Source organism: Duganella caerulea, from assembly GCF_040362985.1.
Classification (GTDB): domain Bacteria; phylum Pseudomonadota; class Gammaproteobacteria; order Burkholderiales; family Burkholderiaceae_D; genus Rugamonas; species Rugamonas vulcania.
In genome coordinates this window covers 1-57,017 of the sequence record NZ_BPWJ01000012.1, presented here as the reverse complement: position 1 = coordinate 57,017, position 57,017 = coordinate 1, and the positions used below count along the sequence as shown (strand labels likewise).

The window sequence follows — 57,017 nt, the reverse complement described above, 5'->3', positions numbered from 1 at the left end:
GGCCAGATTGTCGAGGCGCATGTGGTGCTCAAGCCGGGCCACGAGGCGTCGGAGGAAATGACGGCGCAGTTGCAGGAGTTCGTCAAAGGGCAGATCGCGCCGTACAAGTATCCGCGCTCGATCCGCTACCTGGCGGCGCTGCCGCGTACCGAAACCGGAAAGCTGCAGCGCTTCAAGCTGCGAACCGAATAAAGAGAACCGCATGAATATCGTTTGCATAGGCGGCGGCCCCGCCGGCCTGTATTTCAGCCTGTTGATGAAGAAGCAGGACCCATCCCACCAGATCACGGTGGTGGAGCGCAACCGTCCCTACGACACCTTCGGCTGGGGCGTGGTGTTCTCCGACCAGACGCTGGGCAACCTGATGAACTCCGACGAGCCGACCGCGCGCGCGATCCTGCAGTCGTTCAACCACTGGGACGATATCGACGTTTTCTTTAAGGGCGAGAAGGTCACGTCCGGCGGCCACGGTTTCTGCGGCATCGGCCGCAAGCGCCTGCTCAACATCCTGCAGCAGCGTTGCGAGGAGCTGGGCGTGTCGCTGGTGTTCGAGACCGAGGTGGCGGACGACCAGGAGATCGCCGCGCGCTACGGCGCGGACTTGGTGATCGCCTCCGACGGCTTGAACAGCCGCACCCGCACCCGCTACGCCGACAGCTACCAGCCGCAGATCGAGGCGCGCCAGTGCCGCTTTGTGTGGCTGGGCACACGCAAGAAGTTCGACGCCTTCACCTTCGCCTTCAAACAGACGGAGCACGGCTGGTTTCAGGCGCACATTTACCAGTACGACGGCGACACCTCGACCTTCATCGTCGAGACGCCGGAATCGGTGTGGCGCGCGGCAGGGCTGGAGGAGATGAGCGCGGAGCAGTCCATCGCGTACTGCGAGCAGCTGTTCGCGGAGCAGCTGGACGGCCACGGCTTGATGTCAAATTCCGCGCATCTGCGCGGCTCCGGCATGTGGATCAAGTTCCCGCGCATCGTCTGCGGCCAGTGGGTGCATTGGAACGGCGATGTGCCGGTGGTGCTGATGGGCGACGCCGCGCACTCGGCGCACTATTCGATTGGCTCCGGCACCAAGCTGGCGCTGGAGGACGCGATCGAACTGGCGCGCTGCTTCGGCCAGCACGCCGATGCCGCCGCCGCATTGGAGGCGTATCAGTCTGTGCGGGCGGTGGAGGTCATCAAGCTGCAAAGCGCGGCCCGCAACTCGATGGAATGGTTCGAGAACGTCGAGCGCTACACGGCGATGGAAGCGCCGCAGTTTGCGTACTCGATGCTGACGCGCAGCCAGCGCCTGTCGCACGAGAACCTGCGCCTGCGCGATGCGGGGTACGTGGCGGACTACGAGCGCTGGTTCGCCGACCGCGCTTGCGAACAGGCCGGTATGCCGCCAGCGCAAACTGGCTTGGCGCCGCCGCGATCCGGCCAGCAGTCGCCGCTGCCGCAATCCGGCCTCGCGCCAGCGCACGCGGCGCCGCCGCCGATGTTCACACCCTTCAAAGTCCGCGACCTCGTTCTGAAAAACCGCATCGTCGTTTCGCCAATGGCGCAATACAGCGCCGTGGACGGCGTCGCCGGCGACTATCACCTGGCCCACCTCGGCGCGCGCGCACTGGGCGGCGCGGCGATGGTGTTCGCCGAAATGACCTGCGTATCGGCCGATGCGCGCATCACGCCGGCCTGTCCCGGCATGTACGCGCCGGAGCACACGCAAGCCTGGAAGCGCATTGTCGATTTCGTCCACCAGCACAGCGACGCCAGGATCGCGCTGCAACTGGGCCACGCCGGCGCCAAGGGCTCGACCCGCGCCATGTGGGACGGCATCGACCAACCTCTGGACAAGGACAACTGGCCGCTGGTCTCCGCCTCGCCGCAGCAGTACCTGGCCGGCATATCGCAAACCGCGCGCGCCATGACGCAGGCCGACATGGACCGCATCGAAGCCGACTTCGTGCGCGCCACGCTGGCAGCCGACGACGCGGGCTTCGACTGGCTGGAGCTGCACTGCGCGCATGGCTATTTGCTGTCGTCCTTCATCTCGCCGCTGACCAACCAGCGCGCCGACGAATACGGTGGCAACTTGGAAAACCGCTGCCGCTATCCGCTGCGCGTATTTGCCGCGATGCGCGCCGCCTGGCCGCAGCACAAACCGATGAGCGTGCGCATCTCCGCGCACGACTGGGTTGAAGGCGGCATCACGCCGGACGATGCGGTGCGGATCGCCCGGCTGTTCAAGGCCGCCGGCGCCGACATGATCGACTGCTCGTCGGGCCAGGTCAGCAAGCAGGAAAAGCCGGTCTATGGCCGCATGTTCCAGACGCCGTTCGCGGACCGCATCCGCAACGAGGCCGGCATAGGCGCGATCGCCGTCGGCTCGATCTTCGAGGCCGACCACGCGAACGGCATCATCGCCGCCGGCCGCGCTGACCTGTGCGCCGTCGGTCGCCCGCACCTGGCCAACCCTGCATGGACGCTGGCGGAGGCGGCCAAGATCGGCTATTCCGGCGTCGCCTGGCCTAAGCAGTACCTGCCGGCCAAGCAGCAGCTGGAACGCAATCTCGAACGCGAACGCCAGCTGGCGGCTGCCAATACCGGTCTCACGCCGCAGCAGGTCGCGGCCAAGCTGCTGGAAGGATGAGGCAATGAGCGAAGCCAGAAAACCCTCGGCGCGCGATGCCTACCTGGCGCCGGGTTCCGCCTTGGCCGGCACACCCGCAGCGGCTGGCGCAGGCGCGGGCGCCGGGGGCAGCGCGGTCGCAGGCGTCGGCGCAGTCCAGGGCACGGGCGCAGGTGCCGGAGCCGGCACGGCCGGCCTGCCGCTAAGCGGCAAGCACGCACTGGTGACAGGCGGCGCGCGCGGCATTGGCGCCGCCTGCGCGCGGGCCTTGCTGCTGCGCGGCGCGCGCGTCACGCTGGCGGGGCGCGATGCGCAGGCGCTGGTGGCCGCCGTCGACTCCATGAACGCCATCGCCGCGCCCTCGGGTGGCGCGGTCGCCATGCAGGTGCTGGACGTGACCGATGAGGCATCCGTGCGCAGCGGCTTTGCCGGCGCCGTCGAGCGCTTCGGCCGCATCGACATCCTGGTCAACAACGCCGGCCAAGCCGCCCCTGCACCGTTCGGTAAGACCGACGCCGCGCTGTGGCAGCGCATGCTGGACGTGAACCTGACCGGCACCTTCCACTGCACCCAGGCCGCGCTGCCCGGTATGATCGAGGCAGGGTGGGGCCGCATCGTCAACGTCGCATCGACGGCGGGGCTGGTGGGCTATCGCTACGTGTCCGCCTACGTCGCCGCCAAGCACGGCGTGGTCGGCCTGACGCGCGCGCTGGCGCTGGAGGTAGCCACCAAGGGCGTGACGGTCAACGCCGTCTGCCCCGGCTACACGGAAACCGATATCGTGCGCGAGGCGGTCGCCAACATCGTCGCCAAGACCGGCCGCAGCGAAGACGAAGCGCGCGCCGAACTGGCCGCCGGCAATCCGCAGAAGCGGCTGGTGCAAAGCGAGGAAGTCGCCAGCGCCGTGGCCTGGCTTTGTCTGCCCGAAGCGGGCGCCATGAATGGACAATCCGTCGCCGTCGCCGGCGGCGAAGTAATGTGAAGCACGAGGAAGCTATGCCACCATTTTCAGAGAACGACGACAATCAAAACCCCATCGAAAACGGTGAGGCGCCGGTGCTCGACCTGGCCAGCCGCCTGACGCAGGACCACCATCAATCGCTCAAGCTTTGGCTGCGCATGCTGTCCTGCACCGTCAAGATCGAAAACGAAATCCGCAGCCGGCTGCGCGCCAGCTTCGGCATCACTTTGCCGCGCTTCGACCTGATGGCGCAGCTGGAGCGCTATCCGCAAGGCCTGCGCATGGGCGAGCTGTCCAAGCGCATGATGGTCACCGGCGGGAACATCACCGGCATCACCGACCAGCTGGAGCAGGAAAAACTGGTGGTGCGCGTGCCGGACCCGAAGGACGGCCGCGCCTACAGCGTGAAGCTGACGGCGGCCGGCCGCAAGGCCTTCGCCACCATGGCCGCCGAACACGAAGGCTGGATCGCCGAGCTGCTGCAGGACATGTCCGGCGCAGACAAGAACCAGTTGATCGACCTGCTGTCGCAGATGAAGCAGCACCTGAACGCCTCGGACGAAAAATAAGGAACCACACCATGCGATATCTTCCCGGCGAAGCGCAGCAACTGCCCGGCAACCGCTCCGCGCTGGCCGATTACCAGGCCAGCCATTTTCTGTTTGAAGTCAGCGGCGGCGTCGCCACGCTGACGCTTAATCGCCCCGAGCGCAAAAATCCGCTGACCTTCGATTCCTACGCCGAGCTGCGCGACCTGTTCCGCGCGCTCGCCTACGCGGACGACGTCAAGGCCATCGTCATCACCGGCGCCGGCGAAAACTTCTGCTCCGGCGGCGACGTGCACGACATCATCGGCCCGCTGACCAAGTTGGACATGCCCGGCCTGCTGGCCTTCACGCGCATGACGGGCGACCTGGTGAAAGCCATCCGCGCCTGCCCGCAGCCGATCGTGGCGGCGGTCGACGGCATCTGCGCCGGCGCGGGCGCGATCCTGGCGCTGGCGTCGGACATGCGCCTCGGCACGGCGCGCAGCAAGACCGCCTTCCTGTTCACGCGGGTGGGCCTGGCGGGCTGCGACATGGGTGCCTGCGCCTTGCTGCCGCGCGTGATCGGCCAAGGCCGCGCGGCCGAGCTGCTGTACACGGGACGTTCGATGTCCGGCGCGGAGGCCGAGCGCTGGGGCTTCTTCAACAGCCTGCAGGAACCGGAGGCGCTGCTCGACGCGGCGCGCGCCTTCGCGCAAGGCCTGGCCGACGGTCCGACCTTCGCCCACGGCATGACCAAGAAAATGCTGCAGCAGGAGTGGAACATGGGCGTGGACGAAGCCATCGAGGCGGAAGCGCAGGCGCAGGCGATCTGCATGGCGACCAACGATTTCCACCGCGCCTACCATGCCTTCGTGGCCAAGCAAAAACCGGAATTCGAAGGCGACTGATGAGCGACAAGACCTACCTTGAATGGCCATTCTTCGACGCCCGCCATGCACAGTTGGAGCGTGAGCTCGATGCCTGGGCCGCGCAGCACATCGGCCAGCAGCATGAAGCCGACGTCGATGCGGCTTGCCGCCAGCTGGTGCGCCAACTGGGCGAGGGCGGCTGGCTGCACCACGCCATCGCCGGCGCGGAGGGCGCGGGCATCGACACCCGCGCCATCTGCCTGATCCGCGAAACGCTGGCGCGCCACAACGGCCTGGCCGATTTCGCCTTCGCCATGCAGGGCCTGGGCTCGGGCGCCATCAGCCTGCACGGCACGGCGGCCCAGCGCGATGCCTACCTGCCGCGCGTGGCGCGCGGCGAGGCCATCGCCGCCTTCGCGCTGTCCGAGCCGCAGGCAGGTTCCGACGTCGCCGCCATGCAGTGCGCTGCGGTGCGCGACGGCGACCACTATGTGCTCAACGGCGAGAAGACCTGGATCTCCAACGGCGGCATCGCCGATTTCTACGTGGTGTTCGCGCGCACCGGCGAGCAGCCCGGCGCGCGCGGCATCACTGCCTTCATCGTCGATGCCGATACGCCGGGCTTCGAGATCGCCGAGCGTATCCAGGTGATCGCCCCGCATCCGCTGGCGCGGCTGGTGTTCCGCGATTGCCGCGTGCCGGCCACGCAGCGCATCGGCGAGGCAGGGCAGGGCTTCAAGGTGGCGATGTCCACGCTGGACGTGTTCCGCACCTCGGTGGCGGCGGCCGCGCTGGGCTTCGCGCGGCGCGCGCTGGACGAGGCGCTGGCGCACGCCACTCAGCGCAAGATGTTCGGCCAGGTGCTGTCCGACTTCCAGATGACGCAGGCCAAGCTGGCGCAGATGGCGACCGGCATCGACGCCGCCGCGCTGCTGACCTACCGCGCAGCCTGGCAGCGCGACCAGGGGCGCAACGTGACCAAGGAGGCGGCGATGGCCAAGCTGACGGCCACTGAAACGGCGCAGCAGGTGATCGACGCCGCGCTGCAGATGTTCGGCGGCCTGGGCGTGGTGAGCGAGCAGCCGGTCGAGCGGCTGTACCGCGAGATCCGCGCGCTGCGCATCTACGAGGGCGCCACCGAGGTCCAGCAACTGATCATCGCGCGCGAACTGCTGCGCGCGGCCAACACTAAGGAAGCATGATGGAATTTCTTCAACCGCCGGGCTGGGCGCGGCCGCGTGGCTATTCGAACGGCGTCGCCGCCAGCGGGCGCCTGGTTTGCGTCAGCGGCATGATCGGTTGGGACGGGCAGGGCGTGTTCCACACCGACGACTTCGCCGGCCAGGTGCGCCAGGCGCTGCGGAACGTGGTCGAGGTGCTGGCCGAGGCCGGCGCGCGGCCCGAGCACATCGTGCGCATGACGTGGTACGTGCTGGACCGGAAGGAATATGTCGGCGCCTACAAGGAGGTGGGCGCGGCCTACCGCGAGATCATCGGCGCCCACTATCCGGCCATGACGGCGGTGCAGGTGGCGGGGCTGGTCGAGGACCGGGCGAAGGTGGAGATCGAGGTGACGGCGGTGGTGCCGTAGTCGATTGGTCCCCCCGACTGGAATCGAACCAGTATCCCACGCTTAGGAGGCATGTGCACTATCCATTGTGCTACGGGGAGGACGCCAGGCCGCGCTTTGCGGGCGGCCGGGCGCCATTATAGCCGACCGCCGCCCTCTCAGGGCAAGACGCCGGCGATGTTCATCCGGGCATACAGTGTTTGCAGCGGCAGCCATACCACCAGGTCATCGAACTCGCCGCCTGGCAGGGCCGGATCGCGGGCCGGCGGCCGGCTGACGAAAGCGTTGATATCCGCGTAGTTATGCTGTTCGTCGACGTTGGTCAGCGATGGATTCAGCTGGGCGATGCCCTGCACGCTGGTGGCCGGGTTGCTCTTGCCGCTGGAGAAGATGACCGCCGGCGAGCACTGCGCCGCGGTGCTGCAGTGCGCCTGGCCGATGCGGAAGAAGGGCCGGCCCTGGCCGTCGCGGCTGACGACCACCTTGTCGGCCACGCTGTATTGCTGCAGCACGGGCGCCCGCGTGTAGGCCGGCGTGACGCTGTAGCGCAAGCGCTTGCCCCAGCCATCGCTGCCGCCGATGCCCAGGGCCACCCAGGGCAGGAAACCGTTGCAGTCCTCCGCTGTCGCGCAGGCCGCCGGATTTTCGGTGCCATCCAGCGCGGACACGGCCGGCCGCGGCAGCCTGCCATGGGTCATCGCATAGCCCAGCAGCGCTTCACGGGCTTCGCCCAGCATGGCCTGGGTCTGGCGTTCGCGCGCCCCCTCGCCGTGTTCGCCCCCGAACAGGTGCAGGAGCAGCGCCGCCGAGCCCACGCCCAGCATGACGACCAGCAGCAGCAGGGCGGCGCCGCTCTGGCGGGAGACTGGACGTACGGGACGGTGGCGGCGCATGATTGGACGGTGTGGGCAGGCAATGGCGTAGGCCCCAGCTTAGCCGATCGGCGGTCGCGATGCCAGTATGACATGACAGAATATGCCCGCCGCCCGGCATTGCCGGTACAATACTGCTTCTTTCAATCCTCCGGCCAGGCCGCGCTGCTTGATCCGCGCCGCCGCCGGGCATTCCCACATTCTTATGGCTGTCATTTCCCTTTCTTCCGCCCAACTTGCGTTCGGTCACGTCGCGCTGCTCGATCATGCTGAATTCTCTCTCGAAACCGGAGAGCGTGTCGGTCTGATCGGCCGCAACGGCACCGGCAAATCCTCGCTGTTGAAAATCATTTCCGGCCGCTTCAAGCTGGACGACGGCCTGCTGGTCATGCAGCAAAACATCAAGATCGCCTACGTCGAGCAGGAGCCGGTGTTCGATCCGGAGATGACGGTGTTCGACGCGGTGGCCTCGGGCATGGGCCAGCTGCAGGATCTGCTGAAGGAATACGACGCGCTGACCGGCCAGTTCGGCCAGGGCAACGACGACGCCGTCATGGAGCGTATGCACGACGTCCAGGTCTTGCTGGACGCGGCCGACGCCTGGAGCTTGCCGAACAAGGTCGAAACCGTGCTCGACCGCCTGAACCTGGGCGGCGACATGCTGATGAAGACCCTGTCCGGCGGCATGCAGAAGCGCGTGGCGCTGGCGCGCGCGCTGGTGTCGGCGCCCGACGTGCTGCTGCTCGACGAACCGACCAACCACCTGGATTTCACCTCCATCATGTGGCTGGAAGGCCTGCTGCGCGACTTCAAGGGCAGCGTGTTGTTCATTACCCACGATCGTTCCTTCCTGGATAACGTCGCCACCCGCATCATCGAGCTCGACCGCGGCCGCCTGCTGTCGTTCCCGGGCAATTTCACCACTTACCAGGCGCGCAAGGCCGAGCAGCTGGAAAACGAAGAGGTGGAGAACGCCAAGTTCGACAAGGTGCTGGCGCAGGAGGAAATCTGGATACGCAAGGGCGTCAAGGCGCGCCGCGTGCGCGACGAGGGCCGCGTGCGCCGCCTGGAAGCGCTGCGCCTGCAGCGCGCCGCGCGCCGCGAACAGCAGGGCCAGGTCAAGCTGGAAGTGTCGTCGGGCGAACGGTCCGGCAAGATCGTGGCGGAACTGGAAAATGTCAGCAAGCGCTTCGGTGAGCGCGTCATCGTCAACAATTTCACCGGCACCATCCTGCGCGGCGACAAGGTGGGCCTGATCGGCGCCAACGGCGCCGGCAAGACCACGCTGCTGAAAATGATCCTGGGCGAGCTGGCGCCGGACAGCGGCGTCGCCAAACTGGGCACCAAGCTGCAGGTGGCGTATTTCGACCAGATGCGCACCCAGCTCAACGAGGAGGCCAACCTGATGGAAACCATCGCCCCCGGCAGCGATTGGGTCGAGGTCAACGGCGCCCGCAAGCACGTGATGAGCTACCTGAACGATTTTCTGTTCGCGCCGGAGCGCGCGCGCTCGCCGGTCAAGTCGCTGTCCGGCGGCGAACGCAACCGCCTGTTGCTGGCGCGTCTGTTTGCCAAGCCAGCCAACTGCCTGGTGCTCGATGAACCGACCAACGACCTCGATATCGAGACGCTGGAATTGCTGGAAGAGTTGCTGGAGGAGTACCAGGGCACGGTGTTCCTGGTCAGCCACGACCGTACCTTCCTCGACAACGTGGTCACCCAGGTGATCGTGGCCGAGGGCGAGGGTCACTGGCGTGAATTCGTCGGCGGTTACAGCGACTGGGAGCGCGTGCGCGACACCGTCGCGGCCGCGCCCAAGCCGGCGGCCAAGCCGGCGCCTGCTGCCGTGGCGCAACCAAATGTGGCCAAACAAAAGAAACTCAGTTATAAAGAGCAACGTGAGCTGGATGAGCTGCCACAGCTGATCGCCGCCCTGGAGGACGAGCAGAGCGTGCTGGCCGGGCAGTTGTCCGATCCGGATTTTTACAAGAAAACGCCGGCTGAAGCCAAGCGGCTGCACGCCCGGGTGGCGGAAATCGAGCAGGAGTTGATGGCCGCACTGGAGAAATGGGAAGCCATCGAGGCGCGGCAGTGATCCAGCGGGCAGCGCTGTACCGTATCGCGCCGTTTTTCCTGTACATGGCGTTCATCGTCGTGGCGGACCTGGCTGGGCGCATGGGATGGAGCGCCACCGGCCTGCGCTGGCTGTATCCGGTGAAGATCGGCGTGGTGGCGCTGGCCTTGTGGTGCTGGCGCCGCCATTACAGCGAGCTGCGCTTGGCGCGGCCCGGTGCCGGCGTGCTGGCGTTGTCGGCGGCGGTCGGCGTGCTGGTGTTGGTGCTGTGGGTTAACCTGGATGCGGGCTGGATGCGTGTCGGCCAGTCAGCCGGCTTCGATCCGCGCGATGACGGGCACATCAACTGGGGGCTGGCGTTGACCCGGCTGGCCGGCGCGGCGCTGGTGGTGCCGCTGATGGAAGAGTTGTTTTGGCGCTCGTATCTGCTGCGCTGGCTCGACCGGCCTGATTTCCTGCAGCTGGCGCCGGCCAGCGGCAGCCTGCGCGCCGCCGCCATCACCGCCGTGCTGTTTGGCGTGGAACATGATTTATGGCTGGCCGGCGTGGTCGCCGGTCTATCGTACGGGTGGTTGTACCGGCGCACTGGTAATATCTGGGCGCCCATCGTAGCCCATTGCGTCACCAATGGGCTGCTGGGTGCTTGGATAATTGCGACCGGGTCATGGATTTACTGGTAGTATTGTCAATTGTTTGTCCCTTCTGTTAATATTTCATCCATGATGCCAGGCTCCATGCATATTAAATTCGACAAGACCCGGAACGATATCATCCAACAACTGCCTGCACCGGACCTCGCCCTCCGCGGGATGCTCCGCCTGGCTACTTTATGCGTGGTCGGTGCCGCCGCGCTGCCAGCCGCCGCGCAAATCAGCGACACCGTTCATCCGTACGCCCTGGCGTCGATCAATCACGACGATAACCTGCTGCGGCTTGCCGATAATGCGCAGGGCGAGCGAAGCGATACCTACAAATCGGTGGAAGCGGGCCTGCTGCTGGAGCGGCCCATCGGACGCCAGGTATTGACCGGGCGGCTCAAGGCGACCAGGGTCACCTTCGACCGTTATGACCAGCTCAACTACAACGGCAAGGAGGCTGAGGGTACGCTGGAGTGGCACATCTACAATCACCTCGAGGGACACATCGGCGCCAACTATTCAGAGACGCTGGCGCCGTATGTCGATTTCCACGTCGCCGAACGTAACCTGCGGGTGCACCGCCGCGAGTTTTTTGACGGCGCCTGGCTGCTGCATCCAAGCTGGAAGTTGCGCTCGGCCTGGTCGCGTGACCGCTACCTGTACAACCTCGCTTCGCAAAAATTCAACAACCGCAACGAGGATATCGCCGAGGCCGGCGTGGATTACCTGCCGAGCACGACCAGTTCAGTCGGCGTGCGCTTGCGTCGCGTGACCGGGACCTATGTGGACCGCAACGGCTTCACCTCCTTCTTCGCCGACAACGGATATGAGCAGAACGAGGCCAAGGCCAATGTCAACTGGGTGATCAGCGGTGCGTCCCGGCTGCAGTTCCTGGGGGGCTATGTGCGCCGCAAGCACGCCGTGTTCTCGATCCGCGACGAGTCGGGTTTCAACGGTCGCCTGGTCTACGATTGGATGCCGCGCGCGAAACTCCAGCTCAACACCACGGTCTGGCGCGAGTTCGCCGCTGTCGAGGGCAGCGTGCTGAACAGCAGCCTGAACAAGGGCGTCAGCGTCAACGCCGCGTACGAGCTGAGCTCGAAGGTCAGCGCCACCGCCGGCGCCCGCACCGAGCGGCGCGGCTTTAGCGCGATTCCCGGCGTCAGCACCGCGGGCCTGGACCTGAATGACTCCATGCGCAGCACCTCGGTTGGCCTGAGCTATGCCCCGCTCAAGCAGCTGCGCCTCGATCTCAGCGGCTACCATGAGTCCCGTACCGGCAATGTGCTTGTCGGCACCAACAGCTATAAAGCCAACGGCATTTCACTCAACGTCACCGCGCAATTCTGAATACAACATGACCGTTAACGATGTACCTCTGATCTCTTTCTTTCAGCGTGTCCTGGATCCCCTGTTGATCATGGGGATGTTGTATGTGTGCGCGCTGGGATATGGTGTGCCGTTTTCCGGCTACCTGTTGATCCTGGCGGTGCTGGCGTTTTTCATCTCGACCTCGGTGTTCGCCTATGTCGACCCGTACCGCACCTGGCGCAGCGGCCGCCTGCTGGCCTATGCGCGCGACGTCATCGTCAGCTGGGTGGTGACTTCGCTGCTGCTGGCGGCGCTGGGCAAGGTCAGCGGTTTCCAGGCGTACTTCGACTACGCCGTGGTGCTGACCTGGATGTTGATCACGCCGTTCATCCTGCTGGCCAGCCACCTGGCCGCGCGCCGCATGCTGGCCTCGGAGTCGGGCGAGGTCGAGGTGCGCTCGGTGATCATCATTGGCGTCAATGACGTCAGCGTCAAGTTCGCCGCCACCATCGCCCGCAACCCGAACATGTTCATGGAGGTGCGCGGCTTCTTCGATGACCGCACGGCGGACCGCTGGCCGGCCGCGCGCCGCGAGCCGGTGCTGGGCAACATGGCCGACATCGCCGGGTATGTGCGCGAGCACCGCATCCGCTTGATTTTCATCAGCCAGCCGATTTCCGCGCAGCCGCGCATCCGCCGCCTGCTCGACGAGTTGCAGGACACCACGGCTTCGGTGTATTTCCTGCCCGATATCTATGTATTCGACCTGATGCAGGCGCGCTTCGACAACGTCGGCGGCATGCCGGTCATCGCCATCTGCGAGTCGCCGTTCACCGGCTTTAACAGCACGGTCAAACGCGCCAGCGACATCATCCTTGCCTCCATCATCCAGATACTGCTGTTGCCGCTCATGTTGGCCATCGCCATCGCCGTCAAGGTGACGTCGCCGGGGCCGGTGATTTTCCGCCAGCGCCGCTACGGCTTGTATGGCGAGGAGATCATCGTCTACAAGTTCCGGTCGATGACGGTGGCCGAGGATGGCGCGCAGGTGGTGCAGGCCAAGAAGAACGACCAGCGGGTCACGCCGCTGGGCGCCTTCCTGCGCAAGACCTCGCTCGACGAATTGCCGCAATTTATCAACGTGCTGCAGGGCCGGATGAGCATAGTCGGACCGCGCCCGCATGCTGTGACGCACAATGAGCAATATCGCAAGCTGATCAAGGGTTACATGCTGCGCCATAAAGTCAAGCCCGGCATCACCGGCTGGGCCCAGGTCAATGGCTTGCGCGGTGAAACCGAAACGCTGGACAAGATGGAGGCGCGGGTCAGCTACGACCTCGATTACCTGCGCAACTGGTCGCTGTGGCTGGATTTATGGATCGTGTTGCGCACCGTGCAGGTGGTGCTGAAACGCGAGAACGCGCATTGAGCGCGCCGCCAAAACGATGGTTTGGTGTTAATGATGTTGATCATATTGACAATCTGAAGAGTGCAACCCATACTGATGCCCGTATCGGCGGACTGTGTGCAGTGCAGCAATTCAATACTTGGGATCCTACATGCTAAAGAAATTACACAAAGTTGGTCAACGCCATGCCGCCGTCCCGCCGACAGCGAAATGGCCCTCCGTCGTGGCGGTGGTGCTGCTGGGATTGGCACTGGGCGCGTGCGGCGAGAAAAACAAGGCGCCCGGCCAGTCGCTGGCCAGTGTCAACGGCGAAGAGATCACCGTGCTGCAGTTGAACGAGGAGCTGCAGCGTTCCAATGTGCCGCAGCCGCAACAGCAGGCCGCCAGCAAGCAGTTGCTGGACAGCTTGATCGAGCGTCAGTTGCTGACCGGCGAAGCGGTCAAGGAAAAGCTCGACCGCGATCCGCGGGTGGTGCAGTCGATCGAGCGCGCCAAGGCCATGATCCTGGCCCAGGCCTACCTGCAGAAACACATGACCAGCGTGGCCAAGCCTACTCCGGCCGAGGTCGCCGACTACTACGCCAAGCATCCGGCGTTTTTCGCCAATAACAAGGTGTTCGACATGCGCCAGCTGGTGCTGGCGACCAAGGATGTCACGCCTGAGCTGAAGGCCGTCATCGACAGCGCCAAGTCGCTCGACGAGGTGGCGGCGTGGATGGAATCGCATCAGGTCAAGTTCGGCCGGGGCCAGCTGTCGCGCAGCAGCGCCGACCTGCCGCCGGAACTGTCGGCCAAGCTGTTGGCCATGGCGAAAAATCAGTTGTTCATCGTCCGCGAAGGCGAGCGCAGCTTGCTGATCGTGCTGACCGATATCAAGGACCGTCCGGTGACCCAGGAAGCGGCCGCCCCGCAGATCGAGCAATTCCTGTTCAACCAGAAGAACAAGGAAGCGGCCGCCGCCGAAGTGGCGCGCTTGCGCGCGGCCGCCAAGATCGAGTATCTGAACAAGCAGATGGCGCCAGGCGCCGACGCTCCAGCCGCCGCGGCCGCCGCCGCGGCGCCCGCCGCCTCGGCACCCGAGGCCGCCAAGCCGGCGATCAACGAGTCGACCGAGCGCGGCGCCGCGGGTCTGAAGTGATGTTCTTTTAATTACGCACATATATAACCGGGATCTGAATGATGAAACGATATGCGATGTGGCTGGTGGGAATGGTGCTGGCGCTGGCCATGCAAATGGCGGGCGCGGCGGAAGTGCTGCTGGGGGCCGGCGATGTGCTGCGGGTGTCGGTGTACAACAATCCCGACCTGAGCCTGGAAACCCGCGTCAACGACAGCGGCGCCATCACCTTCCCGCTGATCGGGCCGGTGGTGATCGGCGGCCTGTCGACCGCGGCGGCTGAAAGCAAGATCGCCGGCCTGCTGGAAAGCGGCGGCTTCCTGCGCAAGCCGCAGGTCAATATCATCGTGACCGTGCAGCAAAGCCAGCAAGTGTCGGTGCTGGGCCAGGTCAACCGCCCCGGCCGCTTCCCGATCGACGGCAAGCGCAGCATGCTGGACATGCTGGCGCTGGCTGGCGGCATCGCGGTGGACGGCGGCGATACGGTCAGCCTGCTGCGCAAGCGCAACGGCACCACCACCCGTGAAGTGATCGATGTGATCCAGATGGTGCGCGCGGGCGAGCTGGGCCAGGATTACGAAGTGCAGGGCAACGACGTTCTGTTTGTCGAGCGCGCGCCGCGGTTCTATATCTACGGCGAAGTGCAGCGTCCTGGCACCTTCCGCCTGGAGCGCTCGATGACGGTACTGCAGGCCTTGTCGACCGGCGGCGGCCTGACCCCGCGCGGCACCGAGCGCGGCCTGCGCATCAAGCGCCGCGGCGCCGATGGCAAGCTGCAGGTGATCGACGCCAAGCAGGACGACCTGCTGCAGGCGGACGACGTGGTCTACGTGCGGGAAAGCATCTTCTAAGCGTGCGGGAGGGGCGTCCCGCGCCGGACGTCGAACGATAATTTTTTTCAGTATTTGAGGGTGCAAAAATGGACTTAGCCAACCTCCTGCTCGTATTGAGGGCTCGCAAGAAAATAGTGCTGACCACCTTGCTGGTCACCGTGCTGGTGACCGTCGTGGTGAGCCTGGTGCTGCCGAAGACCTACAAGGCCACCAGTTCGCTGGTGATGAACTACAAAGGGGTCGACCCGTTGACCGGCATGACCATGCCTGGCCAGCTGCTGCCTGGCTACATGGCGACGCAGATCGATATCATCTCGAGCAAGAACGTCGCGCTGCGCGTGGTTGACACGCTCAAGCTGGCCAATTCGCCGGCCGTGATCGAACAGTTCAACAGCGACACGGACGGCAAGGGCACCGTGCGCGACTGGCTCGCCGATCTGCTGCTGCGCAAGCTGGACATCGTGCCGTCGCGCGAATCGAGCGTGGTCGACATCAGCTTCAAGGGCTCCGACCCGCAATTCGTCGCCGCCGTCGCCAATGCCTTCGCCGATGAATACCAGAAGGTCAACATCCAGTTGAAGGTGGAGCCGATGAAAAAGGCGGCCGCCTACTTCAACGACCAGACCAAACTGCTGCGCGACAACGTTGAAGTGGCGCAAAGCCGCCTGTCGAAGTACCAGCAGGAACACGGCATTGTCAGCGTCGACAACCGCCTGGACGTCGAGTCGAACCGCTTGAACGATCTGTCGGCCCAGCTGGTGATCGCCCAGGGCCAGTTGATGGAGGCGACCTCGCGCCAGCGCATGGCACAGGGCAGCAGCGGTGTCGAGTCGCCTGACGTGGCGTCCAATCCGCTGATCCAGAACCTCAAGATCGGCCTCGGCAACGCCGAAGGCAAACTGGCCGAAATGGGCCAGCGCCTGCAGGCCAATCACCCGCAATACGTGGCGGCCAAGGCGGAAGTGGAAAAGCTGCGCCGTGACCTGAGCGAGGCGCTGAAAGCCACCTCCAACTCGGTCAGCAACAACGCCGCCATCCTGCAGCAGCGCGAGGCGGCGATCCGCAGCGCCATGCAGGAACAGAAGAACAAGGTGCTGGAACTGAACCGTACCCGCGACGAGATGAACGTGCTGGCCAAGGATGTCGAGAGCGCCCAGCGCGCGTTCGACAACGCCTCGCTGCGTTTTTCGCAGACCAAGATCGAAGGCCAGTCCGACCAGTCCGACATCGCCGTGCTGAACCCGGCCACGCCGCCGGCCGAGCCGTCCTCGCCCAAGGTGGTCTTGAACACCGTGCTGTCGGTGTTTTTGGGAACCTTGCTGGGCGTCGGCTTCGGTGTCCTGGCCGAGATGATGGACCGCCGCGTGCGCTCGCGCGACGATCTGGCCTCGCTGACCTCGGTGCCGGTGCTGGGGGCGATCTCCTGGAGCCAGCCCACGCACAAGCGTAAGACCGTGTTGAAATTGTTCTCGCCGCGTCGTCTCGGCGCAAACTAAACCATGGATGCCCCTATGAATCACCCTATCCCTGTACAACCGGTCGCTACGCCAGCGCGTGGCGATTCCAGCATCGGCGGTCTGTTGCTCGAGTCCGGCAAGATCACGCCGGAAAGCGCGGAGCGCGTGCTGCGCATGCAAAAGGAGCTGGGCATTCGCTTCGGCGAAGCGGCGCAACGCCTGGGCCTGATCACGGAGGCCGACATCCAGCAAGTGCTGGCGCGGCAGTTCGACTATCCTTACCTGCAGGCGGGCGAGGGCAAGTACTCGACCCACCTGGTGGCGGCGTACCAGCCCTTCAGTCCGCAGGTGGAGATCCTGCGCGCGGTGCGCAGCCAGCTGATGCTGCGCTGGTTCGCCCGTGGCCGCAAGGCGCTGGTGATCGTCGGCGTCGAATCGGGCGATGGCGCCAGCATGTTTGCCGCCAATCTGGCGGTGGTGTTCTCGCAGCTGGGCGAGTCGACCTTGCTGGTCGACGCCAATCTGCGCACCCCGAGTCAGCACGAAATTTTCGACGTCAGCGGCCGCCAGGGCTTGTCCGACATGCTGGCCGGTCGCGCCGAACTCGATGTCATCGCCAAGGTGCCGGCGTTTGTCGACCTGTCGGTGCTGACCGCCGGCACGCAGCCGCCCAACCCGCAGGAATTGCTCAGCCGTAGCTCCTTCGGCAATGTCAACACCCAGCTGGAAAGCCGTTTCGATGTCGTGCTGTACGACTGCGCGGCGTACTCGGCCGGCTCGGACTCGCTGGCGATCGCCGCGCGTGCCGGCGGGGTGCTGTTGGTGGCGCGCCAGAACAAGACGCCGCTGGACAAGCTCCAGGAGTTGAGCGAGCAGATGGCGCACGGTGGCGCCCAGGTGGTCGGTTCGGTACTCGTGGACTTTTAATGATCCAGGCAGAGAAATCGGGGCGGCTCCTGCCGCCGGTCGATGTCACGCTGCTGCCCATGGTACTGGGCTTCCTTGCGCTTTACATTCCGACCTTTTATGGACTGCTGACCGGCGTGTGGACGACGGAGGAGCAGGCGCACGGCCCCATCATCCTGGCGCTGGCGTTGTGGCTGATGGTGCGCAAGTGGCCGGAAGTGCGGGCGCAGGCGCGGCCTGCCACAGGCGGGCAACGCGTTGCCGCCTGGGCGTTGTTGCTGTTCGCGATGACGCTATACCTGCTGGGCCGCTCGCAGGGCATCCTCAGCTTCGAGATCGGTTCCTTCATCGTCACGTTGTTCGTGCTGGTCTGGCTGTATCTGGGCGCACGCAGCCTGGCCATCATGTGGTTCGCATTTTTCTTCATGTTGTTCATGGTGCCGCTGCCGGGGGCGCTGGTCAGCGCGCTGACCATGCCGATGAAGATGGCGGTCTCGTACGTAACCGAGCACGTGCTGTACTGGCTGGGCTATCCGATCGCGCGGACCGGCGTGATCTTGCAGATCGGCCAGTATCAGCTGCTGGTGGCGGACGCCTGCGCCGGATTGCAGACCCTGTTGACGCTCGAGTCGCTGGGGCTGTTCTATCTGAACGTGGTGCGCCACACGGCGCCGCTGCGCAACATCGGGCTGGCGATACTGATCATCCCGATTTCGTTTACCGCGAACGTGATCCGCGTCATGACCCTGACCTTGATCACCTATTACTTCGGCGACGCGGCGGGGCAGGGTTTCCTGCACGGCTTTGCCGGCATGGTGTTGTTTGTTAGCGCGTTGACGTTGATTATCGGACTCGATAGTTTGCTGCAGTGGATAGCGCGCGTACGTGGTGGTGTCGCGCCGCCTGCGAAGGTGACGGCATGAATAAAGCCTGGATAAATAGTCTGGCGCTCGCCAGCGTGATGGTGGCGTCGGCCATAGGCGCCAAGGTATTGACGCCGACCGTGCACCTGGCGCAGACTTCCGCCCCGCTGGTGCTGGAGCAGGCCGTGCCGGCCAGTTTCGGCGACTGGCGCGAGGAGCGTGACATGGGGGCGGCGGTCATCAACCCGGAGACCGCCCGCGTGCTGAAGCAGATTTATTCGCAGACCTTGTCGCGTACCTACGTCAACAGCAAGGGAGAACGCATCATGCTGTCGATCGCCTATGGTGGCGACCAGACCGATACCATGCAAGTGCATTACCCGGAAGTGTGCTATCCGGCGCAGGGCTTCATGCTCATGTCGCTCGTGCCGGATGTGTTGCGTACCACGCGGCGCGCTTTGCCCGTCAAGCGCCTCGAGACCAACCTGTCGAACCAGCGCTTCGAGCCTGTGACGTACTGGACCACCGTGGGGCAGGCGGTCGTGACCGGGGGAATGCGCAAGAAACTGATTGAAATGCGCTACGGGCTGCTGGAGGGCATCATTCCCGATGGCTTGCTGTTCCGGGTCTCGTCGATCGACACCGACACGGCGCACGCCTACCAATTGCACGATCGCTTTGTGCGCGATCTGGAACCTCATCTTGCGCCAGCGGTTGCCGCGCGCCTGATGGGGGCCGCGGAATAACTCGCCTTTAACTCTGACTACGATATCACCATGCCGACAATCTATTTTGCGGGACAGACTAACTTTGGCAATCGCGGTTGCGAAGCGCTGATACGGTCCAGTGTCAAAACCATACGCCAGCGTATGCCGGACGCCCAGTTCCTGGTGCCGACCGCGCAGCAGCTGGAGGATGCGCCGCAATGGCCGGATGCCGCCAACCACGGGGTGCGCTTTATCGCCGCCGAGCCCATGCCCGGCCTGATACGCTGGTGGAGCCGGGCGCGCCGCCTGTGGCGCGGCATCGAGGGCAGGCCGCCGTCGTTCCGCCTCAGTGCGCCCACGCAGAGCGCGCTGGACGCCAGCGATGTGCTGATCATGACCGGCGGCGACATCATCTCCCTCGACTACGGTCTGGAGTCGCTGTATTACTGGGTGCGGATTTGCGAGGCCGCAATGGACGCCGGCAAGCCGGCCGTGTTGTGGGCCGGCTCGGTGGGCCCGTTCACCAAATCGCCCTCGGCCGAGGCGCGCATGGCGCGTTTCCTCAAGCGTTTCGATCTGATCACCGTCAGGGAAACGTCCAGCCTGGCATATTTGCAAAAGCTCGGGGTGGAGCGGGTCGAGTTGGTGGCCGACCCTGCCTTCGTGCTCGATTTTGAGGCGGCGCCGAGCGCGCCAACCGCGCTGCTGGAAGCCGGCCGGCCGGTGCTGGGTTTCAATGTCAGCCCGCTGATCCGGAAATTCCGCGATACGGCGGAAAACAAGGATGAACTGGATCAAGAGGTGGTGGCTTTCCTGGTCGCGACGCTGCGCCAGAATTCGCTCAATGTGTTGCTGATTCCTCATGTGGATCCGCTCGACGGCGCCGTTGAAAACAGCGATTCGGCCTATATGAAAGGTATCCTGGCCAAAGTGCGGGCGGCCGGCCTGGGCGCCGACCGCATTGATATCCTGCCGCCGACGTTCAATACGGCGCAGCTGAAGGACGTCATCCGCCGTTGCACCTACTTCATGGGCGCGCGTACCCACGCGACCGTGGCCGCGCTGTCGCAGGGCGTGCCGACCACCTCGATCGCCTACAGCATCAAGGCCAAGGGCATCAACCAGGACTTGTTCGGCCATTTGCGCTTTGTGCTGGAAACGCCGGCGGTGACCAAGGCGAGCCTGTCGGCCCACCTGACGCTGCTGGAAACCGAAGCCGAAGCCATACGTGCGCAGCTGGCCGGTCGCTTGCCGGAATGGAAACAGCGTGCCGGTGTATCCGCGCAATTGCTGCAGACTCTGATGACCACGGCATAGCGAGCACGGTTTGCGTAAAATACTCGTCATATTCCTGGTGCTGTTTCTTAGCCTGCTGGCTGGCTTGATCGCCGCCAGCGGCTCGACTATTTTTGTCGTTGCCTTCGCCGGCATGTGCGGCGCGGTGTTCCTTGCCTTCTCGCCCGCGCTGCTGTTTGGGTCGATGATTGTGTTCAGCCTGGCGGTCACCGGGGTGGCGGAATTCTATTTCTTCATCAATCAGGTCAACTGGGTGGCATCGCTGATGGGGCTGGCGTTGCTGGTGATGGCGTTGTTGACCAATCTGAAGTCGACGCAACGCCAACCATTGCGCGTGCGTCCGCCGTTACCCAGCACCACTCCGCTGATCGTGCTCTACGTGCTGCTGTTGTTGCTGTCGAGCGCGATGAACCAGGTGCCGCTGGTGCAGTTGCTGATCGGCGTGCGCTACTACCTGTGTTATTTGGGCGTGTATTTCGCGCTGCAAAGCTATGCCAACAGCGATAGAGAGCAACAGCTGTGGGTCAAGATGTTGCTTGGTTTTGGCTTGGTGCAGCTGCCGTTCTGTCTGCATCAGGCAATCTTTATCGCCCCCAAACGCGCGCACTCGCTACAGGCGGTCGGGGAGGGCGTCGAGTCCATCGTCGGCAGTTTTGGCGGCAACCAGCTGGGCGGCGGTTACACCGGCGAGATGGCGGTGTTTATGCTGATGGCCAGCGCGCTGGCGATCGCCCTGGCGCCGTCGCTGAAGCGTGGTCGTCTTCTGGCGACGGTCATGTGCATCTGCGCGCTTGGTTGTGTCGGCTTGGCCGAAACTAAAATCGTGTTCGTGCTCACGCCGGTCGTGATGGGCATCGTGCTGTGGGAGCAGATCCGCGCGTCTTCACGCTATATGTTCGGCGTGCTGTTCGGCGCCGCGAGCGCGTTGGGTTTGATCGGCGCGGTGTATGCCTGGCGTTTCTGGACCAAGGGACCGGGCGAATTCTGGCATGCGTTCACGTATTCCTTTGATCCTAATTTCATGGTGGATAGATTGCATCGTGGCCGAGTGGCAACACTTGTGCATTGGTGGGATCACAACGTGCTACACTTTGACCTGCTGCATTCGCTGCTTGGATATGGTATGGGAGCCTCGGTAGAGCAAAGTAGTATTTTGCGTGCCGGTAACGCGGTGTTACTGTTTGGTGTTGGCCTGGACGCCCACGCCGCCAGTAAATTGCTTTGGGATGGCGGGCTGCTGGGATTCGGGATGTTGGGATTGATTATCCTGCGCAGCGGATGGAACGCGCATCGCGCGGTCACCATGGCCGGGATCCCTGACTTCCACCGTAATGTTTTAAAGATGGCACGCGCCGCGATGTTCTGTTTCGCGGCCATGCTTCCATATCAAGTGTCGATCGTCGGCGGTGCGCCCATGCAGTTCCTGTTCTGGTTCTTCGTGGGGTATATCGAATACTGGCGTGCTCAGGCACGGGGGAACTAATATGTTGAACAAGAAAATTTTGGTGGCTAGTATCAGCGGAGGCTTCGCGGTAGCCGTCGCTGCGGCTGCTTGGGCCGCCACGGCTGTCCCTGCGCCTTCTTATCTGGTGCAGGCGAGCTCGGCGTATAGCGTGGCGATCGATGATGTACAGATTTCGCCCTACGACGCCAAGAATCTGTTTGGTACGCACTCCATGTGGTACGGCACGCAGGAGTTAGTCCAGCCGAACGGCACCCCCTACCCTGTGCTGACCAACTTCCTCAAAACCACCGGCGGCGTCATGCGCTACGGCGGCAGCGCCAACGAGGCCTCCTACAGTATTTGTGCTGGTGCGCAAGCGACACGGCCGGCGACCAAGGTGGTGGACTGGCTGGGACCGGTCAAATGCACCTTCGGTATTCCCGAATACGTCAGCCTGGTCAAGGCCACCGGCGGTACGGTGTCTTGGACATTGGCTGATATCGCGGGTATCAACTACAAATTGTTTACTTCTGATGAGCTTGACAAAGAGGCCACCCAGGCGGCCACGTATGTCAAGAGCCAGGCGCCGACCCTCAGCCGTTATTGGGAACTGGGGAATGAACTGGAGCGCGGCAAGTATAAATGGTCGCCCGAGTTCCTGGCCAGCCGCGCCAGTCAGGCCGCCAAGGCGATTCGTAAGGTCGATCCGGATGCCAAGCTCGTGTTGCCGCTGATTGAATTTGATGCTCCTTGGCAACCGCCGAAGAAGGTATTCAATGAGCGCCTGCTGCGCGCAATGACGCAGCCGGTCAATGGCGTCGCGTTCCACCTTTATTATGATGGCCCGCCGTCCGGTCCGACGGTGTCCACGCAACTCAGCACGGTAACGGATGCGGCAAAGCTGTATAAAACTGTTACCGGCACCAATGCGGCGATATGGATCACCGAGCATGCCCGTTGGCCTCAGGGGGAAACCTTGTCTAACTGGAGCGATTTCTGGTATCGCACCAGCGACATGGATGGCTTGATCGGCACCGCGGACTTTTTGCTGACCGCATCGCAGATCCCGGAAGTGGCGGGCGTGATGGTGCATGGCGTGCGGGCCGGCCCATGGAACCTGTTCGAGAAGGTGGCGGGCAAGGATCCGACGCTGACCGGTGTCGGCATGTTGTACTCGACGCTGGCCGCGAGCAAGCCGTCGTTGCGGATGCAAACCCGTACCACCAGCAAGAACCAGAGTGGCTACCCGGGTGGCTATGAGTTCCGTGCGGCCGCCTTCAAGACCGCCGACAAGAAGTCGCTGGCGATCTGGATGGTCAATCGTAACACTGCCGCCATCTCGGTCGACACCCTTCTGCCGGCCAGCATGAGCGGTGCCGCGCTGACCAGCTCGACAGTGATCGATTGCACCATCGACGCCGGCAAATGCGGCGCCAACGACTTCCGTCGTGCCAGCCTGCCGTCGGCATCGATCAGGCGGATCGCCAGCAATGTCACCCTGAAACTGCCGGCGCGCTCCATCTCGGTGCTCGTCTTTACCGCTCCGTGACGCCGCCATTGCGTGTCCTGCTGTCAGCCTTCGCCTGCGACCCGGTCTTCGGATCGGACGAGGAAGTCGGCTGGCAGTGGGCCAGGCAACTGGCCATGCATGGTTGTGATGTGCATGTGCTGACCCGGCGCAGCCACCAGCAAGAAATCGAGCGCGCGGTGGCCGTCATGCCGGAGATGGCGCGGGTCACCTTCCACTATGTCGACCTCGACCGCCTGCACGGGGTGCTGAAACGGGTTAACCGGCGCAACCACCTGTATTACTATTTCTGGCAGTGGCAAGCCTATCGGCGCGCGCGCGCGCTGCACGCCACGGCACGGTTCGACCTGGTGCACCACGTCACCTGGGTCAGTTTCCGCCAGCCCAGTTTCATGGGCCGGCTCGGCATTCCCTTCTATTTCGGTCCCGTGGCCGGTGGCGACGAGATCCCTGCCGGCTATGCGCGCAATTTCGCCCCCAAGCAAAAGGTGGTCGAGGTGGTGCGCGGCATCGCCAACCGGCTGGTGCGTTACGACCCCTTGATGCGCATGACGTTCGGCCAGGCCGAGCGCCTGTTCGTCACATCGGCTGGCCACCTGTCGCGGTTGCCCGTTGCGGCGGCGGCCAAGGCGCGGGTCGAGCTGGCCATTGGCATGGACGCGCTGGCGCAGATGCCTGTCGTGGCGCGCGGCGCCGGCGGACAGCGCCTGCTGTTTGCCGGCCGATGCATAGGCTGGAAAGGCATGGACCTGGGTTTGCAAATCTTCGCCCGCATGCGCAGCCGCGCGCCCGGCGTCACGCTGACCATCGTTGGTGATGGCGCCGACCGCGCGCGCTGGATGCGCAGCGCCGAGGCGCTGGGCGTGGCCGACGCGATCGACTGGCGCGGGTGGCTGACCAAGGATGCAGTGCAGCAAATGTACGCGGAATTTGATATGCTGTTCTATCCCAGCCTGCGCGACTCCGGTGGCTTCGTTGTCATGGAGGCGCTGAGCGCCGGCCTGCCGGTGGCGTGCTTCAAGCTGGGCGGGCCCGGCGTGGTGGTGGACGACAGCTGCGGTGTGGCTGTCGAGGCGACGGAAGACATGGAGGCGACCGTGGAGCGTTACGCCACCGCGGCGCTGGCGCTGCTGGAACGCAGTCATGCGGAGCCGGGTTTGGCCCAGGCCTGTCGCGACCGGGTGCAAAATTTCACATGGCGCGCCTTGATCGAACGTATCTATGGCGGCCTGCCGAATCAACCAGGAGCAGCATGAAAATAGAAGTTGTCAGTTTCACCGGCGATTCCGGCCTGGCCGATTACGCCGTGTCGTTGGCGCGCGCGCTGGTGCGCAGTGCCCAGACCAGTCTGGTGACGGCGGCATCGCTGCCGGCCCGTTTCGACGAGCTGGGCTTTACGGTGCGGCGGGTGTTCCGCCGCTCGCGTCATTATCCGCTCGATATGCTGCGCTTTGGCGTCGGCGTGTTGCGCCGCCGGCCGGACTGGCTGGTACTGCAAGGCCCATTGAAAGTGGCGCTGCTGGACGGCGTGTTGATGCGGCTGCTGCGGCTGGGCGGCGTGCGCTGCGCGGTCACCGTGCACGATGTGCTGCCGCATTATCCGCGGCCCTGGAGCCGGGCCGAGTTCGGCTTTTACTACCGCTCCTTCCAGCGCGTGATCGTCCATTCGGCGGCGGCGCTCGAAGGCGTGCGCAAGCTGGGCGTCACCGGTGAGGTGCTGGTGGTGCCGCACGGAATCTACGATATTTTCAATTTGAGCGGCGTCAGCCGCAGCGCGGCGCGCGCCAAGGTCGGCGCGCTCGGCGACGATGACTTTGTGGTGCTGTTCTTCGGTAACCTGGAGACGCGCAAGGGCTTGCTGCCATTCCTGGAAGCGGCCCGCCTGCTGGCGGGAGAGCGTCGCGTGCGCATGGTGCTAGCGGGCAGCAACAGTGTATCCGGCAAGGATGCCCAGCGCCTGGACGCGGCCCGCAATGAACCCAATGTGCTGGTGCACGACCGCCGCATCCCGTTCGAGGACGTGGAAAACTATTTCGCCGCGTGCGACCTGGTGGCGCTGCCGTATCTGGAGGGCACCACAAGTGGCGTGCTCAAGCTCGCGCTGGCGTTTGGCAAGCCGGTCGTGGCGACCCGCGTCGGCGATTTTCCCGAACAGGTGCCGGCCGGTGCCGGGGTGTTCCTGGAGAACGACGCGCACCTGCCGGCGGCGCTGGCCGAGGCGGTGCTGCGGATGGCCGCCGACTACCCTGCCTACGCGGGCGCCATGGCCGCCGCCGGCCAGCACGCCCAATGGCCCGACATCGCCGGCAACGTCATGACCTACCTGAAATCCTGAAGCGCATGCCTAAACTCGTCAGTATCAACAACTACCACTACCGCCGCGGCGGCTCCGACGTGGTCTACCTCGACCATGCGGCGTTGATGGAAGAGCAGGGCTGGAGCAACGCCTTCTTTTCGATGCACCACCCGAAAAACATGGCCACGCCGTGGTCCGACTACTTTATCGACGAGATCGAGTTCGGCCACGCCTACAGCCTCGGCCAGAAGCTGGCGATGGCGTCCAAGGTGGTGTATTCGCGCGAGGCGCAGCGCAAGCTGGGCCGTTTGCTGCAGGATTTCCGCCCGGACGTGGCGCACCTGCACTGCATCTACCACCACCTGTCGCCGTCCATCCTGAGCACGATGAAGGATGCCGGCGTGCCGATCGTGATGACCGCGCACGACCTGAAGATCGCCTGCCCGGCCTACAAGATGCTCAACAGCACAGGCATCTGTGAAAAATGCAAGGGCGGCAACCTGCTGAACGTGGTCAAGCACCGCTGCGTGCGCGACTCGCTGGCGGCCAGCGCCATCGTCATGGTCGAGAGCGGCGTGCACCGCCTGCTCAACAGCTATCAGGGCAAACTGGACAAGGTGGTGGTGCCCAGCCGCTTCTTCATGGAAAAGTTCATCGAGTGGGGCTGGCCGCGCGAGCGTTTCGCGTACATCCCCAACTACGTCGACTCGACCCGCTTCACCCCCGCCTACGACAGCGGCGATTATTTCCTGTACTTCGGCCGCATGGCGCCGGAGAAGGGCGTGGCCACGCTGCTGCGGGCGGCGGCCGCCGCCGGCGTCAAGCTCAAGCTGGCCGGCACCGGCCCGATCGAGGCCGAACTGCACGCGCTGGCCGCCGGCCTGGGCGGCGACATCGAGTTCCTCGGCTACCGCTCCGGCAGCGAATTGCACGACCTGATCCGCCAGGCGCGCGCCGTGGTGCTGCCGTCCGAGTGGTACGAGAACGCCCCGATGAGCGTGCTGGAGAGCTTCGCGCTGGGCACGCCGGTGATCGGCGCCGACATCGGCGGCATCCCGGAAATGGTGCTGGAAGGCCAGACCGGCTGGACCTTTGAAAGCGGCAACGTGGCGGCGCTGACCGAATTGCTGTCCCGCGTCAACGGGCTGGGCGACGCCGGGCGCGCCGCCGTGGGCCGAGGCGCGCGCGAGCACGTCAGCACCCAGTTCAACCGCGCCGGCTACCTGCGCGCCACGCTGGAGCTGTATGCCGGGCTGGGCGTGGCAGCGTAAGGTTTTCGTGCAGTGCAACATTTTTTATACGGAACCGGGCAAACCGGGGCGCGCGTGCGATAATATAATGATACCTTGTCAATGTTCTAAGGAATGATGGCGCAGCGGCAAGGTGTTCTCTTATCGATACCGTCTACAGGATTTTTTTTCATGCGCCGCCTCAAAGCCTATCTCCGACGCAAACTGATCGAATGCCAGCCGTGTTATGCGCGCTACACCAGCGCCAAATATTTCGTCGAAAGCCTGTACGCCCTGCGCTTCAGCCTGGTCGACATGCGCCAGGTCTGGCGTCATATGTACTGGGGCCATGAACAAAGCATGGCGGCCGGGCAGTTGCAGGCCAAGTTGCTGTTCTATTACCACAAGATCGAAAAAGGCCTGTGCATGCCGGGCCGCAAGCGGCTGTTCGCGCTGGACGTGATTCCGCGCGTCATCGGCCTGCTGGAAACCTGGGAAAACCAGGGCAACAGCCGCCAGGACCCCATCTACCTGGGCGCCGTCAGCAGCCTGCGGGCCTACGGCGAGCGGATACGCGAGTCCGGACTCGATCCCCAGTTGCAGATCTTGCCGGTGGTGGACGCCTTCCTGGCCAGCCGCACGCCGTCGCCGGCCGAGCAGGCGACGCCGATCACCATTTCCGAGCAGCAGGTCGAAGCGCTGGTCGACTACCCGCAATTCCGCGCGCTGTGCGAGACCCGCCGCAGCTTCCGCGATTTCCGCGACCAGCCGGTGCCCGAGCAGCTGCTGCGCCAGGCGGTCGAGCTGGCCCAGCTGAGCCCTTCGGCCTGCAACCGCCAGCCGTGCCGCGCCTACGTGGTGACGGCGCCGGAACTCAAGCAGCGCCTGCTGAGCTGCCAGAACGGCAACGCCGGCTTCGGCCACCTGGCGCCGGTGGTCTTTGCGATCACCGCCGACATGACCCATTTCTTTGGCGCCACCGAGCGCCATCAGCCCTACGTCGATGGCGGCTTGTTCTCGATGTCGATGCTGTACGCGCTGCAGGTGCAGGGGCTGGTGAGCTGCTGCCTGAACTGGTGCGTCACGCCGGACACCGACGCCCGCGCCCATAAGCTGCTGGGCTTGCCGGATTCCGAGCGCATCATCATGCTGATGCTGGCCGGTTATCCGCCCGAACAAACCCAGGTTCCCAAGTCGCATCGCAAGATGCTGGACCGCATACTGTTCTTCCGCTGATGTCCGGCCACTACAGCAAATCGGCGGTGCGCGCGTCGCTGCTGCATTTCATGTTCGGCAAGGCGCTCAACGCGGTCGTCAGCCTGGGGACCGTGGTGCTGCTGGCGCGCTGGATCGCACCGGCCGACTACGGCGTCTACATCGCCTTCATGGCGCTGCAGGTGAGCATGCTGGCGGTCTCGACCCTGGGGATCGAGACCACCACCGAGCGTTTCCTGCCCGAGCTGCGCACCCGGCATGCCGACCACGAACTGCTTGGCTTTGTGCTGGCCGCGCTGCTGTCGCGCATCGGCACGCTGCTGCTGATGGCGGTGGTGTGCTGGCTGGCCGCCGCGCCGATCACGGCCGCCGTCGGCGTGCCGACGCAGGCGGCCGCGTTCCGCGTCTGGGCGCTGGTGGTGCTGCTGAGCGGCGCGCTGGCGATGGCGGTGGCGCTGCAGGAGGCCATGTTGCACCAGCGCCAGGCGCAGCGGTGCATGACCGTGTACACCCTCGGCCGGCTGCTGTTGCTGGTGGCCGCGCACCAGTTCGGCCAGCTGGACCTGGCGCTGCTGGTCTGGATCGAACTGGCCGCCAACGGCCTGGCCGCGCTGATCGCGCTGACGCAGGTGCTGCGCCGTTTTGGCGGCGGCACCTGGCGCGCCGGCTGGGCCATCCTGCAGCAGCACCGCGGGCGCATGCAGCGCTTCGCGCTGTTCAATTACAGCGCCCAGGTGATTTTCCAGTTCTTCAACGCCGAAGTGATGAAGCTGCTGGTGACGCGCCTGCTGGGTGTGCTGCAGGCCGCGCGCTACGGCTTTGTCTACAGCCTGGCCGACACCGTGCAGCGCTACCTGCCGGCGGTGCTGCTGCTGCGCATGATCAAGCCGGTGTTCGTCAGCCGCTACACGCAGACCGGCGACTTTGTCCAGCTCAACCGCATGGCGCGCATCATCCTCAAGCTCAACCTGCTGCTGCTGGCGCCGGCCATCGCCGTGGCCGCCGCGTATGGCGATGACGTGCTGGGCCTGGTATCGAGCGGCAAATACGGCGACGCCCACTGGCTGCTGGTTGGCGTGCTGTGCCTGCTCATACCGGTCAGCCACCAGCAGGTGCTGTCGCTGCTGGCCAGCACGCTCGAACGCAATGCCATGCAGCTGTACGCCGGCCTGGCCTCGACCATCGCGTTTCCCTGCGCCTTGCTGCTGCTGCCGCGGCTGGGGCCGTATGGCGCTATCGCGTCGTCCGCCGTCAGTGGCCTGATTTATAATGTCTTTGCCACCTATTATCTGCGCCGGGCCGGCTACGACTACCGGCCCGACGTCCGCAGCGCGGGGGTGTTCCTGCTGGCGGGCCTGGCCTTGTACGCGGTGGCGGCGTTGTGGCGGCAATGGTGGCCGGGCTGGGGCGGCATGTTGCTGGCCGTGCCGCTGGGGACGATCGCCTACCTGCTGCTGGTGCGTTGGCTGGGGGCGTTCAGCGGCGACGAGCGGGCCATGTTGAATTCGGTATTGCCGAAAAAAGTATTCATTTTCTAGCGTCCGCCGGGCGTGCGCCGGGCGGCGCCGCCTGCGGACATTCCGCAATTTCTTCCGTATGCATGACACATGACTAACAAGACTATACGCATTCTGGGCACGCGCGGCGTGCCAGCCAACCACGGCGGCTTTGAAACCTTCGCCGAACACCTGGCCTTGTACCTGGTCGCGCGCGGCTGGCAGGTCACCGTGTATTGCCAGCAGGACGAGGGCGGTGTCGTGCACGAGGACGACTGGCGCGGCATCCGCCGGGTCCACATTCCCGTGACCCAGGGAGGCGCGCTGGGCACCATCGTGTTCGACTGGAAATCGACGCTGCACGCTTGCCGCGAGCAGGGACTGACGCTGACGCTGGGCTACAACACGGCCGTGTTCTGCGCCTGGTACCGCCTCAAGGGCCTGACCAACCTGATCAACATGGACGGCATCGAATGGCGCCGCCAGAAATGGGGCAAGGTGGCCAAGACCTGGTTCTATCTGAACGAATGGGCCGGCGCCTGGCTGGGCAACCACCTGATCGCCGACCACCCGCACATCAAGACCCACTTGAAGACCCGTGTCAGCGACGGCAAGATCACCACCATCGCCTACGGCGCGCACCGCGTGGACCAGGCCGACGCGGCGCCGCTGGCGGCCTACGGCGTCACGCCACAGCGCTACGCCATTTTGATCGCCCGCGCCGAGCCGGAAAATTCCATTCTCGAGGTGGTGCGGGCCTGGTCGCGCAAGCCGCGCGGCATGCATCTGGTGGTGCTGGGCAAGTACGACCCGGCCCACGCTTACCAGCAGGCGGTGCGCAACAGCGGTTCGGACGAAGTGTTGTTTGTCGGCGCCATCTATGACAGCACCATCGTCAACGCCCTGCGTTTCCACTCGCGCATGTACATCCACGGCCACCAGGTCGGCGGCACCAATCCTTCGCTGGTCGAGGCGCTGGCCTCGGGCAGCCCGGTGCTGGCGCAGGACAATCCGTTCAACCGCTGGGTGGCGGGCGAGGGGGCCAGCTATTTCACCGGCGAAGACGGCTGTGCGGCCGAACTCGACCGTGTGCTGGGCGACGAGCCGCTGCTGGCGCGCATGCGTGCCGCCAGCCTGGCGCGCCATGCCGAAGCCTTCACCTGGGAACAGATCCTGGCCGACTATGAACAATTGCTGCTGCAGCACGCCGGCCATCCGCAGGCCGTGGCCGCCAACGGTGGAGCGCTCCGATGAAGATCCTGGTCACGGGCGGTCTGGGTTATATCGGCTCGCACACCTGCGTCGCGCTGCTGGAGGCCGGTCATGAGCTGGTGGTGCTGGACAACCTGGCCAACGCCAAGCTGTCGGTGCAGCGGCGGGTCGAGCGCATTGCCGGCCGCGCGCTGACCTTTTGCCAGGTCGACGTCCGCGACCGCGCGGCGCTGGAGGGACTGTTCGCCAGCCACGCGCTGGAGGCGGTGGTGCATTTCGCCGGCCTGAAGGCGGTGGGCGAGTCGGTCGCCAATCCGCTGGCGTATTACGACAACAACGTCGCCGGCAGCCTGGTGCTGTTCGAGACGATGAAGAAATTCGGGGTGCGCACCCTGGTGTTCAGCTCCTCGGCCACGGTGTACGGCGATCCGGCCTCGGTGCCGATCTTCGAGCACTTCCCCCTGTCGGCCACCAATCCCTACGGCCGCAGCAAGCTGATGATCGAGGAGATGCTGCGCGACCTGGCGCTGGCCGAGCCGGGCTGGCGCATCGCGCTGCTGCGCTATTTCAATCCGGTCGGCGCCCATGAGAGCGGGTTGATCGGCGAAGACCCGAACGGCATCCCCAACAACTTGCTGCCCTACATAGCCCAGGTGGCGGCGGGGCGGCGCGACTGCTTGTCGGTGTATGGCAACGACTACGCCACCCCGGACGGCACCGGCGTGCGCGACTATATACACGTGGTCGACCTGGCGCTGGGCCATGTGCGCATGCTCGACAAGCTGGCCGGCAGCGACGGCCTGCACACCTACAACCTGGGAACCGGGCGCGGCACCTCGGTGCTGGAAATGCTGGCGGCCTTCGAGCAGGCCTGCGGCCGGCCGATCCCGCATCGCATCGTGGCGCGCCGGCCGGGCGACATCGCCAGCTGCTACGCGGACGCCGGCCGCGCCGCGCACGAGCTGGGCTGGACCGCCGAACGCGACATCGTGCAGATGTGCGCGGACGCCTGGCGCTGGCAAAGCGGCGCCGCGGCATCGGCGGAGCACGATTGAATGCATAAAGTCCATGCAATTCGGGCAATTGTGTTATGCTAGTTGCTATTATTAAAATTTTATCGGCGGAACTGCTTGTGCCGCCTCCTGATATCGACTGGAACGTATGAATACCACTATCAAATCCGCCGTATCGTCGCTGTTGTTCGCCGCCGCCGCCATGGCCGCATCGTCGGCTTCGGCCGTTACCGACATCAGCTCGCCTGACGCTGCCGTGACGCTGGGTTCCGACGGCACCGCGCACTTTGGCGACAAGTTCAAGGCCAACCAGCAGAGCGCCGTGTTCAACGACAAGTTCACCTTCACGCTGTCGGCCGCCAGCGACGTCAGCATGATTGTCACGTCGATCAGCACCAAGGCCACCAACGGCCTGAATCTGAGCGGACTGGGCCTCTACAACAGCCAGAACCAGTTGGTCGTCGGCGGCCACATGGACTTGACCAATGCCGTCACCGCTGCCGGTTTTGAAGACCAATGGAGCCTGTCGGCCCTGCATCTGGCCGGCGGCAGCTATTACTTCAAGGTTGGCGGCAACATGGTCTCGTCCGGTGGCGGCGCTTTTGCCGGCAACGGTACCGTGACGGTGGTGCCGGAACCGGCCACCTACGGCATGCTGCTTGGCGGCCTGGGTCTGGTCGGCCTGGTGGCACGCCGCCGCAAAGCAGCGTAAGTCATTTCCATCCCGGCCGTCCGGTGGCGGCCTCTTTACGATAACGGCAAAAAACATGCATAAAATTACCAAACATTTGCTGGCGGCGCTGCTGCTGGCCGGCACCACGCTGATGGCGAACGCGGCTCCGCACGACCTGAGCGCGCCGACTGCTGACCTGACCTCCGATCTGACCGACTACGGCTCGTCCGACTTTGGCCGTACCGTCAAGCTGGGCGCCAACGACCAGGCCGGTATTGCCAACAACTTCTTCACGGACCAGTACACCTTCACCACCAGCAGCACCGTCGAGATGGTAGCTCTGCTGACCTCGCAAGTTGCGGCTGCGGAAGCTGGCTTGAAGATCCGGGCGCTGAATCTGTTTGGTGCCAATGGCTTCCTGCTGGTCGGCAGCCAGGACACTGTCAATCACAATGCGCTGGATCAGGCCTGGGGCTTCGCTGGTGGCCCGCACACGCTGCTGGCAGGCACCTACACGTTGCAGGTGCTGGGCTATGTGGCGGCTAACGCTGGCGGCAGCTACAGCGCCACGATGGCAATCGATGCCGTGCCAGAACCTGCCACCTATGGCATGCTGTTGGCTGGCCTGGGTCTGGTGGTGTTTGTTGCACGTCGCCGCTCGGTCTGACCAGCACCCCGGTTGACCCCACACCTTGTCCCTCAGGACAAGGTCGAGTGAGATGGCTGGGCGCTGCTGCGCCCGTCAGAGCCTTTCAGCTCGCCCCGATTGTCTCAAACAGGATGGCTTCGGCAACTCATCCGCCAGTATGGCGCGATGAGCATCGCCTTCTTTTTCCTGGCGCGAGACTGCGAGCAGGAAATATGGCTGGCTCTGCGCTGAGCGGGCAGGGGCGCCTCGCTGCCGGTTGTCCGGTTGGCGGACGTTCCTAATAGGTAGTCGCGGCCAAGGCGCTTCATGAGCGTGTTCCGCCACCTCTTTCTTCCAGCCTCTCCCAGATAACCGACGCTTGCGCTCAGCTTGTTGAGCCAACGTCCAGCCAATGCCCATAGTAAATTCGCAGGTCCCGGGCAAGGTCAAATCAATTCTATAGATGGGTTGAGGTGCCTCCACGCGCGCCTCGACTGGTTCTCCCATGGATAAACTCAATAGTAAAGGACAGCATGTTACGATCACTGCAGATAGGACGCGCCCTGGCGACAATCAGCGTTGTTGTTTTCCATCTTTCGCTGACCATGGAGCTGCCGCAATACGGCAACAACCCGGTATTCCGGGAATACACCCAATATGGCAACTCAGGCGTGGATTTTTTCTTCGTGCTGTCGGGCTTTATTATCATGTTTGCTCATCACCAGGACATTGGTCGGCCTGAGGCATGGACGCGGTTCTGCTTCAGACGGTTTGTGCGTCTTTTCCCCATTTACTGGCTTTATACCGCATGCTTGGTTGCGATGTTGTATCTGGGCGTGGGGGGCAAGACCATTTTGCCAACCGATTGGCAAGGCTGGGTAAGCAGTCTGCTACTGATCCGTTTCGATGATGTCAGCCCGCCCCTTCCGGTGGCTTGGACGCTGTTTCATGAAGTGGCGTTTTACGCCGTCTTTTCCTTGCTTATCCTTAATAAAAGGTTGGGGATCGCGGTAGCGGTCGCGTGCCTGGCGTTGTCGGTTTGTTTTTTCCAATTTCCTTCGGAGTTCGAACGCACGCCCTTCAAGGTCTACACGTCGGGATATAGCTTCCATTTCCTGTTCGGCATCGGAGCCTATTGGCTCTACCGCAAGGGCGGCACGGGCAGAATGGAATTGTTTCTCGGTGTGCTGTCGCTGTTGGTGGCGTTTAGCGCACTCACTCCGTGGCGTGACCTCCAGCATCTCGGCATGGCGCTGGGCTTTGGCTTCCTGCTGGCTGCCGCGGTCAAGTTCGAGCAAGCTGGGCACTTGAAATTCCCCCGTGTGCTGGGGGCGATCGGGGATGCTTCCTACACGATCTATCTGACGCATTCCAAAATCCTCGGTGCCTTCATGGCCTTGGCTACCGCAACAGGATTGCAGGCGAAGATAGGGGGCGAGCTGGTATTCGTGCTGGCATTGCTCACAGCACTGGTATGTGGCTATCTTGCCTATTGGCTGATCGAGCGGCGGGTGTTGAGTCTGCGCAGCTGGTTTGGCGGCAGGCGGCGCTCACCCGTGCTGGCGCCAACCTGACGGCATGGGCATTTGCCCGCCCCTGAACGGGACGCGAGTAAATGCCCAGCCATGCCTATAATGGTTGGCGGTGCCCCTGCTGGGCGTGACGTAAAGTCAGGAAGCCACAGGGCTGGCAGCGGTTTTAACGTCAGAAGATGTTTTTAACCAGCGAGCAGTGAGATAATTTCTTAACTGCTCATCTATTCCGATCAATAGCACAGCACAGAAGATGCTTACAGCAGCTATTGTGAATGTTTGGCCCGCTGGATCGAGGAGTCTTACTTGAGGTAGCTGAAGAAGAAGGCGCTCGACAGGCATGTGGATGACGTAAAGCGGATAGGAGAGGTGGCCCAGGAAGGTGCACAGTGCCTTCAACTTCCCTTGCGCGGTCAGGGTGGCCGCTAAAAACACGGTTAATGGCAGGAGTGTGATGGAATTTACAAATGCGACTTTATCATTGTCGATGAAGAGGCATAGCATCGCCGCTGCAATTGTCACCCACACCAGCGTAGCAGGCGGCGCCTTGCGTTGCAGGCTGTATTGGTAGATTCCTACTCCGGCGAAGAACTCGGCGAGTACACGGGGAAATCCCAGGATGAAGTTATGTGCTCCCCAGCCTTGGTTTCCGTGCTTCATGATAATGGTACTCATCACAAAAACGGCGGCTGCGGGAATGATGAGTTTTATGCTGAAGACCTTATGATATTTATAAACAAAAACGAAGAAAACGATGTTGACGAAGGCTTCGAAAAATAGCGACCATGCAGGGTCGTTCAAGGGAAATACTGGCTCCTTTCCGACCTGTGCTGCCAGCGGCCACGGAAGCTCGCTGAAATAGGGTAGCCATGCCATGTTCAAGGCGGCCATGGTGGCAATTTGTTCGATAGACGATTTTGAATCCGGATGGGCATAGAGCGATAGCAACGCTGAAAAAATTCCTAGAAACAGTCCGAAATAATAGAGTGGACCCAACCTGACCAATCGTATCAGTAGGAATTGTTTGAAATGCATGCCTTTGAGCAGTTTTGCGCCGTAACTGTGTGCAATGACGAAACCGGAGAGGATGAAGAACAGATCCACTGCGACCCATGCGCCGGGAAGCCAGCGGAGACCGTTGTGCTGGGTATAGTGATAAAACATCACTGCGATGGCGGCTATGCCGCGCAGGCCGTCCAGGATGTCAAATCTGGGGCGTGGAAATAGGGACATGTGACTCTCCTTAATGGGGAAATATCGCGACGCGAAAAATTTCAATGCCGCGCACTGATCATTGCTGTGTGAGCAAAATTGAAATGATAAAATTACAATAACCTAGCAAGGTATTGTCCATTTGTCAATCAATTGCCTGCAGGTGGGGGGGGCGGGCGTGAACCATCCCGGTGCCAAACTGGGCCAGCGCACTCAATCGTGGCTGCCTTTACATTAAGAAGTGCTTGTTATAGTATCATCGCGTACTATTTTTTTGGTGCGCCGCAGCAAACGTGCCGTGAGGGCAAAATCGTAGGGGGGCGCTCGATGCGCCCCAACGTTGCGGCGATTTTCTATTTATACTTTGAGGCAAAAAATGAAAGCAATGATATTGGCCGCAGGGAAGGGGACGCGCGTCCGTCCTTTGACTTACGATCTGCCCAAGCCCATGATCCCGATACTGGGCAAGCCGGTCATGGCCTATCTGATCGAGCACCTGGCCAAATACGGTGTGACGGAAATCATGGTCAATGTCAGCTATCTGCACGAGAAGATCGAGGACTATTTCGGCGAGGGCCACCAGTACGGCGTCCAGATCGGCTATTCGTTCGAGGGCTACACCAAGGACGGTGGCGAGGTAATCCCGCAGCCGCTGGGGTCGGCCGGCGGCATGAAGAAAATCCAGAACTTCGGCGGCTTTTTTGACGAGACCACGATCGTGCTGTGCGGCGACGCGCTGATCGACCTCGACATCAAGTCCGCGCTGTTCGAGCACAAACGCAAGGGCGCGCTGGCGTCTGTGGTCACCAAGGAAGTGCCGTGGGAATCGGTGTCGAGCTATGGCGTGGTGGTCACCGACGCCCAGGGCCGCATCCAGTCGTTCCAGGAAAAACCGTCGCAGGCCGAGGCGCTGTCGAACTTCGTCAGCACTGGCATCTATATCTTCGAGCCTGAAGTGCTGGACCTGATACCGTCGGACCGGCCGTTCGACATCGGTTCGGACCTGTTCCCGTTGCTGGCCGAGAAAGGCCTGCCGTTCTTCGCCCAGCGGCGCCCGTTCAACTGGATCGACATCGGCAGTGTGAAGGACTACTGGGAAGTCTGCCAGAGCGTGCTGATGGGCGAGGTGGCCCACCTGGACGTGCCCGGCATCCAGCTGGAGGAGGGCCTGTGGGTCGGCCTCAACACCAGTATCGACTGGAACGGCACCTCCATCACCGGCCCGGTCTATATCGGCTCCGGTTCGCGCATCGAGTCCGGGGTGACCATCATCGGCCCGACCTGGATCGGCCACGGCAGCCATGTGTGCAGCGGTGCCCAGGTGATCCGCAGCGTGCTGTTCGAGTACACCCGCGTGTTACCAAATGTTTCGTTCAATGAAATGATCGTCTTCAAAGACTACAGTGTCGACCGCGACGGCGAGATGCGCCATGTGTCGGACTACGATCCGGATGAATGGGCCAACGCGCGGGACCGCCGCAGCAAGCGCCGCAACGAAGCCAGCAACGAAGCCCCAAAAGAAGAGAAAGTCGTCAACATCCTATGAAAATTTATCCCGTGATCCTGTCCGGCGGCGCCGGCACCCGTTTATGGCCGCTGTCGCGCGCGGTATTGCCCAAGCAGTTGCTGCCGCTGGTATCGGACCGCACCATGTTGCAGGAGACCGCGCTGCGCCTGCATGGCCGCGCGGCACTGCAGGCGCCGCTGATCGTCTGCGGCAATGAGCACCGCTTCCTGGTGGCCGAGCAAATGCGTGAAATCAAGGTGGCGCCCCTGGGCATCCTGCTGGAACCGGTCGGCCGCAACACCGCGCCGGCGGTGGCCGCCGCCGCAGAGTTCCTGAAAGCCATCGACCCGCAGGCGATGATGCTGGTGCTGCCGGCCGACCACGTGATCGAGGACGTCGACGCGTTTTATGCCGCCATCGAGCACGCCGCCGTGCTGGCGGTCGACGGCGCGCTGGCCACCTTCGGCATCGTGCCGACCGCGCCGGAAACCGGCTATGGCTACATCCAGAGCGGCAAGCCGGCCGCCGCCGAGCAATGTTTCAGCGTCGACCGCTTCGTCGAGAAGCCGGACCGCGCGACCGCCGAGGGTTTTGTCGCGGCCGGCAATTATTTCTGGAATAGCGGCATGTTCCTGTTCCGTGCCGAGAGCTACCTGCGCGAACTGGCCGAGCTGGCGCCGGCCATCGCCACCGCCGCCGAGGCGGCGGTGCGGCTGGGCTACCGCGACCTCGATTTTTGCCGCCTCGATGAAGCGGCCTTCACCGCCAGTCCTTCGGACTCGATCGACTACGCGGTGATGGAGCATACCCGTCACGCCATCGTGGTGCCGTCGGACATCGGTTGGAGCGACGTCGGCTCATGGTCGGCCCTGTGGGACGTGCAGACCGGCGACGCCAACGGCAACGTGTTGCGCGGCGATGTGTATGTTGACGGCGTTTCCGGTTCGCTGGTACGCGCCGAGAGCCGCATCGTCGCCGTGGTCGGCGTGCAGGATCTGGTGGTGGTCGAGACCGCCGACGCGGTGCTGGTGGCGCACAAGGACCAGGTCCAGCGCGTCAAGCAGATCGTCGAGCACCTGAAGAAGGAAGAGCGCACCGAACACCTGCACCACACCAAGGTCTATCGTCCGTGGGGGTGCTACGAGGGCATCGACATTGGCGACCGCTTCCAGGTCAAGCGCATCACGGTCAATCCGGGCGGCAAGCTGTCATTGCAGATGCACCACCACCGCGCCGAGCACTGGATCGTTGTCAGCGGTACCGCGCGCGTGACCTGCGGCGACACCGTCAGCCTGTTGACCGAGAACGAGTCCACCTACATTCCAATCGGCATGAACCACCGGCTGGAGAATCCGGGCAAGCTGCCCTTGCACCTGATCGAGGTGCAGTCGGGCAGCTATCTGGGAGAGGACGATATCGTCCGCTTTGAGGACGTCTACAAGCGCAGCTAAGCGGCGCCTGCCGGCAGCAAGCCGCCCGTGACCGGGCGGTTTTTTTTTGCCGCCGGTGGAAGCCGGGCTATGTTACAGTCCGGGATCCCGGCACGACTTTTTTGGATAGGATATTGTCATTGCGTAAGATGATTTTGTGGCTGGCCGCTCTGGCATGCTGGCATGGCGCCGCTGAAGCGCAAATGGCGAAGCCGTCCGGCTTGCGCCCCGAGCAATTGGCGCTGGTGATCAACGACGATGAGCCCAACAGCGTCGAGATTGGCGAATATTATCGCCAGGCGCGCAATGTGCCGGCCGAGAACGTGGTCCACGTGCGCATACCGAACCGTCCGCGCAAGCTCGACGTCGAGCAGTTCAACCAGTTGAAGGAGCAGATCGACGCCAAGCTGGGGCCGCATATCGAGGCCGTGCTGATGGTGTGGACCGCGCCGTACGCGGTGGAGTGCAACTCGATCACCTCGGCCTACACCATGGGCTTCGATGCCGCCGTCTGCGCGCAGCCGTGCGGCCCCAGCAAGCCCAACCGGAATTTCAACGCCAGCGGCGTCCAGGGCGAGCAGGGCATGCGGCTGTCGATGTTGTTGCCGACCGACTCGGTCGAGGGCGCCAAGGCGCTGATCGGACGCGGTGTCGCCAGCGGATTCGCGGTGCCGGTCGCCACGGCTTACTACCTGACCACCAGCGAGGGTGCACGCAACAGCCGTGCCGTGTTCTTCCCGCGCGCGGGGGTAGTGCCTTCGCGCAAGCTGACGATCAAGCGGCTGTCGGCCGACAGCATCGAAAACGAAAAAGACATCATGATCTATCAAACCGGCATGGCGCGCGTGGCCAAGCTGGAGACGCTGCAGTTCTTGCCGGGCGCGCTGGCCGACAGCCTGACCTCGGTCGGCGGCGATCTGCTGGGCAGTTCACAGATGAGCAGCCTGCGCTGGCTGGAAGCGGGCGCCACGGCCAGCTATGGCTCGGTCACCGAGCCCTGCAACTACTGGCAGAAATTCCCCCAACCCACGGTGCTGTTGCAGCAATACCTGCGCGGCGCCAGCGCCATCGAGGCATATTGGCGCAGCGTGGCATGGCCGGCCCAGGGCGTGTTCATCGGCGAACCGCTGGCGGCGCCTTACCGCCAACGCTGAGGGCGCCGCTTCGCCCACCTGACCCCGGCTCAAGATTTCCCGTCTTTTTGTGGGCCTGTTCCTACCTCGCCTGTTGCGCGAAGACGCGGCACCGCCGGGCGCCGGCTTTCTCCTATGAGGGCCGTCCCGCTACGCCAAGGGGCGGGGGATCTCCGCCTGGCGCGAAGTGGTTGCCGGGAAAGTTGATGATATTAAATAGTCAATCATATCAATTCAACCATGATACGATCGTTGTGCAGGTGTTGTACAACGATGCGGCCTGTCCGGGCCGCCCATCTCATGGAGGATGCATATGAAGAAAACTACTACCGCGCTGGCGGTGCTGGCCTTGGCCGGAGCCGGGTGGGCGCCGCTGGCGCTGGCGGCCGATGCCAGCCAGGCGACGCAAGTGCTGGACCTGAGCCGTGGAGTCGCCAGTTTTTCCCGCACTATCGATGCCGGCAACGCCGGCAATACCTTTGCCGACCGCTACGACTTTCATCTGAGCGGCACGTCGTCGCTGGCGGCCTTGCTGTCCGGTTTTAACCTCGCCGAGTTCGGCGGCGTCACGTTCAGCAACTTCAGTCTGGTCAATTCGGCGGGCATGGCGCTGGACGGCGTCAAATCGCTGGATGCCGGCGGCGTGCAGACCTGGCAGCTGTCGGCCAAGCCCTTGGTGGCGGACACCTACCACTTGCTGGTCAGCGGAAGCGTGCTGAACGCCAAAGCCGCCAACTACGTGGGCTCGCTGGCGGTGTCGGCTGTACCGGAGCCGCAGACGTATGGGATGCTGGCGGCGGGGTTGGGCCTGCTGGGATACGTGGCCCGCCGGCGCCGCGCTTGAGCGGGTCGGCAGTGCCCGGCACAACGGAGGCCGGGCCTCCGTTGTCGCGTTATATGGACCGGGCGCCAGGACGGGCGCGGCGCCGCAACCGTGACCAGCCGCCCAGCAACAGCAGGCCTGCGGAGGTCAGCACAAGGCCCGATGGTTCCGGCACCGACGGTACGGTGTTCATCAGTGCATGGGGAGCGTCTGGCGTGCCGGCCACACCGCGGCCGTCCTCGCCCATGCTGAAACGCGCCACGGCCGGACCGGCCAAGCGGTGTTCGATGCTGTCGTTGTGCAGGCGGCTCAGTTCCAGCGCGTCTTCGGCTTGTTGCCAGGGATCGTGGTCGGCCTCACCGGTGTTGATGCGCTCGTCGGCGTCCTGGCTGGCGTCGGCCAATCCGCAATCGCGCCGCATCAGATGCATGGAATGTTTCGGCTGCTGGCTGGCGGCCCGCTCAGGTGTTACCGTCTGCGGTGCGCAGGGATCGGACACAGGCGGCGCGGCCGGCGCTTCTGCCGCCATGGCGAGCGTCGGCAAGGCGGCACCGCATACCAGCGCGATCTGGGTGAGGAGGATTTTCATGGCGTTCATCCCTGGCCTGAACAGCAAAATTGAAGTTGTTTATTGGTAATTATTGTTACCTTATAGAAATTAGTATAGCACGTGCGGCGCAAATAACCACCATGTCGCGCTTGCCACGTCTTAGTCCGAATGGACTAAACCCACGTCATCATGGCGTCACGGCCGGATCGTAATATGCAAATTGCAAGCTTTAAAATCAATTTGTTAATATTCCAGGACTGTTCATGAAAAAACTCTTCCCTACGGCGGGCAGCCGGGCCGCCGCCACGCCTGGCCGCCGCACCATTCTGGCCGCCGCCCTGTTGGCCGCGCTGTCGGCCCAGGCCGCGACGCCCATCGTCATCAGCCAGGTGTACGGTGGCGGCGGCAATTCCGGCGCCAGGTACAAGAACGATTTCATCGAACTGTTCAACCGCGGCGACAGCGCCGTCGACATCAGCGGCTGGAGCGTGCAGTACGCCAGCGCCACCGGCAGCAGCTGGCAGCTCACCAAGCTGGCCGGCAACACCGTGCTGCAGCCCGGCCAGTATTTCCTGGTCCAGGAATCGGCCGGCACCGGCGGCACCGACGACCTGCCCACGCCCGATACCACCGGCACGCTGGCGCTGAGCGGCACCGCCGGCAAGGTGGCGCTGGTCAGCAACGTCGGCGCGCTGGCGGGCGCGGCTCCGGCCGCAGGCTCCTATGTCGACCTGGTCGGCTTTGGCACGGCCGGCTACTTCGAGGGCAGCGCGGCCGCGCCGACGCTGAGCAACACCACCGCCGCGCTGCGCGCCGCCGCCGGCTGCACCGACGCCGACAACAACGCCACCGACTTCACCGCCGGCGCGCCGGCGCCGCGCAACAGCGCCAGCGCGCTGCACGCCTGCGGCGTGCCGGCCGCGCCGCCGATCGTCGCCACCTGTCCGCCGGGCCTGTCGCTGGCCTATGGCGTCGCCGGCGGCGCCGACCTCAGCGCCACCGACAGCGACGGCATCGTCAACAACGCCGTGATCACCTCGACCGCCGTGCCGGGCATCAGCCTGGTCAACTTCCAGGCCGCCCCGGCCGCCGGCGGCAACGCCACCGTCAGCCTGCAAGTGGCGGCCTCGGTGCAGGCCAGCACCTATCCGGTGACGGTCCGCTTCGACAACAACCAGTCGCAGCAGACCAGCTGCACCATCAACGTCAGCGTGGCCGCGCCGGCCGCGCTGACCCACACGATCCCGCAAATCCAGGGCTCGGGCGACACCAGCCCGTACGCCGGCACCATCCAGACCACCGAAGGCGTGGTCACCGCCAAGGTCGGCTCCGGCTTCTTCATGCAGGACGAGACCGGCGACGGCGACCCCTCGACCTCGGACGGCCTGTTTGTCTACACCACCGCCGCCAACCTCGGCACCGTGCAGGTCGGCGACAAGCTCCGCATCACCGGCAGCGTCACCGACTACGCGCCGGTGGCCGGCGGCCATGCCTACACCGAGCTGCAGAACATCACCGCCATCGTCAAGCTGGCCGGCGGCATCAGCATCACGCCGACCAACGTCCAGCTGCCGCACCCCAACCTGGGCCAGGTCGAGGGCATGCTGGTGCGCTTCACCAATGCGCTGACCGTGTCGCAGCTGGAGTTCCTGGGCAGCCGCGGCGAAGTGACGCTGTCGTCGGGCCGCCTGGAGATCGCCTCCAACCGCTACCGCGCCGGCACGCCGGAAGCGCTGGCGCAGGCCGCCGCCAACGCGCTCAACCAGATCGTGCTGGATGACGGCCTGTTTGTCGCGCCGACCACCATTCCCTACCTGGGCGCGGACGGCTCGCTGCGCGCCGGCGACACGGTGTCCGACCTGACCGGCGTGGTGGACTTCGGCGCCAAGGGCGGCGGCGGCGCCGGCTTCAAGTTGCAGCCCACCGTGGCGCCGGTGTTCTCGCAGGACAATCCGCGCGCCGCGCCGCCGGCGCTGGCGCCGGGCAACGTCAAGGTCGCCAGCGCCAACGTGCTGAACTACTTCACCACGTTCACCAACGGCACCGACGTCGAAGGCCACACCAACCAGGGCTGCTCGCTGGGCGGCTCGGTGTCGAAATCGAACTGCCGCGGCGCCGACAACCTCAACGAGTTCAATCGCCAGACCACCAAGATCGTCGGCGAACTCAAGGCGATCGACGCCGACGTCTTCGGCCTGATGGAAATCCAGAACAGCGGCGAATACACCGTGACCAAGCTGGTGGACGCGCTCAACGAGGCGATCTCGCCGGGCACCGGCCTCAAGACCTACGCCGTGGTGCCCAAGCCGGCCACCACCGGCACCGACGCCATCCGCGTGGCGATGATCTACAAGCCGGCGGTGCTGACCCGGGTCGGCGACGCCATGACCGACGGCGACGCCATCAACAACCGTCCGCCGATGGCGCAAACCTTCAAGGCCGCCAACGGCGCCAGGTTCTCGCTGGTGGTCAACCACCTGAAGTCCAAGGGCAGCTGCCCGGCCAGCGGTCCGGACGCCGACCACAACGACAGCCAGAGCTGCTGGAACGCCACCCGCGTCCAGCAGGCGCAGCGCCTGGTGGGCACCTTCGTGCCGCAGGTGGTCAGCGCGGCCGGCGACGCCAAGGTGCTGCTGATCGGCGACTTCAACTCCTACGGCATGGAGGATCCGATCAACACCATCACCGCCACCGGCTACGTCAACCAGCTGGAGCGCTTTGTGCGCGGCGCCGGCGACATGCCGTACTCGTTCGTGTTCAACGGCGAGGCGGGCTACCTGGACCACGCGCTGGCCAGCGCCGCGCTGAGCCCGCAAGTGGCGGGCGCCGCCGAATGGCATAACAACGCCGACGAGCCGACCGTGGTCGACTACAACACCGACGGCAAGCCGCAGGACAAGTACACCAGCGCGCCGTACCGCGCGTCCGACCACGATCCGGTGGTCATCAGCCTGAACCTGGCGGCGCCGTACACCGACGTCACCGGCAGCATCCGCGCCGTGGCCTCGGGCCTGACGCTGAACCGCCTGACCGGCAAATGGACCGGCACGCTGTCGCTGACCAACACCGGCGGCGCCGCGCTGCAAGGACCGTTGCAGGTGGAGCTGGTCGGCCTGGTGGCGGGCGCGACCCTGGTGAACGCCAGCGGCGTCCATGACGGCTCGCCGTACATCTCGGTCGGCGCCGGCCTGGCGCCCGGCGCCAGCGTCTCGGTGCCGACCACGTTCACCAAGACCGGTACCGGCGGCGTGACGTACTCGTCGGTCAAAATTTCCAGCGGCACTTTCTAAGGATTCATGCACATGTTCATCACCTCCACCACCATCCGCCGCGCCGCGCTGGCCCTGGCGCTGAGCGCTTGCGCCTCGCTGGCATCGGCCGCCGCGACCTTCCATATCGAGCTCGACACGGCCGGCTTCGGCAACAAGGGCTGGATCGATCTGCAATTCAACCCGGCGCCGCTCGACCCGGTCGCGGCGTGGGCCGACCTGAGCGGTTTCATCGGTTTCGGCGACTCCGCGACGGCGCAGGCGACCGGCGTCACCGGCTCGCTGGCTTCCGGCTTCCACATGAGCACCGCCGGTGGCGCGAGCGATCTGTTTCATGAGGTCAGCTTCAGCGGCGGCAAGGTCGGCTTCAACGTCACCATCGGCGGCAACGCCGGCGCCAGCCAGGCCGGCTCCGCTTTCTCGGTGGCGCTGATCAACGCCGCCGAGGACGGCGTGCTGGGCGCGACCGGTCCGGACGGCTACAGCCTGCTGCACCTGGATTGGACGCCATCCGCCACGGCCGGCGGCAGCGGCAGCCTCGTGGCCAGCGGCTTCGACAGCGCCAGCGTGCACGTCAGCGCCGTGCCTGAACCGGCGACCTGGGCCATGCTGGGCGCCGGCCTGGCGCTGGTGGGCCTGGCCCGCCGCCGCAAGCTTCAAGCCTGAGTCCGCAGCGGCGCGGCGCAAAAACGACACAGCGATGTGTCGTTTTTTTTATGCGCGCAACAATTTTAGATCGTCTCTTCTAAACGGCAAGCGGGGCAGGCGGGGACTGGATATATATTAAAAATATCTGAATTTTCAATAGAAATCATATTAGTAATGCCAGTTTGTTTATTGCATAGTATTTCCTTTACTTGGATCTGCCATGCTACCCGCCCATATCCTTGTCATTGAAGACGAACCTGCGATCCAGGAACTGCTGGCCCTCAACCTGGGCATGGCCGGGCACACGGTCAGCCGCGCGCGCGACGCCGAGAGCGCCTTGCTGATGATCGAGGACGGCCTGCCGGATCTGCTGATGACGGACTGGAACCTGCCGGGCCAGTCCGGCCTGTCGCTGATCCGCCGCTTGCGCGCGCAGCCCGCCACGCGCGGCCTGCCGATCATCATGGTGACCGCCCGTTGTGGCGAACCGGACAAGATCATGGCGCTGGAAAGCGGCGCCGACGACTACATGACCAAGCCCTTCAGCCCGCGCGAGATGCTGGCCCGCGTGCACGCGCTGCTGCGCCGCGGCCAGTCGCATGTCCGGCAGGACGAGGCCGGCGCGGTGCGGATGAACGGCCTGCAGCTCGATCCGCACACGCTGCGCGTGACGGCCGGCGCCCGCGAGCTGGCCATGGGCCGGGTCGAATTCAAGCTGTTGAACTTCCTGATGAACCACCCCGAGCGCGTGCACACGCGCGCCCAGCTGCTCGACCAGGTGTGGGGCAGCGACGTCTACCTGGACGAGCGCACCGTCGACACCCACGTCGGCCGCCTGCGCAGCGCGTTGCAGCCCAGCGGCCACCAGCAGCGCATCGAAACCGTGCGCGGCAGCGGCTACCGCTACATCGCCGGCGAACGCGCCGCCATGGGCGCCCAGGCCTGAACGTGGACCAGCTGGTCATACTCAGCAAGCTGGAGCAGGAGTACCTGCTGCACGCGATCGAGGCGGCGCTGCCGGTGAGGCAGGCGCGCCAGTTCTTCCTGTGGACCCAGGGCCAGCTGCAGGCGTTGCTGCCACACCAGGTCATGCTGTGCCTGCAGTTCGGCCCGCAGGACGAGGTGCAGCATGTGGAGTGCGTGCACAGCACCGTGCTGGACGCCGGCCTGCTGGACCGGCTGGCCAACCGCGACGATGGCCTGGCGCTGCGGCTGGCGCGCCATTGCCGCCAGGGCGTGCGCTTGCCGGCCCTGCTGGACGCCACGCCGGGCGCCGAGAGTCATGCATTGGCGCCGTTCCTGGGCGAGCTGCGCGACCTCGGCCTGGACAACCTGCTGCTCCACGGCACCGGATGGCTGCCGGGCGGCGCCACCTTCTTTGTGCTGTTCGGCCTGCCTCAGCGGCCGCGCGCGCGTCATGCGTACTTTCTGGAATTGCTGCTGCCGCACCTGCACATGGCGCTGCAGCGCATCAACCTGCAGCAGCGCCAGGCCCGCGCCGGCGCGCTGGCGCGGCCGGCCAGCGCGCGCGAGGTTGAGATCCTGTACTGGGTGCGCGAGGGGAAAAGCAACGAGGAAATCGGCCTGATCCTCGGCATCAGCGGCCTGACCGTCAAGAACCATCTGCAGCGGCTGTACCGGCTGCTGGGGGTGTCCAACCGCGCCCACGCCATTGCCCGCGGCATGGCGCTGCACCTGTTCGAGCAGCCGGCGCTGGCGCTGGCGCAGGCCGCCTGATAACTTGCCGGCTTGCCCTCCTGTTTGAAACCGTGGCAATCTGGCGCTGCGCCCGCGCGCACGGCAAGAAAAGATTGTCGAGTATGCAAACCGCATGGTAGCCTCTGACTTCTAGCCTCTGGGCTTAGCGAATTAAGGAGTCGTTCGGATGGAAGTCGCAAAGTATCACCGTCAGACCGCAGCGCACAAGGCTGGCGGCTTTACCCTGCTGGAATTGCTGGTCGTTATCGTGATCATCGGTTTGCTGGCGGCGTATGTCGGTCCCAAGTACTTTGCCCAGTTGGGCAAGTCGGAAGTGACCATCGCCAAGGCGCAGATCGAGGCGTTTGAAAAATCGCTGGACACCTATCGCCTCGACGTCGGCCGCTACCCGACCACCGACGAAGGCCTGGCCGCCTTGCTGGTCGCGCCCGCCACGGCCGGCGCCAAGTGGAACGGCCCCTACCTGAAGAAGGGCGTGCCGCCGGACCCATGGGGCCACCCTTACCAGTACAAGGCCCCCGGCACCAAGGCCGAGTTTGAAATCACTTCGCTGGGCCGCGACGGCCAGCCCGGCGGTACCGGCGAAGACGCCGACATCACCTCACAATAAGCCTCGCCGACACGGAAAGCCGTTTTCGCCATGCAGTTCGATGTCCGCACCTTGTCGGCCGATATGGCCATCTCCCATCTGGTGATCGATGGCCGCGACGAGGCCGACGCGCGCCGCCAGGTGGAGGCGCGCGGGCTGTACGTCAGCGCCATCGCGCCGGCGCGTGGAGGGCTCGGCCTGCGCGGTGGCAAGCCGCGCGGCAAGGGCCTCTCGCTGGTGCTGTTCAGCCAGGAGCTGCTGGCGCTGCTGACCGCCGGCCTGGGCGTGGTCGAAGGCCTGGAGGCGCTGCTGGAAAAGGAAACCAGCCCCGTCACGCGCGGCGTGCTGGAGCGCCTGCTGTCCGGCCTGCGCGAAGGCCAGCGCTTCTCCGCCGTGCTGGCCGAGCAGCCCGACCTGTTCCCGCCGCTGTACATCGGCATCGTCAAGGCGGCCGAGGGCACCTCGGACCTGCCGCGTTCCCTGTCCCGCTTCATCGACTACCAGCAGCGCATCGACCTGGTGCGCGGCAAGCTGGTGTCTGCCGCCATTTATCCGTGCATCCTGCTGCTGGTCGGCGGCGGCGTCAGCCTGTTCCTGATCGGCTACGTCGTGCCGCGCTTCGCCGAGGTCTACCAGGGCGCCGGCCGCAACCTGCCGTGGCTGTCGCAGCAAATGCTCAACTGGGGCCAGTTCGCAGGCGCCCACACCACGCTGCTGTTGGGCGGCATCGCCGCCGTGCTGGGCGCGCTCGTGCTGGGCGTGCGCCAGCTGATGGGCAACGGCGGCTTCGCCCGCCTGCTGGCGCGCCTGCCCGGCATCGGCGAGCGGGTGCGCATCTACGAATTGTCGCGGCTGTACCTGACCCTGGGCATGCTCAGCGAAGGCGGCATCACCATCGTCCACGCGATCGAGACGGTGCAGGGCATGGTCTCGGCCGGCATCCGCCAGAATTTGCAGGCGGCGCGCGCCGACATCGAATCTGGCCTGCCGCTGTCGACCGCCTTCGAGGCCAGCAACCTGACCACGCCGATCTCGCTGCGCATGCTGCGCGTGGGCGAGCGGACCGGCGACATGGGTCCGATGCTGACCCAGTCCGCGGCCTTCTACGACGGCGAAATCAGCCGCTGGATAGAACGCTTCACCCGAACCTTTGAACCGCTGCTGATGGCCGCGATCGGTCTGGTGGTCGGCGCCATCGTGGTGCTGCTGTATATGCCGATTTTCGATCTGGCCGGAGACATGTCATGACGGCCCAGGCCACCCCGCAGATCGCCGCCGTGGTGCCGGCGCTGGACACCGCGCTGGTCGCGCGCGCCCGCCACCTGCGCCAGCAATCGAAGCGCACGTTGGTCGAGGAACTGGTCGCGCTGACCGACATGGAACCGCGCCTGGTGGTGCAGGCGCTGGCGCAGCCGTTCGGCATGGCCGTGCTGGAGACGGTCGACATGCTGGGCTACACGCCGGCCTTCGACCTGTTGCCGCTGTCGCAAGCACTGGCGCGCCACTGCGTGCTGCTGCGCGGGCACGACGGCCTGGTGGTCGGCGTGATCGCCGATCCGTTCGACCTCGATCTGCAAACCTGGCTGGGCACGCAGGCGCGCGCCACGCCGCACGCGCCGCTGCAAACGCGCCTTGCGCTGCAGGCCGACATCCAGGCCTACCTGTCCAAGCAGGAGGAATCCGCGCGCGCCACCGACACGCTGCTGCCCGGCGCCAGCGAGGGCCGGCGCGACGGCAAGACCGCCGCCGTGTTGTCGTTCGCCTCGGTGTCGGAAGCGGCCAGTCCCGCCGTCCGCCTGGTCAACTCCACGCTGTACGATGCGCTCAAAGCCGGCGCCTCCGACATCCACCTGGAAAGCACCGCCGGCGGCCTGGCCGTCAAGTACCGCGTGGACGGCGTGCTCGATCACGCCACCTCGGTCAACGGCATCGACGTCGCCGAGCAGATCATCTCGCGCCTGAAGGTGCTGGCGGAACTGGACATCGCCGAACGCCGCGTGCCGCAGGACGGCAGCTTCCGCGTCGAGGCCAACGCGCGCGAGATCGACCTGCGCGTCTCCATCATGCCGAGCATCCACGGCGAGGACGCGGTGATCCGTATCCTCGACAAGCGCGCCATGATCGAAGCCTACGGCTCGCTGACGCTGGAGGCGCTGGGCTTCGACGCGCCGTCGCTGGCCACGCTGCGCGTGCTGGCGCAGGAAGCCTACGGCATGCTGCTGGTGACCGGGCCGACCGGCTCCGGCAAGACCACCACGCTGTACGCCGCGCTGACCGAGATCCACAACGGCCGCGAGAAAATCATCACCATCGAAGACCCGGTCGAGTACCAGCTGCCCGGCATCCTGCAGATCCCGGTCAACGAAAAGAAGGGCCTGACCTTCGCCAAGGGCCTGCGCTCCATCCTGCGCCACGACCCGGACAAGATCATGGTCGGCGAGATCCGCGACCGCGAGACGGCGGAAATCGCCGTGCAGTCCGCGCTGACGGGCCACCTGGTGCTGACCACCGTCCACGCCAACAACGTGTTCGACGTGTTCGGCCGCTTCACGCACATGGGCATCGACCCGTATGCCTTCGTCTCGGCCTTGAACGGCATCTGGGCGCAGCGGCTGGTGCGCATCAACTGCCCGCACTGCGCGGCGCAGTACACGCCGGACGATCACGAACTGGCCAGCGTGGGCCTGGCCCGCGCCGACGTCTACGAGTACCGCTTCATGCAGGGCAAGGGCTGCGGCGATTGCCGCGGCACCGGCTACAAAGGCCGCCGTTCGATCGCCGAGATCCTCACGCTGAACGACGAGATCCGCGAACTGATCGTCGACAAGCGGCCGATCCGCCAGATCAAGCAGGCGGCCTACGCCAACGGCACGCGCAGCCTGCGCCAGGCGGCGCTGGAACTGGTCAAGCGCGGCGGCACCACGCTGGCCGAAATCAAACGAGTGACCTTGCATGCGTAGAGCAATTGGACAATCCCTGCGCATCGGCGTCTCCGGCTTTGCCGTGAGCCTGCTGCGCATCAGCCGCTGGCGCGGCGAGCCGGTCACCGTGCTGGCCGAACATGCTTTCGCGCCGTCGGGCGAGCATCCGTTCGACGCCATCGCCAATGCCTTGCGCGCGCTGTTGGGCGAGCAGGAAGTCGGCGGCTGGCCGGTCAGCATCGTGCTGGCCGACGACCTGACCCGCCTGTGGCGCGTCGTGCCGCCGCCGGACGCCGCGCGCCTGGCCGACATCGAAGCGGCGGCCGGATTTCGCTTCCAGTCGCTGTACGGCGAGTCGCCATCGGCCTGGCAGATCTCCGGCGACTGGAGCGCCACGCAGCCGTTCTTCGCCGCCGCCGTGCCGCGCGCCTTGCTGGCCGTGTTGGGCAAGGTGGCGGAGGAATTCAATCTGCACATCGTCGGCATCGAACCGCACTTCATCACCGCCTACAACCGCTGGCGGCGCGGCCTGAAACCCGGCGCGTGGTTCGGCCTCGTACACGACCACCTGCTGACATTGGCCGCCATCGAAGCCGACGGCAAGAGCATCCGCGCCATCCGCGCGCTGCCGATGCCGGCCGGGCAGGGCGCCGACCAATACTGGCTGGGCCAGACGCTGAAGCGCGAGGCGCTGCTGCTGGACATGGAAGCGCCGGAGCTGCTGCAGGTATGCGGCGCCGCGCCCGCCGTGTGGAGCAAGCCGGTGGCCAATCCGGCCCACATCGCATGCGCGGCGCTGGACCAGTCGCAGCAAGCGTCCAGCGGCGGCCTATCGACGATGGCGCTGATGGCGCGCGGCGGGAGCGCGGCATGAAGAACATGCAGATCGATTTCGCCCCGCGCGGCCTGCGCCGCACCCTGTTCCACACGCACCCCGCGCTGCTGGCGCTGGGCGGCGCCGGCCTGCTGCTGTGCGCGGCGGCGGCGTTCGGCGGCTGGAAACTGGTGGAGCAGCAGCGCTTGCGCGAGCACGAGCTGCGCCACGTGCGCGAACGCGCGGCGGCCATCTCGGCGCGGCCGGTGGAAGTGGCGCAGGTGGCGATACCGGAAGGGCAGGCCGTCTTCGTCAACGGCGCCATCATGCAACTGAACCTGCCGTGGCGCGACTTGCAGGACGCGGTGGCCGCGGCCACGCCGCGCAGCGTCGCGCTGGTGGCGATGGAGCCGGACCCACGCAAGCAGGCGCTGAAGATCACCGCCGAGACCAAGACCAGCGACGACATGGTGGCCTACGTGGCGGAGCTCAAGCAGCAGGAGCTGTTCACCGGGGTGGTCCTGACCCGCCACGAAATCAATGAGCAAGATCCCAACCGGCCATTGCGCTTCCAGCTGGAGGCCACATGGGTAGCCCGATGACGCCTGTTAAGGATACCGTGAACCTCGCCGCCATCGCGCTGCGCACGCGCCTGGCGCTGACGCGCATCGGCGCGCCGGCCTGCATCGTCATCGCGTTGTGCGTGACCGGCGTCGCCGCGTGGGCCTGGCTGCTGCCGCAACGCGCGGCGCAGGCGCGGCTGATGGCGCGTCCTCTGCCGACGCCGGCGTCGCTCGTCACCGCACCGCCGCCGCCATCGGCCAACCAGAACCTGGCTGGCTTCTACGAAGTGCTGGGCGAGAAGCGCTACGCCGAGCAGCAGGTCAAGGTGCTGTTCGACCTGGCGGCCAAGAACAAACTGACGCTGAGCCAGGGCGAATACAAAGCCGGCTACGACAAGGCCAGCCGCGTCAGCACCTACCAGATCATCCTGCCGGTGAAGGGGCCGTACCAGTCCATCTGGCAGTTCGCCATGCAGGCTTTGGGCGACATGCCGTTCGCGTCGCTGGACGAAATCGGCTTCCGCCGCGAAGCCATCGCCGAAACCACGGTGGAGGCGCGCCTGCGCTTCACGCTGTACCTGAAGGATGGCGAGCCATGAAGCCTTATCAGATCGCGATGGGCGTGGCGCTGGCCGCCGCTGCGGGGCTGGTGCTGTTCGGCGATAACTCGCCATCCGGCGACATCGCCGAGCCGGTGGCGCGCAGCCGCTCGACCGCCCCGGCAGCTGCGCCAACGTCGCCCGCTCCGCGCGCCGGCAAGGACGGCAAGCCGCAGCCCGAAGTGGCCATCCTGCGCCTGACGCCGCGCGCCACACTGGTCGGCGAATCCGGCGAGGCCACCTTCGCGGCGGGCGAGGGCGTGTTCCAGGGACAGAACTGGAATCCGCCGCCGCCACCTCCGCCGCCCGTGTCGAACGCGCCGCCGCCCGCGCCGGTGGCGCCGCCGATGCCGTTCACGGTGCTCGGCAAGGCCGTCGCCGACGGCGCCTGGGAAGTCTACCTGGCGCGCGGCGACAAGACTTACGTCGTCAAAAACCAAACCGTCATCGACGGCACCTACCGCGTCGAGAAGATCGCGCCGCCGCTGATGTCGGTCACCTATCTGCCTTTGAATCAGGTACAACAGATCAATATTGGAGTCCTCGACTGATGGCTAGTCATCTGAAGAATTTGGGCCGCCGCGCCGCGCTGCCTGCCATGCTGGCGATCGCCCTGAGCGGCTGTGCCGGACAAATGGCCTATCGCGATGGCCGCGACCTGATCGCCAAGGACCAGATCGAGGCCGGCCTGCTCAAGTTCCAGGAAGCCGTCAAGGCCGATCCGGGCAACGCGCAATACCGCTCGGCCTATCTGCTGGAACGCGACCGCGCCACACTGCGCCTGCTCGACCAGTCCGAGCGCCAGCAGTCAGAGGGTCAATTGGACCTGGCGGAACAGGGCTTCCGCCGCGTGCAGGCGCTGGACCCGCTCAACGAGCGCGCCCGCGCCGGCCTGCGCGCGCTGGAGCGGGACGCCCGCCAGACCAAGCTGCTCGCCGCCGCCAGCGCGCACGTCAACAAGGGCGAGTACGAACTGGCCAAACAAAAGCTCAACGCGATGCTGGTCGAGAACCCGGCCAACGAGAAGGCGCGCCTGATGCTGCGCGAGGTGAGCGAGAAGATCGCGCCGCCGGCGGCGGAACCGGGCCTGTCGAAAGCCTACAAGCAGCCGATCTCGATCGAGTTCCGCGACGCGCCGCTCAAGCAGGTGTTCGAAGTGATCTCGCGCCGCTCCGGCCTGAACTTCGTGTTCGACAAGGACGTCAAGACCGACCAGCGCACCACGGTCCTGCTGAAGAACAGCACCGTCGAATCGGCGATCTACTTCCTGCTGCTGACCAATCAGCTGGAGCAGCAGGTGATGGATGCGAACACGATCCTGATCTACCCGAACGTGGCGGCCAAGCTGAAGGAATACCAGGAGATGACGGTCAAGACCTTCTTCCTGGCGAACGCCGAGGCCAAGCTGGTGGCCAACACGCTCAAGACCATCCTCAAAACGCGCGACGTGGTGGTCGATGAAAAACTCAACCTGCTGATCGTGCGCGACAGTCCGGAGGCGATCCGCCTGGCCGAGAAGCTGGTGGCCCTGCAGGACGCGCCGGAAGCGGAAGTGATGCTGGAAGTGGAGATCCTGGAGGTGAAGAAGGGCAGCGTGATGGACCTGGGCGTGGTCTGGCCGACCGGCGTCGGCCTGGCGCCGCTGTCCACCTCGGGCGGCACCGGCATCACCATCCGCGACCTGAATAACCTGAACCAGCGCACCATCGGCGTGACCGGTGTCACGGCCGGCATCAACGCCAACAAGAACGACACGGATTCCAACCTGCTGGCCAATCCGCGCATCCGCGTGCGCAACAAGGAGAAGGCCAAGATCGTCATCGGCGACAAGCTGCCGGTGATTACCACCACCGTGTCGTCCGGCGTCGGCGGCTTCGCCAGCGACAACGTGACCTATGTCGACGTCGGCCTGACGCTGAACGTCGAGCCGACGGTCTACCTGAACGACGAGGTGGCGATCCGCGTGCAGCTGGAGGTGAGCAACCTGACCGGCACCATCACCACCAAGAGCGGCGGCACCGCCTACCAGATCGGCACGCGCCAGGCCACCACCATGCTGCAGCTGAAGGATGGCGAGAACCAGGTGCTGGCGGGCCTGATCAACAACGAGGAGCGCGGCACCGCCAACCACGTGCCGGGCGCGGGCGACCTGCCCATCGTCGGCCGCCTGTTCGGCAGCAAGCGTGACGACAACCAGAAGACCGAGATCGTGCTGTCGATCACGCCGCATCTGATCCGCAATGTGCAGCGTCCCGAAGCATCGGCATCGGAGTTCTCGGCCGGCACCGAGGCGAGCTTCCGCCGCCGTCCGGACCTGAGCGCGCGTCCCGCCGTGCTGATGCCGCCGTCGCCGGGTGCCTTGCCGCCGCCGGCCGGCGTGCAACCGTCGCCGCCGCGTCCACCGGTGCAGGCGATCCCGCTGTCGCAGGGCCAGCCGGCGCCGCTGCCGCCCAGCCAGGGGCAACAGCCGCAGCCGGTGCTGCCGCCGCCTGAACCGGAACCGGCGCCGATTCCGCCGGCGCAGCAGTAATCCCATGATGATGAAGCGCGTCCGTGGCTTCACGCTGATCGAACTGCTGGTGTCGCTGGCCATCCTCGGCCTGCTCAGCGCCCTGGTGGTGCCGACCGCGCAAGTGGTGGTGCAGCGCCGCCAGGAGCAGGAGCTGCGCGAGGCGCTGCACCAGATTCGCGGCGCGCTGGACGCCTATAAGGTGGCCTACGACCAGGGCCGTGTCGCCAAGGCGATGGGCGCGACCGGCTATCCGAAGACGCTGGAGCTGCTGGTGGAAGGCGTGCCGGACGCGCAGAATCCCAAGCACACCAAGATCTACTTCCTGCGCCGGGTGCCGCGCGATCCGTTCAATCCGGACGCCGCGCTGAGCGACGGCCAGACCTGGGGCAAGCGCAGCTACGCCAGCGACGCCGACCAGCCGAAGGAGGGCGAGGATGTCTACGACGTCTACAGCCTGAGCGAGAAGACCGGCCTGAACGGCGTACCCTACAGAAAATGGTGACCATGAAGACCAAAGGATTCACGCTGATCGAGCTGCTGGTGGTGCTGGGCATTGTCGCGCTGATGCTGACGCTGGCCGTGCCGCGCTACTTCCCCAGCATCGACAAGTCGAAGGAGGTGGTGCTGGCCGATAACCTGCGCAATGTGCGGCAGGTGCTCGACCAATACTACGGCGACACCGGCCGCTATCCCGACTCGCTGGAGCAGCTGGTGGAGAAGAAGTACCTGCGCGCGATGCCGGTCGACCCGATCACCGAGAGCGACACCACGTGGATCATCGTGCCGCCGGAGGACACCGGCAAGGGAGGGGTCTACAACATCAAGAGCGGCGCGCCCGGCAACGACCGCAGCGGCAAGCCTTACTCCGACTGGTGATGAGGGCGCCGCGCCTGCGCCGCGTGGGCGGCTTTACTTACCTCAGCCTGCTGATCCTGCTGGCGATCATCGGCCTGGTGACGGCCACGGCGCTGAAGCTGGGGTCGGTGGTGCAGCGCAGCCGGGCGGAGATCGAGCTGCTCGATATCGGCGCCGCGTTCAGCGACGCCCTGAAAAGCTACGCCGACGCCACGCCGGCCGGAATGCCGCCGCAGCCGCCTTCGTTGAAGGAGCTGCTGAAGGATCCGCGCTTCCCGGGAACCCGCCGGCACCTGCGCAAACTGTTTGTCGATCCGATGACCGGCAAGGCGGAGTGGGGCATCCTGTATCTCGGCGACAAGGTCGGTGTGCTGGCGGTCTACAGTCTGTCCGACGCCAAGCCTGTGAAAGTGGGAAATTTCCCGGCCCGCTACACGGGTTTTGAAGGCAAGGCGCATATTTCCGACTGGAAGTTTTCCATGGCCTTGGCCGGGGCGGTGCCGACCGAAATGACGGGGCCGTCGCCGCACCTCACCGCCCCCGCGCCCGGAAAACCGCAAGCCGCGCCTCCGTCGATTCCGCCCCCGCCGCAACCGCCGGTGGAGGCGCCGGTCAGTCCGCCGGAGCGGCCGGAAGTTCGGCCCGATCCGGCCGAGCCGCACATCCCCGAAACGCCTGAAAAACCACAGGACTAGCGGCTTGGAAGCCAATTTTTAAAAATTTTTCTCTCGAATTGTTACGGTTTTTAAGTTTACTCCCTGACATTTACCCTGATATTTTCACAACATGGGAAAAGTTATTTAAAAGAAACTAAAAATGGAAAAATAACAATTGGAATTAATATTCTTATGTTATGATTCTTCCCGAAGTACTCCTATTAACTATTCGGTGGTTGGCGAAAGCGCAGCCACAATTCGTTTGATTAAGGAAATCACATGAAATTGAAATCTATCGCTGTTGGCGCTCTGTTCGCTGTCGCTTCGTTTGCTGCTTCGGCTGCTGACCAATCCGTCGCTGTGACCGCTGGTCCGGTTTACACCTTCACCGGCGTTGGCCCACTGTTCTCGAACCATGACACGCCAACCAGCACCGGCTACGACGTGATCAGCTTCACCGGCTTGGCTGCCGGCAGCTATGAAGTTCTGTTGAGCTACTCGGGCACCAACACCCGTATCACCGCTGCCAGCCTGAACGGTCAAGCACCGGACGACCTGTCGACCGGCAAGAAAAGCAGCTCGGGCTTCTTCGACGTGACCGACAACTCGCCATTCACCCTGAAACTGTGGGGCACCATTGTTAGCGGTCCTGCGGCAGCCAACTACAACGGCACCGTGACCATCACCCCAGTACCAGAACCAGAAACCTACGGCATGCTGCTGGGCGGCCTGGCACTGATGGGTGTTGTTGCTCGTCGCAAAGCAAAAAAAGCAGCTTAAGTTTTAGCTGCTCTTGAAACCCGCCTCGGCGGGTTTTTTTTGGCTATGTAGCGGCTAGGTGTGGAAAGACTCCGACGGAGGCCTTGAGTAAGGCCAGCGGAGCATTGATCCGGTGGGCGTCCAAGGCCCATCGCCATCCGAG

53 protein-coding genes and 1 tRNA gene (1 of these 54 running past the window's edge) are annotated in these 57,017 nt (G+C 64.6%); 50 read left to right on the top strand and 4 right to left on the bottom strand.

Annotated elements, in window-relative coordinates; genetic code table 11:
* The 7 genes in view from ACUJB0_RS27825 to ACUJB0_RS27795 are tightly spaced (at most 14 nt apart) and all read left to right on the top strand, a layout consistent with a single transcriptional unit that may run on beyond the window.
* Positions 1-192 carry the 3' portion of an AMP-binding protein gene (locus ACUJB0_RS27825; protein ID WP_444848086.1) on the top strand. 1,452 nt of this gene lie to the left of the window's left edge, so the window shows 192 of its 1,644 coding nt (coding positions 1,453-1,644); the start codon falls outside the window, past its left edge; the stop codon is at positions 190-192.
* Positions 193-202: 10 nt separating this feature from the next.
* Positions 203-2,641, top strand: a complete 2,439-nt coding sequence (locus tag ACUJB0_RS27820; RefSeq protein WP_444848085.1) for a bifunctional salicylyl-CoA 5-hydroxylase/oxidoreductase — start codon at positions 203-205, stop codon at positions 2,639-2,641.
* 4 nt (positions 2,642-2,645) lie between these two features.
* Positions 2,646-3,602: an SDR family NAD(P)-dependent oxidoreductase gene (locus ACUJB0_RS27815; RefSeq protein ID WP_444848084.1), complete on the top strand. Its 957-nt coding sequence runs from the start codon at positions 2,646-2,648 to the stop codon at positions 3,600-3,602.
* 14 nt (positions 3,603-3,616) lie between these two features.
* Positions 3,617-4,150, top strand: coding sequence for a MarR family winged helix-turn-helix transcriptional regulator (locus ACUJB0_RS27810; RefSeq protein WP_117014685.1), 534 nt, complete (start codon positions 3,617-3,619; stop codon positions 4,148-4,150).
* An 11-nt stretch (positions 4,151-4,161) separates the two neighbouring features.
* A complete protein-coding gene (locus tag ACUJB0_RS27805) occupies positions 4,162-5,016 on the top strand; it encodes an enoyl-CoA hydratase family protein (protein ID WP_444848083.1) in 855 nt (284 codons plus the stop codon).
* Positions 5,016-6,179: an acyl-CoA dehydrogenase family protein gene (locus ACUJB0_RS27800; RefSeq protein WP_444848082.1), complete on the top strand. Its 1,164-nt coding sequence runs from the start codon at positions 5,016-5,018 to the stop codon at positions 6,177-6,179. The genes ACUJB0_RS27805 and ACUJB0_RS27800 overlap by 1 nt, the downstream gene beginning before the upstream one ends.
* Positions 6,179-6,568 (top strand): RidA family protein, encoded by a 390-nt coding sequence (locus tag ACUJB0_RS27795; protein ID WP_444848081.1) that lies wholly within the window; start codon positions 6,179-6,181, stop codon positions 6,566-6,568. The genes ACUJB0_RS27800 and ACUJB0_RS27795 overlap by 1 nt, the downstream gene beginning before the upstream one ends.
* Positions 6,569-6,573: 5 nt before the next feature.
* Here the strand turns inward: ACUJB0_RS27795 and ACUJB0_RS27790 are convergent.
* Positions 6,574-6,648 (bottom strand) — tRNA-Arg (locus ACUJB0_RS27790).
* A gap of 57 nt (positions 6,649-6,705) precedes the next feature.
* On the bottom strand, positions 6,706-7,440 hold the full coding sequence (locus ACUJB0_RS27785; RefSeq protein WP_444848080.1) for a hypothetical protein: 735 nt from the start codon (positions 7,438-7,440) through the stop codon (positions 6,706-6,708).
* A 184-nt stretch (positions 7,441-7,624) separates the two neighbouring features.
* Between ACUJB0_RS27785 and ACUJB0_RS27780 the strand changes: the two genes are divergently transcribed.
* The 23 genes from ACUJB0_RS27780 to ACUJB0_RS27670 all read left to right on the top strand — a co-directional run bounded on the left by ACUJB0_RS27780 (position 7,625) and on the right by ACUJB0_RS27670 (position 34,337).
* A complete protein-coding gene (locus ACUJB0_RS27780; RefSeq protein WP_444848079.1) occupies positions 7,625-9,514 on the top strand; it encodes an ATP-binding cassette domain-containing protein in 1,890 nt (629 codons plus the stop codon).
* Positions 9,511-10,173, top strand: coding sequence for a CAAX prenyl protease-related protein (locus ACUJB0_RS27775; protein WP_444848078.1), 663 nt, complete (start codon positions 9,511-9,513; stop codon positions 10,171-10,173). The genes ACUJB0_RS27780 and ACUJB0_RS27775 overlap by 4 nt, the downstream gene beginning before the upstream one ends.
* 54 nt (positions 10,174-10,227) lie before the next feature.
* Complete coding sequence (gene epsL / locus ACUJB0_RS27770; RefSeq protein ID WP_444848077.1) at positions 10,228-11,481, top strand: XrtB/PEP-CTERM-associated polysaccharide biosynthesis outer membrane protein EpsL; 1,254 nt, start codon at positions 10,228-10,230, stop codon at positions 11,479-11,481.
* Positions 11,482-11,488: 7 nt separating this feature from the next.
* Positions 11,489-12,871 (top strand): undecaprenyl-phosphate glucose phosphotransferase, encoded by a 1,383-nt coding sequence (locus ACUJB0_RS27765; protein ID WP_444848076.1) that lies wholly within the window; start codon positions 11,489-11,491, stop codon positions 12,869-12,871.
* A 130-nt stretch (positions 12,872-13,001) separates the two neighbouring features.
* On the top strand, positions 13,002-13,988 hold the full coding sequence (locus ACUJB0_RS27760; protein ID WP_444848075.1) for an EpsD family peptidyl-prolyl cis-trans isomerase: 987 nt from the start codon (positions 13,002-13,004) through the stop codon (positions 13,986-13,988).
* A 41-nt stretch (positions 13,989-14,029) separates the two neighbouring features.
* Positions 14,030-14,818 (top strand): polysaccharide export protein EpsE, encoded by a 789-nt coding sequence (gene epsE / locus ACUJB0_RS27755; RefSeq protein ID WP_444848129.1) that lies wholly within the window; start codon positions 14,030-14,032, stop codon positions 14,816-14,818.
* Positions 14,819-14,886: 68 nt separating this feature from the next.
* Positions 14,887-16,296, top strand: a complete 1,410-nt coding sequence (gene epsF / locus ACUJB0_RS27750) for a chain length determinant protein EpsF (protein WP_444848074.1) — start codon at positions 14,887-14,889, stop codon at positions 16,294-16,296.
* 15 nt (positions 16,297-16,311) lie between these two features.
* On the top strand, positions 16,312-17,184 hold the full coding sequence (epsG, locus tag ACUJB0_RS27745) for a chain length determinant protein tyrosine kinase EpsG (RefSeq protein ID WP_444848073.1): 873 nt from the start codon (positions 16,312-16,314) through the stop codon (positions 17,182-17,184).
* Entirely contained in the window at positions 17,184-18,086 is a 903-nt protein-coding gene (gene xrtB / locus ACUJB0_RS27740; protein ID WP_444848072.1) for an exosortase B, read from the top strand. Before epsG ends, xrtB begins: the two co-directional genes overlap by 1 nt.
* Positions 18,083-18,772 (top strand): exosortase-associated protein EpsI, B-type, encoded by a 690-nt coding sequence (gene epsI, locus ACUJB0_RS27735; protein ID WP_444848071.1) that lies wholly within the window; start codon positions 18,083-18,085, stop codon positions 18,770-18,772. The genes xrtB and epsI overlap by 4 nt, the downstream gene beginning before the upstream one ends.
* A 30-nt stretch (positions 18,773-18,802) precedes the next feature.
* On the top strand, positions 18,803-20,050 hold the full coding sequence (locus ACUJB0_RS27730; protein WP_444848070.1) for a polysaccharide pyruvyl transferase family protein: 1,248 nt from the start codon (positions 18,803-18,805) through the stop codon (positions 20,048-20,050).
* Positions 20,051-20,060: 10 nt separating this feature from the next.
* On the top strand, positions 20,061-21,512 hold the full coding sequence (locus ACUJB0_RS27725; RefSeq protein WP_444848069.1) for a hypothetical protein: 1,452 nt from the start codon (positions 20,061-20,063) through the stop codon (positions 21,510-21,512).
* A 1-nt stretch (position 21,513) separates the two neighbouring features.
* Positions 21,514-23,022 (top strand): hypothetical protein, encoded by a 1,509-nt coding sequence (locus ACUJB0_RS27720; RefSeq protein WP_444848068.1) that lies wholly within the window; start codon positions 21,514-21,516, stop codon positions 23,020-23,022.
* Positions 23,019-24,257 (top strand): glycosyltransferase family 4 protein, encoded by a 1,239-nt coding sequence (locus ACUJB0_RS27715; RefSeq protein ID WP_444848067.1) that lies wholly within the window; start codon positions 23,019-23,021, stop codon positions 24,255-24,257. Before ACUJB0_RS27720 ends, ACUJB0_RS27715 begins: the two co-directional genes overlap by 4 nt.
* Positions 24,254-25,336, top strand: coding sequence for a glycosyltransferase family 4 protein (locus tag ACUJB0_RS27710; RefSeq protein WP_444848066.1), 1,083 nt, complete (start codon positions 24,254-24,256; stop codon positions 25,334-25,336). The genes ACUJB0_RS27715 and ACUJB0_RS27710 overlap by 4 nt, the downstream gene beginning before the upstream one ends.
* A gap of 5 nt (positions 25,337-25,341) precedes the next feature.
* Complete coding sequence (locus ACUJB0_RS27705; RefSeq protein WP_444848065.1) at positions 25,342-26,568, top strand: glycosyltransferase family 4 protein; 1,227 nt, start codon at positions 25,342-25,344, stop codon at positions 26,566-26,568.
* Positions 26,569-26,718: 150 nt separating this feature from the next.
* A complete protein-coding gene (locus ACUJB0_RS27700; RefSeq protein WP_444848064.1) occupies positions 26,719-27,762 on the top strand; it encodes a nitroreductase family protein in 1,044 nt (347 codons plus the stop codon).
* The gene (locus tag ACUJB0_RS27695; RefSeq protein WP_444848063.1) at positions 27,762-29,279 is read left to right on the top strand and encodes an oligosaccharide flippase family protein; all 1,518 of its coding nucleotides are present in this window, start codon (positions 27,762-27,764) and stop codon (positions 29,277-29,279) included. Before ACUJB0_RS27700 ends, ACUJB0_RS27695 begins: the two co-directional genes overlap by 1 nt.
* Positions 29,280-29,348: 69 nt before the next feature.
* The gene (locus tag ACUJB0_RS27690) at positions 29,349-30,491 is read left to right on the top strand and encodes a DUF1972 domain-containing protein (protein WP_444848062.1); all 1,143 of its coding nucleotides are present in this window, start codon (positions 29,349-29,351) and stop codon (positions 30,489-30,491) included.
* Positions 30,488-31,504 (top strand): UDP-glucose 4-epimerase GalE, encoded by a 1,017-nt coding sequence (gene galE, locus ACUJB0_RS27685; RefSeq protein WP_444848061.1) that lies wholly within the window; start codon positions 30,488-30,490, stop codon positions 31,502-31,504. The genes ACUJB0_RS27690 and galE overlap by 4 nt, the downstream gene beginning before the upstream one ends.
* A 106-nt stretch (positions 31,505-31,610) precedes the next feature.
* Positions 31,611-32,174 (top strand): FxDxF family PEP-CTERM protein, encoded by a 564-nt coding sequence (locus ACUJB0_RS27680; RefSeq protein ID WP_444848060.1) that lies wholly within the window; start codon positions 31,611-31,613, stop codon positions 32,172-32,174.
* A 55-nt stretch (positions 32,175-32,229) separates the two neighbouring features.
* On the top strand, positions 32,230-32,802 hold the full coding sequence (locus ACUJB0_RS27675) for an FxDxF family PEP-CTERM protein (protein ID WP_444848059.1): 573 nt from the start codon (positions 32,230-32,232) through the stop codon (positions 32,800-32,802).
* Positions 32,803-33,296: 494 nt separating this feature from the next.
* The gene (locus tag ACUJB0_RS27670; protein WP_444848058.1) at positions 33,297-34,337 is read left to right on the top strand and encodes an acyltransferase family protein; all 1,041 of its coding nucleotides are present in this window, start codon (positions 33,297-33,299) and stop codon (positions 34,335-34,337) included.
* Positions 34,338-34,433: 96 nt separating this feature from the next.
* Here the strand turns inward: ACUJB0_RS27670 and ACUJB0_RS27665 are convergent, their stop codons facing one another.
* Positions 34,434-35,528, bottom strand: a complete 1,095-nt coding sequence (locus ACUJB0_RS27665) for an acyltransferase family protein (protein WP_444848057.1) — start codon at positions 35,526-35,528, stop codon at positions 34,434-34,436.
* A gap of 355 nt (positions 35,529-35,883) precedes the next feature.
* Between ACUJB0_RS27665 and ACUJB0_RS27660 the strand changes: the two genes are divergently transcribed.
* From ACUJB0_RS27660 to ACUJB0_RS27645, 4 genes are all read left to right on the top strand, one after another.
* On the top strand, positions 35,884-37,053 hold the full coding sequence (locus tag ACUJB0_RS27660; protein ID WP_444848056.1) for a nucleotidyltransferase family protein: 1,170 nt from the start codon (positions 35,884-35,886) through the stop codon (positions 37,051-37,053).
* Positions 37,050-38,465 (top strand): mannose-1-phosphate guanylyltransferase/mannose-6-phosphate isomerase, encoded by a 1,416-nt coding sequence (locus ACUJB0_RS27655; protein WP_444848055.1) that lies wholly within the window; start codon positions 37,050-37,052, stop codon positions 38,463-38,465. The genes ACUJB0_RS27660 and ACUJB0_RS27655 overlap by 4 nt, the downstream gene beginning before the upstream one ends.
* Before the next feature lie 182 nt (positions 38,466-38,647).
* Complete coding sequence (locus tag ACUJB0_RS27650) at positions 38,648-39,598, top strand: TIGR03790 family protein (RefSeq protein WP_444848054.1); 951 nt, start codon at positions 38,648-38,650, stop codon at positions 39,596-39,598.
* A 292-nt stretch (positions 39,599-39,890) separates the two neighbouring features.
* A complete protein-coding gene (locus tag ACUJB0_RS27645; protein ID WP_444848053.1) occupies positions 39,891-40,421 on the top strand; it encodes an FxDxF family PEP-CTERM protein in 531 nt (176 codons plus the stop codon).
* A 49-nt stretch (positions 40,422-40,470) separates the two neighbouring features.
* Here ACUJB0_RS27645 and ACUJB0_RS27640 read toward each other — a convergent pair whose 3' ends face one another.
* Complete coding sequence (locus tag ACUJB0_RS27640; RefSeq protein ID WP_444848052.1) at positions 40,471-40,989, bottom strand: PEP-CTERM sorting domain-containing protein; 519 nt, start codon at positions 40,987-40,989, stop codon at positions 40,471-40,473.
* Between the two features lie 224 nt (positions 40,990-41,213).
* Here ACUJB0_RS27640 and ACUJB0_RS27635 point away from each other — a divergent pair, with 224 nt between their 5' ends.
* The 16 genes from ACUJB0_RS27635 to ACUJB0_RS27560 all read left to right on the top strand — a co-directional run bounded on the left by ACUJB0_RS27635 (position 41,214) and on the right by ACUJB0_RS27560 (position 56,875).
* Positions 41,214-44,240, top strand: coding sequence for an ExeM/NucH family extracellular endonuclease (locus ACUJB0_RS27635; protein WP_444848051.1), 3,027 nt, complete (start codon positions 41,214-41,216; stop codon positions 44,238-44,240).
* A 12-nt stretch (positions 44,241-44,252) separates the two neighbouring features.
* A complete protein-coding gene (locus ACUJB0_RS27630) occupies positions 44,253-44,885 on the top strand; it encodes an NF038129 family PEP-CTERM protein (RefSeq protein ID WP_444848050.1) in 633 nt (210 codons plus the stop codon).
* A 202-nt stretch (positions 44,886-45,087) separates the two neighbouring features.
* Entirely contained in the window at positions 45,088-45,813 is a 726-nt protein-coding gene (gene phoB / locus ACUJB0_RS27625) for a phosphate regulon transcriptional regulator PhoB (protein WP_444848049.1), read from the top strand.
* A 2-nt stretch (positions 45,814-45,815) separates the two neighbouring features.
* Positions 45,816-46,604 (top strand): XrtB/PEP-CTERM-associated transcriptional regulator EpsA, encoded by a 789-nt coding sequence (gene epsA / locus ACUJB0_RS27620; RefSeq protein ID WP_444848048.1) that lies wholly within the window; start codon positions 45,816-45,818, stop codon positions 46,602-46,604.
* Positions 46,605-46,752: 148 nt separating this feature from the next.
* Positions 46,753-47,196, top strand: coding sequence for a type II secretion system major pseudopilin GspG (gene gspG / locus ACUJB0_RS27615; protein ID WP_117014642.1), 444 nt, complete (start codon positions 46,753-46,755; stop codon positions 47,194-47,196).
* A gap of 30 nt (positions 47,197-47,226) precedes the next feature.
* Positions 47,227-48,423 carry a type II secretion system F family protein gene (locus tag ACUJB0_RS27610; RefSeq protein ID WP_444848047.1) on the top strand — a complete coding sequence of 399 codons (1,197 nt, stop codon included), beginning with the start codon at positions 47,227-47,229 and terminating at the stop codon, positions 48,421-48,423.
* Positions 48,420-50,135: a GspE/PulE family protein gene (locus ACUJB0_RS27605; protein ID WP_444848046.1), complete on the top strand. Its 1,716-nt coding sequence runs from the start codon at positions 48,420-48,422 to the stop codon at positions 50,133-50,135. Before ACUJB0_RS27610 ends, ACUJB0_RS27605 begins: the two co-directional genes overlap by 4 nt.
* Entirely contained in the window at positions 50,128-50,970 is an 843-nt protein-coding gene (locus tag ACUJB0_RS27600) for a hypothetical protein (protein ID WP_444848045.1), read from the top strand. Before ACUJB0_RS27605 ends, ACUJB0_RS27600 begins: the two co-directional genes overlap by 8 nt.
* Positions 50,967-51,512 carry a PilN domain-containing protein gene (locus tag ACUJB0_RS27595; RefSeq protein ID WP_444848044.1) on the top strand — a complete coding sequence of 182 codons (546 nt, stop codon included), beginning with the start codon at positions 50,967-50,969 and terminating at the stop codon, positions 51,510-51,512. The genes ACUJB0_RS27600 and ACUJB0_RS27595 overlap by 4 nt, the downstream gene beginning before the upstream one ends.
* On the top strand, positions 51,497-52,072 hold the full coding sequence (locus ACUJB0_RS27590) for a hypothetical protein (protein WP_444848043.1): 576 nt from the start codon (positions 51,497-51,499) through the stop codon (positions 52,070-52,072). Before ACUJB0_RS27595 ends, ACUJB0_RS27590 begins: the two co-directional genes overlap by 16 nt.
* The gene (locus ACUJB0_RS27585) at positions 52,069-52,623 is read left to right on the top strand and encodes a hypothetical protein (protein ID WP_444848042.1); all 555 of its coding nucleotides are present in this window, start codon (positions 52,069-52,071) and stop codon (positions 52,621-52,623) included. Before ACUJB0_RS27590 ends, ACUJB0_RS27585 begins: the two co-directional genes overlap by 4 nt.
* Positions 52,623-54,602 (top strand): secretin GspD/PilQ domain-containing protein, encoded by a 1,980-nt coding sequence (locus ACUJB0_RS27580; protein WP_444848041.1) that lies wholly within the window; start codon positions 52,623-52,625, stop codon positions 54,600-54,602. Before ACUJB0_RS27585 ends, ACUJB0_RS27580 begins: the two co-directional genes overlap by 1 nt.
* A 7-nt stretch (positions 54,603-54,609) precedes the next feature.
* Positions 54,610-55,086, top strand: coding sequence for a type II secretion system protein (locus tag ACUJB0_RS27575; protein WP_444848128.1), 477 nt, complete (start codon positions 54,610-54,612; stop codon positions 55,084-55,086).
* A complete protein-coding gene (locus ACUJB0_RS27570) occupies positions 55,080-55,460 on the top strand; it encodes a type II secretion system protein (protein ID WP_444848040.1) in 381 nt (126 codons plus the stop codon). Before ACUJB0_RS27575 ends, ACUJB0_RS27570 begins: the two co-directional genes overlap by 7 nt.
* Positions 55,460-56,134, top strand: a complete 675-nt coding sequence (locus tag ACUJB0_RS27565) for a type II secretion system protein (protein WP_444848039.1) — start codon at positions 55,460-55,462, stop codon at positions 56,132-56,134. The genes ACUJB0_RS27570 and ACUJB0_RS27565 overlap by 1 nt, the downstream gene beginning before the upstream one ends.
* 240 nt (positions 56,135-56,374) lie before the next feature.
* A complete protein-coding gene (locus ACUJB0_RS27560) occupies positions 56,375-56,875 on the top strand; it encodes an FxDxF family PEP-CTERM protein (RefSeq protein WP_444848038.1) in 501 nt (166 codons plus the stop codon).
* Positions 56,876-57,017: the final 142 nt, after the last annotated feature.

Coding starts and splice junctions, on each gene's coding strand:
- ACUJB0_RS27820 (WP_444848085.1), top strand. CDS start 203: ATGAATATCGTTTGCATAGGCGGCGGCCCCGCCGGCCTGTATTTCAGC.
- ACUJB0_RS27815 (WP_444848084.1), top strand. CDS start 2,646: ATGAGCGAAGCCAGAAAACCCTCGGCGCGCGATGCCTACCTGGCGCCG.
- ACUJB0_RS27810 (WP_117014685.1), top strand. CDS start 3,617: ATGCCACCATTTTCAGAGAACGACGACAATCAAAACCCCATCGAAAAC.
- ACUJB0_RS27805 (WP_444848083.1), top strand. CDS start 4,162: ATGCGATATCTTCCCGGCGAAGCGCAGCAACTGCCCGGCAACCGCTCC.
- ACUJB0_RS27800 (WP_444848082.1), top strand. CDS start 5,016: ATGAGCGACAAGACCTACCTTGAATGGCCATTCTTCGACGCCCGCCAT.
- ACUJB0_RS27795 (WP_444848081.1), top strand. CDS start 6,179: ATGGAATTTCTTCAACCGCCGGGCTGGGCGCGGCCGCGTGGCTATTCG.
- ACUJB0_RS27785 (WP_444848080.1), bottom strand. CDS start 7,440: ATGCGCCGCCACCGTCCCGTACGTCCAGTCTCCCGCCAGAGCGGCGCC.
- ACUJB0_RS27780 (WP_444848079.1), top strand. CDS start 7,625: ATGGCTGTCATTTCCCTTTCTTCCGCCCAACTTGCGTTCGGTCACGTC.
- epsL (WP_444848077.1), top strand. CDS start 10,228: ATGCATATTAAATTCGACAAGACCCGGAACGATATCATCCAACAACTG.
- ACUJB0_RS27765 (WP_444848076.1), top strand. CDS start 11,489: ATGACCGTTAACGATGTACCTCTGATCTCTTTCTTTCAGCGTGTCCTG.
- ACUJB0_RS27760 (WP_444848075.1), top strand. CDS start 13,002: ATGCTAAAGAAATTACACAAAGTTGGTCAACGCCATGCCGCCGTCCCG.
- epsE (WP_444848129.1), top strand. CDS start 14,030: ATGAAACGATATGCGATGTGGCTGGTGGGAATGGTGCTGGCGCTGGCC.
- epsF (WP_444848074.1), top strand. CDS start 14,887: ATGGACTTAGCCAACCTCCTGCTCGTATTGAGGGCTCGCAAGAAAATA.
- epsG (WP_444848073.1), top strand. CDS start 16,312: ATGAATCACCCTATCCCTGTACAACCGGTCGCTACGCCAGCGCGTGGC.
- xrtB (WP_444848072.1), top strand. CDS start 17,184: ATGATCCAGGCAGAGAAATCGGGGCGGCTCCTGCCGCCGGTCGATGTC.
- epsI (WP_444848071.1), top strand. CDS start 18,083: ATGAATAAAGCCTGGATAAATAGTCTGGCGCTCGCCAGCGTGATGGTG.
- ACUJB0_RS27730 (WP_444848070.1), top strand. CDS start 18,803: ATGCCGACAATCTATTTTGCGGGACAGACTAACTTTGGCAATCGCGGT.
- ACUJB0_RS27720 (WP_444848068.1), top strand. CDS start 21,514: ATGTTGAACAAGAAAATTTTGGTGGCTAGTATCAGCGGAGGCTTCGCG.
- ACUJB0_RS27710 (WP_444848066.1), top strand. CDS start 24,254: ATGAAAATAGAAGTTGTCAGTTTCACCGGCGATTCCGGCCTGGCCGAT.
- ACUJB0_RS27705 (WP_444848065.1), top strand. CDS start 25,342: ATGCCTAAACTCGTCAGTATCAACAACTACCACTACCGCCGCGGCGGC.
- ACUJB0_RS27700 (WP_444848064.1), top strand. CDS start 26,719: ATGCGCCGCCTCAAAGCCTATCTCCGACGCAAACTGATCGAATGCCAG.
- ACUJB0_RS27695 (WP_444848063.1), top strand. CDS start 27,762: ATGTCCGGCCACTACAGCAAATCGGCGGTGCGCGCGTCGCTGCTGCAT.
- ACUJB0_RS27690 (WP_444848062.1), top strand. CDS start 29,349: ATGACTAACAAGACTATACGCATTCTGGGCACGCGCGGCGTGCCAGCC.
- galE (WP_444848061.1), top strand. CDS start 30,488: ATGAAGATCCTGGTCACGGGCGGTCTGGGTTATATCGGCTCGCACACC.
- ACUJB0_RS27680 (WP_444848060.1), top strand. CDS start 31,611: ATGAATACCACTATCAAATCCGCCGTATCGTCGCTGTTGTTCGCCGCC.
- ACUJB0_RS27675 (WP_444848059.1), top strand. CDS start 32,230: ATGCATAAAATTACCAAACATTTGCTGGCGGCGCTGCTGCTGGCCGGC.
- ACUJB0_RS27670 (WP_444848058.1), top strand. CDS start 33,297: ATGTTACGATCACTGCAGATAGGACGCGCCCTGGCGACAATCAGCGTT.
- ACUJB0_RS27665 (WP_444848057.1), bottom strand. CDS start 35,528: ATGTCCCTATTTCCACGCCCCAGATTTGACATCCTGGACGGCCTGCGC.
- ACUJB0_RS27660 (WP_444848056.1), top strand. CDS start 35,884: ATGAAAGCAATGATATTGGCCGCAGGGAAGGGGACGCGCGTCCGTCCT.
- ACUJB0_RS27655 (WP_444848055.1), top strand. CDS start 37,050: ATGAAAATTTATCCCGTGATCCTGTCCGGCGGCGCCGGCACCCGTTTA.
- ACUJB0_RS27650 (WP_444848054.1), top strand. CDS start 38,648: ATGGCGAAGCCGTCCGGCTTGCGCCCCGAGCAATTGGCGCTGGTGATC.
- ACUJB0_RS27645 (WP_444848053.1), top strand. CDS start 39,891: ATGAAGAAAACTACTACCGCGCTGGCGGTGCTGGCCTTGGCCGGAGCC.
- ACUJB0_RS27640 (WP_444848052.1), bottom strand. CDS start 40,989: ATGAAAATCCTCCTCACCCAGATCGCGCTGGTATGCGGTGCCGCCTTG.
- ACUJB0_RS27635 (WP_444848051.1), top strand. CDS start 41,214: ATGAAAAAACTCTTCCCTACGGCGGGCAGCCGGGCCGCCGCCACGCCT.
- ACUJB0_RS27630 (WP_444848050.1), top strand. CDS start 44,253: ATGTTCATCACCTCCACCACCATCCGCCGCGCCGCGCTGGCCCTGGCG.
- phoB (WP_444848049.1), top strand. CDS start 45,088: ATGCTACCCGCCCATATCCTTGTCATTGAAGACGAACCTGCGATCCAG.
- gspG (WP_117014642.1), top strand. CDS start 46,753: ATGGAAGTCGCAAAGTATCACCGTCAGACCGCAGCGCACAAGGCTGGC.
- ACUJB0_RS27610 (WP_444848047.1), top strand. CDS start 47,227: ATGCAGTTCGATGTCCGCACCTTGTCGGCCGATATGGCCATCTCCCAT.
- ACUJB0_RS27605 (WP_444848046.1), top strand. CDS start 48,420: ATGACGGCCCAGGCCACCCCGCAGATCGCCGCCGTGGTGCCGGCGCTG.
- ACUJB0_RS27600 (WP_444848045.1), top strand. CDS start 50,128: ATGCGTAGAGCAATTGGACAATCCCTGCGCATCGGCGTCTCCGGCTTT.
- ACUJB0_RS27595 (WP_444848044.1), top strand. CDS start 50,967: ATGAAGAACATGCAGATCGATTTCGCCCCGCGCGGCCTGCGCCGCACC.
- ACUJB0_RS27590 (WP_444848043.1), top strand. CDS start 51,497: ATGGGTAGCCCGATGACGCCTGTTAAGGATACCGTGAACCTCGCCGCC.
- ACUJB0_RS27585 (WP_444848042.1), top strand. CDS start 52,069: ATGAAGCCTTATCAGATCGCGATGGGCGTGGCGCTGGCCGCCGCTGCG.
- ACUJB0_RS27580 (WP_444848041.1), top strand. CDS start 52,623: ATGGCTAGTCATCTGAAGAATTTGGGCCGCCGCGCCGCGCTGCCTGCC.
- ACUJB0_RS27575 (WP_444848128.1), top strand. CDS start 54,610: ATGATGAAGCGCGTCCGTGGCTTCACGCTGATCGAACTGCTGGTGTCG.
- ACUJB0_RS27570 (WP_444848040.1), top strand. CDS start 55,080: ATGGTGACCATGAAGACCAAAGGATTCACGCTGATCGAGCTGCTGGTG.
- ACUJB0_RS27565 (WP_444848039.1), top strand. CDS start 55,460: ATGAGGGCGCCGCGCCTGCGCCGCGTGGGCGGCTTTACTTACCTCAGC.
- ACUJB0_RS27560 (WP_444848038.1), top strand. CDS start 56,375: ATGAAATTGAAATCTATCGCTGTTGGCGCTCTGTTCGCTGTCGCTTCG.